The sequence below is a fragment of the Paraburkholderia sp. GAS333 genome (assembly GCF_050435665.1).
Taxonomy (GTDB): Bacteria; Pseudomonadota; Gammaproteobacteria; order Burkholderiales; family Burkholderiaceae; genus Paraburkholderia; species Paraburkholderia fungorum_A.
This window is the reverse complement of sequence record NZ_JBNDKS010000006.1, coordinates 461,373-519,043: the sequence shown is the minus strand read 5'-3', so window position 1 is coordinate 519,043 and position 57,671 is coordinate 461,373. Positions and strand designations below refer to the sequence as shown.

Annotated in this window: 46 protein-coding genes (1 of these 46 only partly in view); 28 read left to right on the top strand and 18 right to left on the bottom strand. The window is 60.4% G+C overall.

The window, feature by feature from the left end:
- Positions 1-224: 224 nt before the first annotated feature.
- The 3 genes from ABH945_RS29550 to ABH945_RS29540 all read right to left on the bottom strand — a co-directional run bounded on the left by ABH945_RS29550 (position 225) and on the right by ABH945_RS29540 (position 4,866).
- Complete coding sequence (locus ABH945_RS29550; protein WP_429252992.1) at positions 225-1,949, bottom strand: tannase/feruloyl esterase family alpha/beta hydrolase; 1,725 nt, start codon at positions 1,947-1,949, stop codon at positions 225-227.
- A gap of 766 nt (positions 1,950-2,715) precedes the next feature.
- On the bottom strand, positions 2,716-3,648 hold the full coding sequence (locus tag ABH945_RS29545) for a hypothetical protein (RefSeq protein WP_429252969.1): 933 nt from the start codon (positions 3,646-3,648) through the stop codon (positions 2,716-2,718).
- A 288-nt stretch (positions 3,649-3,936) separates the two neighbouring features.
- Positions 3,937-4,866, bottom strand: a complete 930-nt coding sequence (locus tag ABH945_RS29540; protein ID WP_429252968.1) for a LysR family transcriptional regulator — start codon at positions 4,864-4,866, stop codon at positions 3,937-3,939.
- 147 nt (positions 4,867-5,013) lie between these two features.
- Here ABH945_RS29540 and ABH945_RS29535 point away from each other — a divergent pair, with 147 nt between their 5' ends.
- Both ABH945_RS29535 and ABH945_RS29530 read left to right on the top strand, forming a co-directional pair.
- On the top strand, positions 5,014-5,706 hold the full coding sequence (locus ABH945_RS29535; RefSeq protein ID WP_429252967.1) for an SDR family NAD(P)-dependent oxidoreductase: 693 nt from the start codon (positions 5,014-5,016) through the stop codon (positions 5,704-5,706).
- A 119-nt stretch (positions 5,707-5,825) separates the two neighbouring features.
- Positions 5,826-7,865 (top strand): M3 family metallopeptidase, encoded by a 2,040-nt coding sequence (locus tag ABH945_RS29530; RefSeq protein WP_429252966.1) that lies wholly within the window; start codon positions 5,826-5,828, stop codon positions 7,863-7,865.
- A gap of 54 nt (positions 7,866-7,919) precedes the next feature.
- Here the strand turns inward: ABH945_RS29530 and ABH945_RS29525 are convergent, their stop codons facing one another.
- The 3 genes from ABH945_RS29525 to ABH945_RS29515 all read right to left on the bottom strand — a co-directional run bounded on the left by ABH945_RS29525 (position 7,920) and on the right by ABH945_RS29515 (position 10,534).
- Positions 7,920-9,230 (bottom strand): Nramp family divalent metal transporter, encoded by a 1,311-nt coding sequence (locus ABH945_RS29525; RefSeq protein ID WP_429252991.1) that lies wholly within the window; start codon positions 9,228-9,230, stop codon positions 7,920-7,922.
- A 154-nt stretch (positions 9,231-9,384) separates the two neighbouring features.
- Complete coding sequence (locus ABH945_RS29520; RefSeq protein WP_429252965.1) at positions 9,385-10,011, bottom strand: superoxide dismutase; 627 nt, start codon at positions 10,009-10,011, stop codon at positions 9,385-9,387.
- A gap of 31 nt (positions 10,012-10,042) precedes the next feature.
- On the bottom strand, positions 10,043-10,534 hold the full coding sequence (locus ABH945_RS29515; protein WP_429252964.1) for a DUF2753 family protein: 492 nt from the start codon (positions 10,532-10,534) through the stop codon (positions 10,043-10,045).
- A 167-nt stretch (positions 10,535-10,701) separates the two neighbouring features.
- On the opposite strand from ABH945_RS29515, the gene ABH945_RS29510 reads away from it, so the two are divergent.
- Positions 10,702-11,130, top strand: coding sequence for a low affinity iron permease family protein (locus ABH945_RS29510; protein ID WP_429252963.1), 429 nt, complete (start codon positions 10,702-10,704; stop codon positions 11,128-11,130).
- Positions 11,131-11,496: 366 nt separating this feature from the next.
- Here ABH945_RS29510 and speB read toward each other — a convergent pair whose 3' ends face one another.
- From speB to ABH945_RS29470, 8 genes are all read right to left on the bottom strand, one after another.
- Positions 11,497-12,456, bottom strand: a complete 960-nt coding sequence (gene speB / locus ABH945_RS29505) for an agmatinase (protein ID WP_429252962.1) — start codon at positions 12,454-12,456, stop codon at positions 11,497-11,499.
- A 10-nt stretch (positions 12,457-12,466) separates the two neighbouring features.
- Positions 12,467-12,988: a helix-turn-helix domain-containing protein gene (locus ABH945_RS29500; protein WP_253189896.1), complete on the bottom strand. Its 522-nt coding sequence runs from the start codon at positions 12,986-12,988 to the stop codon at positions 12,467-12,469.
- A gap of 150 nt (positions 12,989-13,138) precedes the next feature.
- Entirely contained in the window at positions 13,139-13,858 is a 720-nt protein-coding gene (locus tag ABH945_RS29495) for a DUF1989 domain-containing protein (protein ID WP_429252961.1), read from the bottom strand.
- 13 nt (positions 13,859-13,871) lie between these two features.
- Positions 13,872-15,131, bottom strand: coding sequence for a M20 family metallo-hydrolase (locus ABH945_RS29490; RefSeq protein WP_429252960.1), 1,260 nt, complete (start codon positions 15,129-15,131; stop codon positions 13,872-13,874).
- Entirely contained in the window at positions 15,128-16,012 is an 885-nt protein-coding gene (locus tag ABH945_RS29485) for an amino acid ABC transporter ATP-binding protein (RefSeq protein WP_083380181.1), read from the bottom strand. The genes ABH945_RS29490 and ABH945_RS29485 overlap by 4 nt, the downstream gene beginning before the upstream one ends.
- The gene (locus ABH945_RS29480; RefSeq protein WP_074771587.1) at positions 16,009-16,662 is read right to left on the bottom strand and encodes an amino acid ABC transporter permease; all 654 of its coding nucleotides are present in this window, start codon (positions 16,660-16,662) and stop codon (positions 16,009-16,011) included. The genes ABH945_RS29485 and ABH945_RS29480 overlap by 4 nt, the downstream gene beginning before the upstream one ends.
- A gap of 35 nt (positions 16,663-16,697) precedes the next feature.
- Positions 16,698-17,360 (bottom strand): amino acid ABC transporter permease, encoded by a 663-nt coding sequence (locus ABH945_RS29475; protein ID WP_429252959.1) that lies wholly within the window; start codon positions 17,358-17,360, stop codon positions 16,698-16,700.
- 33 nt (positions 17,361-17,393) lie between these two features.
- Positions 17,394-18,251 carry a transporter substrate-binding domain-containing protein gene (locus tag ABH945_RS29470; protein WP_074771585.1) on the bottom strand — a complete coding sequence of 286 codons (858 nt, stop codon included), beginning with the start codon at positions 18,249-18,251 and terminating at the stop codon, positions 17,394-17,396.
- Between the two features lie 447 nt (positions 18,252-18,698).
- On the opposite strand from ABH945_RS29470, the gene ABH945_RS29465 reads away from it, so the two are divergent.
- Genes ABH945_RS29465 through ABH945_RS29450 form a run of 4 tightly spaced genes read left to right on the top strand, consistent with a single transcriptional unit; the run spans position 18,699 to position 23,836 of the window.
- Complete coding sequence (locus tag ABH945_RS29465) at positions 18,699-19,784, top strand: FecCD family ABC transporter permease (RefSeq protein ID WP_429252958.1); 1,086 nt, start codon at positions 18,699-18,701, stop codon at positions 19,782-19,784.
- Positions 19,781-20,605 (top strand): ABC transporter ATP-binding protein, encoded by an 825-nt coding sequence (locus ABH945_RS29460; protein ID WP_429252957.1) that lies wholly within the window; start codon positions 19,781-19,783, stop codon positions 20,603-20,605. The genes ABH945_RS29465 and ABH945_RS29460 overlap by 4 nt, the downstream gene beginning before the upstream one ends.
- A complete protein-coding gene (locus ABH945_RS29455; RefSeq protein ID WP_429252956.1) occupies positions 20,605-22,803 on the top strand; it encodes a TonB-dependent receptor in 2,199 nt (732 codons plus the stop codon). Before ABH945_RS29460 ends, ABH945_RS29455 begins: the two co-directional genes overlap by 1 nt.
- A gap of 10 nt (positions 22,804-22,813) precedes the next feature.
- Positions 22,814-23,836 carry an ABC transporter substrate-binding protein gene (locus ABH945_RS29450; protein WP_429252955.1) on the top strand — a complete coding sequence of 341 codons (1,023 nt, stop codon included), beginning with the start codon at positions 22,814-22,816 and terminating at the stop codon, positions 23,834-23,836.
- Between the two features lie 124 nt (positions 23,837-23,960).
- Here the strand turns inward: ABH945_RS29450 and ABH945_RS29445 are convergent, their stop codons facing one another.
- Together ABH945_RS29445 and ABH945_RS29440 are read right to left on the bottom strand one after the other, a co-directional pair.
- Positions 23,961-24,383 (bottom strand): DUF302 domain-containing protein, encoded by a 423-nt coding sequence (locus ABH945_RS29445; protein WP_429252954.1) that lies wholly within the window; start codon positions 24,381-24,383, stop codon positions 23,961-23,963.
- Between the two features lie 182 nt (positions 24,384-24,565).
- Positions 24,566-25,486: a LysR substrate-binding domain-containing protein gene (locus tag ABH945_RS29440; protein WP_429252953.1), complete on the bottom strand. Its 921-nt coding sequence runs from the start codon at positions 25,484-25,486 to the stop codon at positions 24,566-24,568.
- A gap of 109 nt (positions 25,487-25,595) precedes the next feature.
- Between ABH945_RS29440 and ABH945_RS29435 the strand changes: the two genes are divergently transcribed.
- The 9 genes from ABH945_RS29435 to ABH945_RS29395 all read left to right on the top strand — a co-directional run bounded on the left by ABH945_RS29435 (position 25,596) and on the right by ABH945_RS29395 (position 45,264).
- A complete protein-coding gene (locus ABH945_RS29435) occupies positions 25,596-26,690 on the top strand; it encodes a tartrate dehydrogenase (protein WP_429252952.1) in 1,095 nt (364 codons plus the stop codon).
- A 269-nt stretch (positions 26,691-26,959) separates the two neighbouring features.
- Positions 26,960-28,270 (top strand): MFS transporter, encoded by a 1,311-nt coding sequence (locus ABH945_RS29430; protein ID WP_429252951.1) that lies wholly within the window; start codon positions 26,960-26,962, stop codon positions 28,268-28,270.
- A 431-nt stretch (positions 28,271-28,701) separates the two neighbouring features.
- On the top strand, positions 28,702-29,805 hold the full coding sequence (locus tag ABH945_RS29425; protein ID WP_429252950.1) for an acyltransferase family protein: 1,104 nt from the start codon (positions 28,702-28,704) through the stop codon (positions 29,803-29,805).
- A gap of 497 nt (positions 29,806-30,302) precedes the next feature.
- Positions 30,303-31,691: a class I SAM-dependent methyltransferase gene (locus ABH945_RS29420; protein ID WP_074771579.1), complete on the top strand. Its 1,389-nt coding sequence runs from the start codon at positions 30,303-30,305 to the stop codon at positions 31,689-31,691.
- Positions 31,692-31,712: 21 nt separating this feature from the next.
- Entirely contained in the window at positions 31,713-33,047 is a 1,335-nt protein-coding gene (locus tag ABH945_RS29415) for a sensor histidine kinase (RefSeq protein ID WP_074771578.1), read from the top strand.
- A 7-nt stretch (positions 33,048-33,054) separates the two neighbouring features.
- Positions 33,055-34,176, top strand: a complete 1,122-nt coding sequence (locus tag ABH945_RS29410; RefSeq protein WP_074771577.1) for a hybrid sensor histidine kinase/response regulator — start codon at positions 33,055-33,057, stop codon at positions 34,174-34,176.
- Positions 34,176-35,177: a response regulator gene (locus ABH945_RS29405; protein ID WP_429252949.1), complete on the top strand. Its 1,002-nt coding sequence runs from the start codon at positions 34,176-34,178 to the stop codon at positions 35,175-35,177. The genes ABH945_RS29410 and ABH945_RS29405 overlap by 1 nt, the downstream gene beginning before the upstream one ends.
- 528 nt (positions 35,178-35,705) lie before the next feature.
- On the top strand, positions 35,706-44,912 hold the full coding sequence (locus tag ABH945_RS29400) for a hemagglutinin repeat-containing protein (RefSeq protein ID WP_429252948.1): 9,207 nt from the start codon (positions 35,706-35,708) through the stop codon (positions 44,910-44,912).
- A 4-nt stretch (positions 44,913-44,916) separates the two neighbouring features.
- Complete coding sequence (locus ABH945_RS29395; RefSeq protein ID WP_429252947.1) at positions 44,917-45,264, top strand: hypothetical protein; 348 nt, start codon at positions 44,917-44,919, stop codon at positions 45,262-45,264.
- Positions 45,265-45,284: 20 nt separating this feature from the next.
- Here the strand turns inward: ABH945_RS29395 and ABH945_RS29390 are convergent, their stop codons facing one another.
- The gene (locus tag ABH945_RS29390; RefSeq protein ID WP_429252946.1) at positions 45,285-45,482 is read right to left on the bottom strand and encodes a hypothetical protein; all 198 of its coding nucleotides are present in this window, start codon (positions 45,480-45,482) and stop codon (positions 45,285-45,287) included.
- A 404-nt stretch (positions 45,483-45,886) separates the two neighbouring features.
- On the opposite strand from ABH945_RS29390, the gene ABH945_RS29385 reads away from it, so the two are divergent.
- The 8 genes from ABH945_RS29385 to ABH945_RS29350 all read left to right on the top strand — a co-directional run bounded on the left by ABH945_RS29385 (position 45,887) and on the right by ABH945_RS29350 (position 51,506).
- Positions 45,887-46,246: a hypothetical protein gene (locus ABH945_RS29385; protein ID WP_429252945.1), complete on the top strand. Its 360-nt coding sequence runs from the start codon at positions 45,887-45,889 to the stop codon at positions 46,244-46,246.
- 56 nt (positions 46,247-46,302) lie between these two features.
- Positions 46,303-46,842: a hypothetical protein gene (locus ABH945_RS29380; RefSeq protein ID WP_429252944.1), complete on the top strand. Its 540-nt coding sequence runs from the start codon at positions 46,303-46,305 to the stop codon at positions 46,840-46,842.
- A 5-nt stretch (positions 46,843-46,847) separates the two neighbouring features.
- Positions 46,848-47,237, top strand: a complete 390-nt coding sequence (locus ABH945_RS29375; RefSeq protein ID WP_429252943.1) for a hypothetical protein — start codon at positions 46,848-46,850, stop codon at positions 47,235-47,237.
- Entirely contained in the window at positions 47,218-48,063 is an 846-nt protein-coding gene (locus ABH945_RS29370; RefSeq protein WP_429252942.1) for a hypothetical protein, read from the top strand. Before ABH945_RS29375 ends, ABH945_RS29370 begins: the two co-directional genes overlap by 20 nt.
- A 1-nt stretch (position 48,064) precedes the next feature.
- Positions 48,065-48,529, top strand: coding sequence for a hypothetical protein (locus tag ABH945_RS29365; protein WP_429252941.1), 465 nt, complete (start codon positions 48,065-48,067; stop codon positions 48,527-48,529).
- Positions 48,530-48,733: 204 nt separating this feature from the next.
- The gene (locus ABH945_RS29360) at positions 48,734-49,174 is read left to right on the top strand and encodes a hypothetical protein (RefSeq protein WP_429252940.1); all 441 of its coding nucleotides are present in this window, start codon (positions 48,734-48,736) and stop codon (positions 49,172-49,174) included.
- A gap of 285 nt (positions 49,175-49,459) precedes the next feature.
- Entirely contained in the window at positions 49,460-49,669 is a 210-nt protein-coding gene (locus ABH945_RS29355; protein ID WP_429252939.1) for a hypothetical protein, read from the top strand.
- Between the two features lie 82 nt (positions 49,670-49,751).
- A complete protein-coding gene (locus ABH945_RS29350; protein WP_429252938.1) occupies positions 49,752-51,506 on the top strand; it encodes a ShlB/FhaC/HecB family hemolysin secretion/activation protein in 1,755 nt (584 codons plus the stop codon).
- Positions 51,507-51,650: 144 nt separating this feature from the next.
- Here ABH945_RS29350 and ABH945_RS29345 read toward each other — a convergent pair whose 3' ends face one another.
- A complete protein-coding gene (locus ABH945_RS29345) occupies positions 51,651-52,706 on the bottom strand; it encodes a branched-chain amino acid ABC transporter substrate-binding protein (RefSeq protein WP_253189850.1) in 1,056 nt (351 codons plus the stop codon).
- A 341-nt stretch (positions 52,707-53,047) separates the two neighbouring features.
- Between ABH945_RS29345 and ABH945_RS29340 the strand changes: the two genes are divergently transcribed.
- The 4 genes from ABH945_RS29340 to ABH945_RS29325 form a co-directional block, all read left to right on the top strand.
- Positions 53,048-55,078, top strand: a complete 2,031-nt coding sequence (locus ABH945_RS29340; protein ID WP_429252937.1) for a PAS domain-containing protein — start codon at positions 53,048-53,050, stop codon at positions 55,076-55,078.
- A 256-nt stretch (positions 55,079-55,334) separates the two neighbouring features.
- Positions 55,335-55,679: a response regulator transcription factor gene (locus tag ABH945_RS29335; protein WP_429252936.1), complete on the top strand. Its 345-nt coding sequence runs from the start codon at positions 55,335-55,337 to the stop codon at positions 55,677-55,679.
- A gap of 4 nt (positions 55,680-55,683) precedes the next feature.
- Entirely contained in the window at positions 55,684-56,376 is a 693-nt protein-coding gene (locus ABH945_RS29330) for a response regulator transcription factor (protein WP_429252935.1), read from the top strand.
- 234 nt (positions 56,377-56,610) lie between these two features.
- Positions 56,611-57,671: the 5' portion of a sensor histidine kinase gene (locus tag ABH945_RS29325; RefSeq protein WP_429252934.1), read on the top strand. Its footprint extends 52 nt past the window's final position; 1,061 of the gene's 1,113 nt are visible here — the first part of the coding sequence; it begins with the start codon at positions 56,611-56,613; the stop codon falls past the right edge of the window.

Here is a 57,671-nt window from a genome sequence, read left to right as displayed (position 1 = left end):
TCGGGCAACTTTTTCCGGGCGCCGCTCGGCTTCATCCGCCAGTCAAAGACCGTTAGCGAAAGCAGGACAAAGCAAAGAAGAATACAAGAGCGTCGCCCCTGCCATCATTAATGCACGACGGCACGACGGCACGACGGCACGACGGCACGACGGCACGACGGCACGACGGCACGACGGCACGACGGCACCACCGCACCACCGCACCACCGCGCTACAACACCACCTCACTGCGTCGCACACGTAAAGCTCGACGCGGCATTCACGTCGCCGGAACCGCTATACCGCGGGAAAGCCGGATATTCGCAAAGCGGCCGCGTGCGCCCCGGTACGCCCGCTGTATCCGCGACAATTTGTGCGGGTGGCGCGACACCTTTCTCGACCCAGTTCTCCAGCGTCGTGAGCGAATCCCACGCTGCGTTGAAGACTGAACTCACCGCGTGTCCGTAGCCCGGAATCTCGTAGAAACGCACAAAATTAGCGACGGTAGACGCCCCCATCGTCGATTGCAGCCGCTGATAGTACTGCTCGGACGAGCGCGTGCTGACCAGTGCGTCGGCCATCCCATGCGCCATCAGGATTTTGCCGCCCTTTGCGTTGAACGCCGACAGATCGGTTTTGTTGACGTCCTGCAACCCCGTCAGTTGGCTGATCCGCGCCTGCAGACTGCCCGGGTTTTGCGGATCGACATTCAGCGAGTTGTAGCTCGCGTCGCGCGTGACGAAGTAGCGGATCCACTGGTCCCAGAAAACGCTCATGTACGGAGCGGTGGTGGGCATCGGCGACGCGGGTTGCGAAGTGCCCATGGCAAGCGTCGTGACGGTCGGCTGCAAGGCCGACGCGTTGACAATACCCAGATCTGCGCCATACACGTTGAAGCCGGGATACTGCGTTTCGCCGCTGGCGAGCGTGTAGCTGAACGTGATCGGCGTGTTGTACACGTTGAGCGCCGAAATCTGTGCATCCGACAGACACGTATCGCCGGTATCCGTGCCGCCGGTACAACGCAGAGGCGTGCCGTTGAGCGTCGCGGTCGACGGATCGAACGTGGCGTTGCAGGCCGCGACGTTGCTGATCACGCCGTCGGCGACGCCGTCGAGCGTATCGCAGGCGGCGAGCACGGCGTTGAGCAGGACCTTGCGCTTGGCCTGATCCACATACGCGCCGGGCGCGGCAAGAGCGCGCGTGATGCGGCCAAACTGCAAGTCGAGGCTGGCGGCCGCCCACGCGGGGTAGAGCACGATCGAGCCGTCCCAATCCTGCGGCCAGCGCTGCACGACGGCGAGTGCCTCACGACCGCCAGACGACCCGCCCGCAAAGTACGCGCGCTTCGGTGCTTTCACCGCGTAGCGCGCGTCGATCAGATAGACCGCGACGTCGCGCGTTTTCTTCAGCGCGTCGCCGTCGAAGTTGTTGATCGCTTCGTCGTTCACGCCGAATGACGCGTCCTCGCTGCCGAGCGCGTTCGCCTGATGTCCCGAATCGCTGGCGAAGGTTGCGTAACCGCGTCCGAGCGGTGTGAGTTGCGTCGTGGGTCCGGCAGGGACGTTGCCGGTCGGTGCGGGAATCGTGCCGTCGTAGCCGCCGCCGCCGAACATCATGACCTTGTTGTTCCAGGTGGTGGGCATTGCGATCTGGAATTTGATCTGAGGTGCGTTCGGATCGACAGGACTGATCGCGCCGCTCACCAGGCAATATTCGCCAACCGCCGTCGCGCCGCTGCCCGACGCGGGCATCGTGGTGGCGGCCGACACGGTCGCGCCGGTAGTCGGTAAGCCGATGGACGCCGCCGGCACGGTCTTGCCGACGAGTTGCGAGCAGGTGAGCGGCGTAGCCGCCGCCGCGGGCGGGTTGAGGCTGTCGCCGCAACCGCTTAGCGAGAGCGCGGTAAGCACGGGCGCGACGATTAACGAGGAACCGATGCCGCCGGATTTCCGGGCGGTACGCTGCATCTGCATGGCCTGTCTCCGATAGTTGGATTGGTGCGTTCGCCATGTCGTCTGCGTATCGCCTGGTTTGCAAGACGTCGGGAGAGCGCCTTGCAAATCTGGTATTACTTAGCGTTCCTGTCAATAGTCTTGCCGCAAGGTCCTGAGTTTGGCGGCTGTGATGACGACAACAAACGTCCACTAGGCGGCAACCTTGACCTCATGCGTGAACGAGTTCGGCAACCGTTGCCGGTTAGTCATGCGGTGGTGGGTTCGCATGAATCCTGGACGCGTTACTTTTCTTAATCAGGTCGATGCGGGCTGACAGCAGCGGAGAATTTCAGGTTGACGGCGCTCCTGACGCAGACCGGCGAAAACCTCGCCTCCAGCGTCAGCCCTGGCCTAAGCCCCTGCTACCGCCGATTCCGCCGCGCAGCATACGCGCAACAAGCCCCGATGACGAACGCACCAAATGCCGCCATTGGCAGCGCGAGCACGAGGAAAACCGCGCCAGTCGCGACGGACACCCATGCGACAAACGAAGACTTTCTCCAGCTAACCAGTGCGCGTTGAACCATGACGCATCCCCCAGATTGGCGCGGTACGAATGTCGCGCTTGCGGCGACGATCGCTAAGGCGGCCGCCGGACGACCGTCCGGCGATCCACAAAGCGTCGGCGCTCAATGCCAGAACAGCGCGATCAGAATGATGATTGGAATCGGCACGCCGAGCATATAAAGAAGAATGGAACGCATGAAAACCCCCTTCGGAAAGTGAATCGAAGTCCCAATTAAAGCTGGCGTTCCCGCCCGCCGTACGTTGCCATCAGACTCGCGGAAAACGCGCCCATCAACAGCGAAACAAACAGCCACAGCGACGCGCCGATCGTGATCTTGCGCGCCTTGTCGGCGGCGTCTTTTGCGGCCGCGTCGAGTGCGGTGATTTTTTGCAGCAGGCGCGTGTAGGTCGTCGTCACCCGCGCCTGAGCCGCGTCAGGCGCGAGGCCGGTACGCTGCGCCACGAGTTGACCGACATAGGCGGTGTCTTCCGGCGACAGTTGATCGCCCGTTGCCGCGCTATTGAGGAAGATGCGCGCGGTTTCGAGACGCGGTGTTTCGTTGCGTCCCGAAGCATCCGGCAAAGGAGCGGGCACCCCGGCGGGCATGCGGAACAGAGAATCGATGAAATAACCGAGCGGCCAGGTGTTCATCTGACTGGCTGGATTGCCGCGCTGCATCGTCTCCATCGTGATGGTGCCGCCGCTCGACGCTGTGAGCGCCGCGGCCTGCGCGCCCGTGCGCACGATGCCCGAAATAGCCGAAGTCAGGATCGCCGCCGTGAAGAGCGTCGCGACCGCCCAGCTCAGGAAACCGTGAGCGGTATCGCGAAAGTGCATTTCGTCGATATCGACGGCCAGCCAGCGGCGGCGCAGCCGTCCCGCGAGATAGCCGCCCAGGCCCGACGTGAGGATCGACGTGACGCAGACCCACAGCACTGCCGCAAAGCCGAATGCCTTCGCGTTCGACGGCGCTGACGACCACGGTGAGATCGACGTCAAACCGAGGCCGGTGCCCAACGTCAGCAGGATGAGCGCGAACGCAGCCGCGCCCACACCACCGGCAAATATGGCGCCCCAGGAGACCACGCCGTCGTGCCGATGCGCGAACGTCACCGGATCGTTTGCCGCCAGCGTGGAATCCGCTGGATATCTGGTCTGGTCCATTGTCTGCCTCCATGTCTTTGTCGATGCCGGTATGCCCGCAATGCAGACTGCGCTGCTGCGCAGGGTGGGACCCCCGTACCGTACGCATTTTTTGTGCCGCGAGGGCGGAGGAAGCAGCGGGATGCGTCAGCGACGCGGCATCGCGGGCTTTTTGCCGATTGCGATGGAAGCCTTCGACGGCTCGTGGCGTCGCTAATGGCGGCGGTCGCTTCCGCGCCGAATAGGAAAACGAGTGCCGAAAAGTACAGTCACACCGACAGAATGGCGAGTGAACCCGTCGTTACGAATTCACAGCGGCAAGCGCTCGCGACAAACCGACAGCACCAGCTGACGCAACCAGCGATGAACCGGATCGACCTCCAGACGCGGATGCCACATCTGCGACACGGTAATTTTTTCGGTTACCACGGGAAGCTCGAAGACGAATGTTGCGGCGCTCGCAGCATCGTCGTGAGATTCCGCCCGGTCGCCGAGAAAGGACGCGGGCACGAGTGCGATCAGATCCGAAGTGCGGGCCACCGCGAGCGCCGTGGGAAAGCTCGGAACCACGGCCACGATCGCTCGTTCGAGACCCAACGCAGCCAGCGCTTCGTCGACGGGGCCACTCATACGCCCCTGCCGCGACGCGACGACATGGCCGAACGCGACGTATCGCCCGACGCTCACTTCGCCGTCCAGTTCAAGCGGATGCCCCTTCCTGACGACGCCCACGAAGCGATCGCGAAATAGCGCCTGCACACGGACCTCGGGGCCCATTTCGCCCAGCACGCCAATCTCGAGATCGGCCGAACCGTCGCGCAAGTGCGTCGCGGTCTTGTCGGATTTCGGCGCAAACCGCAGGCAGACATGCGGTGCGACCGCCGTGGCCGCGGCGATCAGCGGCGAGCCGAGCGCTTCGACAAAACCGTCGTTGACACGAATCGTGAAGGTCCGCCGCAACGTCGAGAAATCGACTTGGGCCTGCGTTGGACGCAGCAACGCGCGGGCCTCATGAGCCGCATTTCGCGCGCGCTCGCGGATTTCCGCGGCATAGGGCGTCAATACCATCTGACGACCCGCGCGGACCAGCAACGGGTCGCCGGTGGCCGCACGCAGCCGCGCGAGCGTTCTGCTCATCGCGGATGCACTCAGCCCCAGGCGACGGGCAGCGCCCGCGACGCTACCGTCGGCGAGCAGCGTATCGAGCGCAATCAGCAGATTTAGGTCGGGTTCGGACATGCTTCGATCGTAACATCGCATCGCGTGACAAGGCGTTGGGTGCAAGTTATGAATGCATGTGTTGCGTCTTCCGCCATGTGCCGGGCGCGGATACATTGGACTGATCCGACGCGATCCAGCTTCGGTGATTGACAATGGACAGCTCACATGCAAACTCCGACTCAGCAGAAAACCGCGCTTCTCATCGGCGCATCGCGTGGTCTCGGACTGGCGATGACCGCCGAATATCTCAAACGCGGCTGGCGCGTGATCGCCACCGGCCGTCCCGACTCGCTGGACAAACTTCGGCAACTCGGCGGCGCGTTCGAAGTGGAAACCGTCGATATCACGATCCCGGCGCAAATCGCCGATTTACGCACCCGTCTCGCAGACCGGCAGATCGATCTGCTGTTCGTAAATGCCGGCGTGAAAAACGCCGATTGGGAAACTATCGCGGATGTCTCGACTGAAGAATTCGTCCGCGTGATGGTGACGAACTCGCTGAGTCCGATGAAGGTGATCGAAGCGCTTCAGCATCTCGTTCCAGCGACAGGAACGATTGGCGTGATGTCGTCGGGGCAGGGGAGTGTCACGAATAACGTCAACGGCAATTACGAGGTTTATCGGGGCAGCAAAGCGGCATTGAATATGTTCATGCGGAGCTTTGCCGCTCGCCACGCCGACGATACGCGAACCTTGTTGCTGATGGCGCCGGGTTGGGTGCGCACGGACATGGGCGGGCCTGACGCGCGGCTGACTATCGAGGAGAGTATTCCGAACCTGGTGAATACGATAAATGAGTACGACGGCCGCGCAGGACTGCATTATCTGGATTATCTCGGGAGAGTGGTTCCGTGGTGAGTGGCGGCGCGACTGGCAATCACCAATACAAGAGACCTGCGGGCGCGGTCCTCTGATCCACCCGCACGATGTCTTATCATATTGGCTCCACCACCTTGACGCCCACAAGGCAGATCGCGATGACCGACCACAGCAATCCGCTGTTACGAGACTGGCAAACCCGCTACGAACTGCCGCCGTTCGCGCAAATCCAGCCTGAACACTTCGCACCGGCTTTCGCCGAGCTGTTCATCGAGCACCTCGCGCAAATCGACGCGCTGGGCGCCAATCCCGACGCCCCCACTTTCGACAACACCGTCGCCGCGTTCGACGCCGCAGGCGCGAGGCTGGATCGCGTCCGGCTGACCTTCGAGAATCTGTGCTCGTCGGAGTCGCCGCCCGCGTTGCAGGCGGTGGAGCGTGAGATGTCGCCGCTACTCGCCGCACACGGTAGCAAGGTTTTCATGCACGCCGCTTTTTTCGCGAGGCTGCATGTTGTGCATGAGCAGGCGGCATCGCTCGAATTGAACGAAGAGCAACAGCGTCTGCTGTCGCGCGTGCATACCGATTTCGTGCGCCAGGGCGCGACGCTGCAAGGCGCCGCGCGCGAGCGCTTCGCGGCCATCGCGGAACAGCTTGCCGGGTTGTACACCCGCTTCTCGCAAAACGTTCTCGCCGACGAATCCAGCTATCAATTGCCGCTGACGACCGAGGCCGAGCTTGCCGGACTCCCCGATTTCGTGCGGCAGTCAGCGCGAAGCGCGGCTCAGGAACGCGGTGTCGATGGTTACGTGATCACGTTGTCGCGCTCGCTGGTGCAGCCGTTCCTGACCTGGTCCACGCGACGCGATTTGCGCGAAGCCGCGTGGCGCGCATGGACGAATCGCGGCACTGCGCCGGACCGGGACAATCGTCCGCTGGCGCATGAGATTCTCGTGCTGCGCTCGGAACAGGCGCGTTTGCTCGGTTACGACAACTACGCCGAGTACGCGCTGACCGACCGCATGGCGGCCACACCCGAGGCCGTGTACGCGCTGTTCGAGCAGGTCTGGGAGCCCGCCAAAGCGAGCGCCGCGCGGGAGCGCCAGGCGCTGGTCGCGCAAGCCGAGGCACTCGGCGAACCCACGGACATCGAACCGTGGGACTGGTACTACCTCGCCGAAAAAGTGCGCGTGGCGCGCTATGCGCTGGACGACGCCGAAGTGAAGCCGTACTTCAGTCTCGAGGCGATGCTGAACGCGATGTTCGATTGCGCTAACCGTCTGTTCGGCGTCCGCTTCGTCGAGCAGACAGGTGTGCCGCTCTATCACGCGGACGTGCGTCTGTGGGAAGTGCGGCGCGGCGACGAACTGGTCGGCGTATTCCTTGGAGACAACTACGCGCGTCCCAACAAGCAGGGCGGCGCGTGGATGAGCGTTTATCGCCGGCAAGCGCGTAACGGCGGCAAGGCGATTCCAGTCGTAGTCAACAACAATAATTTCGCGCGCGGCGGCGACGGCCCCACGTTGCTGAGTTTCGACGACGTGCGCACGCTGTTTCACGAATTCGGCCACGGTCTGCATGGCTTGTTGTCCGACGTGAATTATGGGCGGCTGTCGTGTACCAATGTGCCGCAAGACTACGTGGAACTGCCGTCGCAACTCATGGAGAACTGGGCCACCGTGCCGGAGGTTCTCGCTAAGCACGCGCGCCATGTGACGACCAACGCGGCGATTCCCGCCGTGCTGATCGATCGCATTCGGGCGTCGCAAACCTTTAATCAGGGATTCGAGACCGTGGCTTATGCGTCGTCGGTGCTGATCGACCTGGCGCTGCATTTGCAGAAAGACCCCGCCGATATCGACATCGCCCGTTTCGAGGAAGAAGAATGCGGGCGCCTCGGTGTGCCTCGCGAAGTGGGCATGCGTCATCGCTTGCCGCATTTCGGCCATATTTTCGGCGGCGATTATTATGCGGCGGGGTACTACGTCTACATGTGGGCGGAAGTACTAGAAGCCGAGGCGTTCGATGTCTTCGAGGAAGCGGGCGACGCATTCGATCCGGCGCTCGCCGGCAAGCTGCTGCATTACGTCTATAGCGCGGGCGACAGTCGTGAACAACGCACGGCGTTCCGGGCGTTTCTCGGACGCGATCCGCAAGCGGCGTCGATGTTGCGCAAACGGGGACTGCTGGCTGCGTAATGCGTGAACGGCGTGTAGTCGAACTAAGTTGAGTCTGTCTGATCGCGGCAGCGGTCAGACAGTGAAGCCGTACACGCCGAAGCCGAAAGTCTGAAGCAGCAAGACAACGTTTAGCACAACGATAATCACTGTCGCCACGATGGCGACGAAGTCCGTCACGCGACTGTTGACGAATTCGCCCATCAGGTCGCGGCGTCGTGTGAAGAGCACCAGCGCGATCATCGGAACAGGCAACGCGAACGACAGCACGACCTGGCTCAGCACCAGCGCCTGCGTCGCGTTCACGCCCAACGCCACCACGATGAACGCGGGCACCATCGTGACGAGCCGCCGCAACCACACGGGAATGCGAAAGCCGACGAAGCCCTGCATGATCATCTGGCCCGCCATGGTCCCGACGACGGAACTGGAAATGCCCGAGCTGATCAGCGAGATCAGGAAAATGGCGGCCGCGCCTGCGCCGAGCAGCGGCGTGAGCGTGTGATAGGCCGTTTCGATCTGCGCGACGTCGCTGTGACCCGCGTGGAACGCGGAGCTTGCCATGATGACCATGGCCATGTTCACGAGCCCGGCGATGGCGAGCGCGACCACGACTTCGCAGTTCGAAAAGCGCAGCAGCAGGCGACGCTCTCGCGTATCGCGTCCGGCAATGCGGCTTTGGGTCAGGCCGGAGTGAAGAAAGATGGCGTGCGGCATTACTGTTGCACCGACGATACCCACCGAGATGGTCAGCGCTTCGGCGTTGGGCATCGACGGAACGATGGCGTGGAAGCCTACCTGTGCCCATGCGACCGGCGCGATGAACATCTCCACGAGATAACAAAGACCGATGACACCGACGAGCGCACCGATCACGATTTCCATCGGACGGAAGCCGTTTTTCTCGAACAGCAGAATGCCGTAGGTTGCGGTGGCCGTGATCGTCATGCCGACCATCAGCGGCAGGTTGAAGAGCAGCGACAGCGCAATCGCGCCGCCCAGAAATTCGGCGAGATCGGTCGCCATCGCGGCGACTTCGCTGACGGCCCACATCAGGTAGACGACGGGGCGCGGAAACTGCTCGCGGCACAATTCCGCGAGGTTGCGGCCCGTTACGATTCCGAGTTTGGCGGACAACGCCTGAAACAGCATCGCAACCAGGTTCGCCAGCACCACCACCCACAGCAGCGAGTAGCCGAACCGCGCGCCGGCCTGGATGTTGGTCGCGAAATTGCCGGGGTCCATGTACGCAATCGACGCGATCACCGCCGGTCCCGCAAACAGCAGCATCGAGCGAATGCCGCCGCGCCGCTTGCCGGCGAGCACGTCCAGGATCGCCGTCGAGGTGCGTTCGGTGAGCGTGGTTCGGTTCGCCACCGTGTTCATCGAAGTCTCCGGGCTATGTTGGTCTTGTGCGATGGATGATGCGGGCAGCGTGAAGGGCGGTGTATCGACGGAAACATTCTGCATGGCGAATCATCTTGCCGGTAAGCGATCGCAAAACGACTCGCCCCGGCAAGAGAACCGTTGAGGCGCAAGCTTACTGGCTGCGAGCCGCCGCGTAGCGTCGCGCGACTTCCGGCCAGTTGACCACGTTGTAGAACGCCGCGATGTATTCGGGACGGCGATTCTGATACTTCAGGTAGTACGCGTGCTCCCACACATCGAGGCCGAGAATCGGCGTGTTGCCGGACATCGGGCCGGCCATCAACGGGCTGTCCTGATTGCCTGTGCTTTCGACCACCAGCTTGCCCTGCGCGTCGACGCTCAGCCATGCCCAGCCGCTGCCAAAACGTGTCAGCGCCGCTTTCGTGAAGGCATCCTTGAACGCGTCGAAACCGCCCAGATCGCTATCGATTGCCTGCCTGATCTCGCCAGTGGGATCGCCCCCGCCTTGCGGCGACATCACCTGCCAGAAAAGGCTGTGGTTCGCGTGTCCGCCGCCGTTGTTGCGTACCGCCGGTTGCAACCGCTCGGGCAGTGATTCGAGTTGCGCGACCAGCGCTTCGACCGGCAGATTCTGATAGTCGGTGCCATCCAGCGCCGCATTCAGATTGTTGACGTAGGTCTGATGGTGTTTCGAGTGGTGAATCTCCATCGTGCGGGTATCGATGTGCGGCTCGAGTGCGTCGACCGCATACGGCAGTTCGGGCAATACGTACGGCATGAGGCGGCTCCTTGCGGATTGTGAAGGATGGTCAGTGTCGGGTCGGGTTGTCTACGTTCATCGCCAGGCAGCCCGCGCGAAGCGCTCGCGTAATCAGCGGGTCGGCGCCGTGGCGGGACACGTGGCCGATCAGCGCCATGTGTGTTTCGCGGCTGTGACGGACGGCGGCCTGCTGAAGAGCGGGGTCGCGGCTGGCATCCAGGAGGAGCGCGATTAACGCTTCGTGGACGCGGCTTAGATGCTCGGCGGCAAGGTCCGGCTCGCCTTGACCGGCGTGCAGATCGGCGAGGTTATGACAGGAGACGACCAGCGCGGCTACGCAATCCTCGGCACGCCCTGGTGGAGGGCTGTCGATCAACTGGCGCGCGATTGAAAGCGCCCGTCGGTAACCGGCGAGCGCGAGCACGATCTGGCCTTCGCGTTCCGCGATGAGCGATTCGCGCGTGATGGATTCCCACAACGGCAGGCTCGGACTCGCCGAAGACGAGCCATCCTGGGTAAAGCGGTCAGTGTGCTGGTGCATGACGAAGGCTCCTGGTATGCACCCTTTGCGTGGGACTGAGCGCCTTCGTACTCGGGTTTGTGAATGATAACCATTATCATCTGGATTGGCTAGCATTGCGTGTTTAGAGCGCGTGGGTCTCCTGATCAATTACATTCGATAGATTGACCTGAACAATGGAGATCGTGATGAGCGGAAATTGGTTTTCGAAGTTTTCGAGCTACCTTTCCACGATGACGGGCAGGCCGGTCACCTTTGTCGCCGCCGCCGTGCTGGTGATTTTGTGGGCGGTCACCGGTCCGGTTTTTCACTACAGCGATACGTGGCAACTCGTGATCAACACGTCGACGACGATCGTCACGTTTCTCATGGTCTTCCTGATTCAGAACACGCAGAACCGCGACACCGCGGCGATGCAGATCAAGCTGGACGAACTGATTCGCGCGATGGCGGGCGCGCACAACGCGCTGCTCGATCTGGAAGAGCTTGAGGAGAAAGATTTGAGCCGCTTCCGCAAGCATTACGAAAAACTAGCGGATGAAGCACGCAAGGCGCTGCGCGCCGGCGGTAGCGATACGGATTCGCCGTTTGTCGATAACCGCGAAGGGAACGACTAGACGCAATAGGTTTGATCGAACCGCTATTGAAGTGGTCCGGCTGGCGTTTTTTTGCGAATGCTCACGAAAAAATCGACATCAGGCGCGACCATATGCCCGTGCGGTCTCGGCCGACCTGGGTGGCTGTATTCCTATCACCGTCGATTGGTGGGGGTTCTCCGCATTCCACCGAGTGCTTGAGCACGATGAGTTCAGGCGTGATGTGCGGGAGCAGGTACATGGTCGACCTCCGTCGTCTGGCAGTGAGATCGTTGACGCAAGAATAAGGCCATGAATCAGGCCTTATTCCAGCCTGTGTGCCACGCGTTTCAGGCCCATTCGGGTGCGCCAGCGCACCCGAATGAAACTATGGCACGGCAATCCGCGCTACGTCAGTGCGTCTGCCGCCGCACTTATCCGTTTTGCGAACAGGCAAAGCATTTCATACATCAACGTTGCGGCGACCAGCGCTGTATTGCCACTCGGATCGTACGGCGGCGAAACCTCGACGACGTCGCCGCCGACCCAGTTCAGACCGTCGAGTCCGCGCAGCAACGCCAGAGTTTCGCGCGTCGTGAGTCCACCGATTTCCGGCGTGCCTGTGCCCGGTGTGAACACCGGATCAAGTCCGTCGACATCGAGCGACAGATACACCGGCATATCGCCGACCACCCGCCGCGCTTCTTCAGCAATCGCGGCCGGTCCTAAGGCATCGAACTCTTCGATGAACACGACACGCATGCCGTTATCGAGCGAATAACGCCAGCCCTCGTCGGAATTCTGCGCACCGCGAATGCCGATCTGAATGGTGTGTTTCGGATCGAGCAAACCCGCTTCGACCGCCCGGCGGAACGGCGCACCATGCGTAAATTTCGACCCTTTGAAGCTGTCCCATGTATCGGTGTGCGCGTCAATATGGACCAGCGCGATGGGTTCTTTCGGCGCCATCGCCTGAAAGATCGGATAGGTGATCGAGTGATCGCCGCCCGCGCTCAACGCAATCTTGCCCGCCGCGAAAACGGGTTCGAAGAAGCGGCGAATGTCTTCGTGCGCACGTTCGAGATGATAGAGATCGGTGAACGGCACGTCGCCGATATCGCCGATCCGGCATGCGTCGAACGGATTGAAACGCGTCACGTGATGAGTCGAGCGCATCAGCGTCGACATGTTGCGAATCTCGCGCGGACCATAACGCGCGCCTGGCCGCGCAGTCACGCCGCCGTCGAACGGCACGCCCGCGAGAACGATGTCCAATGCGTTCAGGTCGGTACAGGGCGGCACACGCATGAAAGTCGGAATGCCGCTGAAACGCGGCAACTGCATCTGCGAGAGATCGGTGCCTGACACGTTGAAAGTCCTAGAAAGTAGGGGGCGTATTGATCCACAGCACGCGTGCGACGACCTTGCCCGGATTGCGATAACTGTGCGGGCGGCTACTCGGGAAGTAGAACGAGTCGCCGGTTTTCAGCAGATAGCGTTCGTCGTCGAGCGTCAGTTCGAGTTCGCCTTCGATCACATAGCCGAGTTCTTCGCCGAGGTGCGAAATCTGTTCGTCGCTGCTGGAATGCGGTTCGATGACGTGAATATCGCCTTGCAGCAGTTGACCCGGCGACGGCACGACGACGCGCTCCAGCATGATCGATCCGCGCTTGCCTTTGGTCGGAAAGCTGACCGAGGGCCGTTCGTTCGCGCGCTGCACCGGCGACGTGTTGATGTCCGGTCCGGAGACAAGCGCGGCGATATTGGTCGACAGTGCAAGCGCAAGCTTGTGCAATGTCGCGAGCGAAGGCGTTGCGTGACCGCCTTCCACTTTCGACAGCAGGCTTTCCGAACAGCCGGCCTGCTCGGCGAGCGCTTTCAGCGTCAGTTGACGCACCATCCGCGCATGTTTCAGGCGCACGCCGAGCGAGTCGGCCGGCGTGGCCTGCGATGGCGCGGCGGCAGGGCCGTGGCCGCTGCTCGTGGGGGAGGTTGTTTTTCTGGTGGCCACCGTAGCACTATCGGAAAGGTTGGGAGAGCGTCTGGCTGATTACGCGAGTACCGTGAACTCGACTTCGAGCGGGTTCAGCGCGTTGATCGGAATGATATCTTGCGGGCAGGCGGACATCACCACGACGCAATCCATCATTGCCTTGATGTCGACATGATCGCCCGCTTTCGATACCGGCGGCAGCCAGTCGATCGAGTAGTCGGACTTGATCGGAATGTTCATCCACAGATTGAAAGGTTGCGGCACTTCGCGCGCGCGCAGGCCGATCGCCTTCAGCGCGAGACGCATGTTGTCCGCGCAATTGTCGTGATAGCCCTCGACGCCGAGGTTCTTGTAGCGATACAGGTCGCACGCGGCGATCATCGTGTCGTGTACACCCGGCGACGTATCGACCACCAGCTCCGCAATCGGGCGGCGATGATTCGTCACGAGCGGATCGCCCGCCTGCGGAATCACCTTGTCGATAAACGCACGGGTATGTTCGAACGACAGGAATTCGTTCAGATGCTCCGCGTTAAAGATCCACGTATCGCAAACTTGCGTGCCATGCGGATTCGCAATGCGGATCGTCTGTCCGGCCTTCACGCGAACCGCGCGGCCACAGCGTGCGGGAACGGTGTAGGTCTTGCCCAGCTCCGGCGTACCGTCTGCGGAAATCGGTTCGTTCAGCGTCGCGTTCAGGCCGGTTTCGATGCCGTTGTCCTGCACGTGATCGTGCGAATGGTCGTGTGCGTGCGTGTGGGTGTGAAGCGTGCTCATCGTCAGTCCTTTATCAAGGTTCGTTGCAAAGCGTAGCCAGGCAGTGCGCAAGCGCGCGTGTGCCCAGCACGAGGTAATCGTCGTCGGTGTGTTCGAGCGGGTTGTGACTGATGCCGTCGCGGCTTGGCACGAACAGCATCGCGGTGGGACAGTGTTGGGCCAGATACATCGCGTCGTGGAAAGCGCCGGACGTCATCGTCATCGTCGGCGCATTCAGTGCTTCGGCGGCCTCGCTCAGGCGATCAAGCAACGCCGGTTCGAAGGCGACCGGCGCGTGGGAAAACATCGCCTCCAGTTTTGCGCGATGCCGCTGCGCGCACGAAGCGATCTGTTGATCGAAGGCGGCCAGAACGGCGTCATCAGGGTGACGGAAATCGACGGTGAACGTAACCGACGACGCAATCGTATTGATCGAATTCGGCGACACGTTCCAGCGGCCGAACGTGACGCGGGTGTTTTCCGCGCCGAGGGTTGTGGCGAACGCTTCGATCTCGGCGCGCACGTTGATCGCCAACGTCATCGCGTCGTGGCGTGCGTGCATTGGCGTGGTGCCTGCGTGCGCGGCGACGCCCTTGCATGTCACTGAATACCAGCGCACGCCCTGAATCCCGCGGACAATGCCGAGCGGAATATCCGCGATTTCGAGTTGCGGACCTTGCTCGATATGCAACTCGATGAACGCATGCGCGGCCAGCTTTTCATCGCGGGTTGCCAGCGCTGGAAATGCATGCTTATGTGCGGTCAACGCATCGGCAAGTGTGACGCCTTGCGCATCGCTCGCTAGCCGGTAAGCCTCGATCAACCCAGGTTCGACGAATGCGCTCGATCCCATCGCGCCCGGCTGAAAACGGGTGCCTTCCTCGTTGGTCCACACCACCACGTCGAGCGGACGGCGCGTACGAATACCTGCATCGTTGAGTGCTTCGATGCATTCGAGTCCTGCCAGCACGCCATAACAGCCGTCGAGCTTGCCGCCGCTCGGTTGCGTGTCGGCGTGGCTGCCGGTCATGACCGGCGGAAGGTTCTCCGTGCCGGCGCGGCGGATGAACAGGTTCGCGCAGTGGTCGGTGGTGACGGTGCAGCCGAGTGCGTGTGCGCGGTCGATCAGGTAGCGGCGCGCATCAAGGTCGCGCTCCGAGAGTGCGGGGCGATCCACGCCGCCGTCGGCACGCGCGCCGAAACTGGCGAGCGCTTCGACCGCGGTCAGCAATCGTGCGGGATCGACGTGAGCCGCTGTGGCGCTCGCTGCGTCGTCAATGAGATGAGCGCTCATGCGGGTCCCCGATCGGCTGTGACAATCAAAGCCGCTTCTGGCACGTTTAAACCGGTCGTGGTGGCGTTCGTGGCCCCGTTTGAGGTGGTAGGGGCAGGCGACAGGCTCCGATCGAACCACGGCTTCAAAAACTGCTGCAAACGAGGGGTGCGCGTGTTGCCGAACAGTTGCGCGGGCGGCCCGGCCTCGACAATCTGCCCGGCCTCCATGAACACCACCTTGTCGGAAATCTTGGCGGCGAAACTCATTTCGTGCGTGACCATGACCATCGTCATGCCGTCCTGCGCAAGCGAGCGGATCACGCTCAACACTTCTTCGACGAGCTCGGGGTCGAGCGCCGACGTCGGCTCGTCGAGCAGCATCACTTCAGGCTCGATAGCGAGCGCACGCGCAATTCCCACCCGCTGTTGCTGACCGCCGCTCAGGCGAGCCGGATACGCATCCGCCTTGTGTTCGAGGCCGACACGTTGCAACGCGGACAACGCGGCACGGCGCGCTTCGTCCTTGCCGATCTTCTTCGACAACACCAGCGGCGCGGCCACATTCGCCAGCACCGTCATATGCGGCCACAGATTGAACTGCTGGAACACCATTGCAACCGGTCGACGGACTTCGGCGAGGCTCGCCTCGCTGTCGCGATCGCGCTCGGTGCGGCCGCTCGATTTATAGCCGAGCAACTGGCCTTTGATCCACACTTCGCCTTCGTCGTACGCTTCGAGAAAATTCATGCAGCGCAGCGCGGTTGTTTTGCCGGAACCGGAAGGGCCGATCAGCGTGACGATCTCGCCGCGCATCACGTCGAGGTCGATGCCTTTGAGCACGCGAGTCGCGCCATAAGACTTGCCGACCGCTTTGAGTTGAAGAATGGGGAGTGCGCTCATGACGTCTTCTGCATAAAAGGAATCAACGCGGTGGCGCGCGCAGCGACGAGTGCGACGGCCTGGGTCAGCAGCCAGTAGCAGACGATCAGCATCGCGTACGGGCCGATATACGTGTAGGTGGACGCGACGATGTCGCTCGCGGTCATCGTTAGTTCGGGAACGGTGATGATCGACGCCACCGCACTTTCCTTTATCACGAGAATCACTTGATTGGCGAGCAGCGGCACAGCGAATGCGAATGCCTGGGGCAATTCGATCGAGCGAAAAGCGGCCCATCTGCCGATACCGAATGCGCGTGCAGCTTCAATCTGACCGTGGGGAATGCTCGACCAGCCCGCGCGGAAAATCTCCGCGAAATAGGCCGCTGCGTAGATCGACAGCGACACGACGGTGGCCTGCACGGCGGTCATCGTCAGCCCGAGTACCGGCAAGCCGAAATAGACGATCACCAGCTGCGACAGATACGGCATGCCGCGTATCAACCACACGTAGGTTTTGTACGGCGCGCTCAACGCCTTGCTGAAGCGCATCCGCAACGCGTTGAGCGCGAAGCCGCCGAGCATGCCGAGCAGCGCAGCAAGCAGGCTGACCTCGAGCGTCACGAGCATTGCGTCGGCAAAGCGCGGTATGAGAGAGAAAAATGCGTTCATAAGAATCGGCCGGTCCCTGTATCTTGTTTCGCGGATCAGACGCGCTTCGCAAGACGGCGCTCGTAGCCGTGCGCGGCGACAGAAAGCAGTGTCGTGATAGCCAGATAAAAGCACGCAGCGAGCGTATAGACTTCGAGCGGCCGGTAACTTGACGACGCCAACTGTTGACCCACGCGCATCAGATCCGTGACGGCGATCACCGAAATCACCGCCGACGCCTTCACGATATCGATCATCTCGGACACTAGCGCAGGCAGCGTCACGGCAACCACTTGCGGGACTTCGATATGCCACAGCGTCTGACGTCGCGTGAGATTGAAGGTGCTGGCCGCTTCGATCTGGCCGCGCGGAATCGAACGGAAACCGGCGCCCAGAATCTGCGATTGATAAGCCGCGGTGTTCAACGACAAGCCGATGGCCGCGGCCACCACGCCCGGCAGCGTGATGCCGATTGCCGACGGCACGTAATAGAACACCAGCAACTGCGCGAGCACCGGTGTGCCACGAAACACGCTGACATAGACCCGCGCCGTGCGCGACATCAGCGCGCTATGGCTGACCGACATCGTGTAGATGAAGATGCCGGCGAAGAAGCCGCACAGCACCGCCACCGCCGATAGCCACAGCGTGGTCAATGCGCCGTCCAGTAACTGCGGCAGATAGCCGAGGCAGCGGGTCAGAAGATCAGGCGTGTTCATGTCGTCTCGATGATCGGATGGGGGAGGTGATGCTTACATCGTCGGCGCGGGCAGAGCGTCGGCGGGCACGTCCATCGTCGAGCCGAACCATTTCTCCTGAAGCTTCTTCATCGTGCCGTCCTTGTTTGCGCGCGCAATGCCGTCGCTGAACAGTTTGGCGAGTGTGGCGCTGTCCGCGTCCTTGCGCACGACCCACGCGAAATAGCTCTTCGGGCCGATGGTTTGCGGCATCACCATGAATACGCCGGGGCGGGCTTTCATCAGCGGTCCGAGATTCGCGACCGATTGCGCGACCGCGTCGAGACGGCCTACCGCGAGATCCGCGTAGGCTTCGTCGAACGCGACGTATTGCTTGATCTGCTTGAGACCGGGGCCGCCGGCGTCCTTCAGTTTCTTGTCGAGTGCGACGAGTGCCTGCAGTTGCGCGGAGCCGGTTTGCGAACCGACGATCTTGCCGTTCAGGTCGTCCGGGGTCTTGATTGCGGTCTCGTTGGTGCGCAACAGGACGCCGGTGGTGGCGTCGGCAACAGGCAACGTGAACGCGAAATGACTCGCGCGATCCTTGTTGACCGTGACGGCAGTGACGACGATGTCGAAACGTTTTGCATCGAGGCCTGGCAGCAAGCCCTGGAACGGCAGGTCGAGTTGCTTGACCTTCACGTCGGGCAACGACTTCAGCACGTACTGCATCAGATCTGCGTCATAGCCGACGATCTTGCCGTTGTCGACGTATTCGAACGGCGCATAGCGCGCCTCGGTGGCGATGGTGATTTCCTTGTTGGTCTTGACGCGCGACAGTAAGTCGTTGTCCTGCGCCCAACCCGGGACCGATGCGCAAAACGCGAGTGCGCCGGTCAATGACAGTACCAGAGTGCGGAAAGGCTTATGCATGTTGCTCCCGTGCAGTTCGATGCTGTTGAAATGAGTGTGAATTAAATTCAAGTGACTTGAATGATGTTCGCTATGCATGAAGTGTGCCAGTCGGTCGGGCCTGATTTAACCGCTGTCCGTACGCTGAGAAGTGCACCGTGAGAGTGAAACGGGAGTGCGGCGCGCACCCTGGGAGTGCCTGAAGCACAACGTTGGGTGGCATGAGATGCGGGCATCGCTTTTAGATGGATACGTGCAGTTCGGAGATCACGGGCGCATCGGATCGACGGTGTGACGTTACGTCGCAACTAACCAGTTGGTACATTTATAAAGTCGTATAAGCAGTAAAAACGCTAGAAAAAGCGCGGTTTGGTCGATAAGTCTTATCTGGATAACGTTCTGGAAGGTTAATTTGCTGACCGTTATGTCCAGTAATATACGGCGCTCTTTCGTCACAGTTGGACCGCCATGTCGCCGCCTATCACGCGGAACACGCTTGCCGATGCCGATCCGCGCGCTGCATCGCATGAATCTGGCGCATCGAAAAAACGCCCTCGCGCGCTGCCTGCCGCCTTCGTTTTTCTCGTGGCCGCCGCGTTGGTGTCGCTGTGCGCCGGTCGCTACCCGGTTTCAATCGCCGACATATTCGCGACCTTCACCGCGCGTCTGCATTTGCATGCGCCTCCTGAACACGCTGCGCTGCTGAACGCGGTCGTTGTTGATACGCGCCTGCCGCGCGTGTTGTGCGCGGCGCTAGTTGGCGCGGCGCTGTCCACTGCGGGCGCTACGTATCAGGCGGTATTTCGCAATCCGCTGGTGTCGCCGGGCTTGCTCGGCGTGCTGAGCGGGTCGGCATTCGGCGCGGCGCTCGGCCTCGTGCTCGGCGCGCACGGCGCGTCGGTGCAGATGTTCGCGTTTGTCGGCGGAACGCTGTCGGTGACGATGGGACTCGGCATCGCGCGGATGCTGGGCGGTGGTGGCGTGCTGATGCTCGTACTTGGCGGACTCGTCAGCAATGCGCTGTTCTCTTCGCTTCTGTCGCTGATCAAATACGTCGCCGATCCGCTCAATCAATTGCCTGCGATCGTCTACTGGTTGCTCGGCAGTCTCGCGCAAAGCGGCTGGGCCGATCTTGCCCGGCTCGCGTTGCCGCTCGCGGCGGGCATCGCGCTGCTGTGCGTATTTGCGCCGCTACTCGACGCCTTGACCTTGAGCGACGACGAAGCGCGCAGTCTCGGTGTGCCGGTCGGCGCGATCCGGCTCGGCGTGATTGTCGTCGCTACGCTGATATCCGCGCTGACGGTGTCGCTCGCGGGCGTGATCGGGTGGGTCGGCTTGCTGGTGCCGCACATCGCGCGCGCGATTGTCGGCGCGTCGAACCGGCGCGTGCTGCCGTTGAGCGCGGCGCTCGGCGCGGCCGGTCTGATTCTCGCGGATACGTGCGCGCGCAGCGTATCGGCGGGAGAGATTCCGCTAGGCATCGTCACCGAACTATTCGGCGCGCTGGCCTTCGTGTTCGTGTTGCGGCGGCTGCGGCAAGGGGGACTTGAATGAACGCCACCCTTGCTTGTCGCGACATCGTATATCGACGCTCGCATGCACTGATACTCGACGGCGTGAGCCTGTCGGTTCAGACGGGAGAGATCGTGTCGCTGCTCGGCGTGAATGGAGCGGGCAAGAGCACGTTGCTGCGCATCCTGCTCGGACTGTTGTCCGCCGAATCGGGAACTGTCGTGCTCAATGGCACGCCGATTTCGAAGCAGCGGCGCCAAGCCATCGCGCGATGCGTCGCTTACGTGCCGCAACTCCACGTCGCACATTTTCCGTACACGGTCTCGCAGATCGTGGCGCTCGGACGCGTGCCGCATCTCGGCTTGGGCCGCACATTGTGCTCCGCCGACCATGCCGCTATCGACGCCGCATTGGCACGCCTCGACATCGCGCATCTCGCCGCGCGCAATTACATGGCGCTGTCCGGCGGCGAGCGGCAGCGCGTGCTGCTCGCGCGCGCACTCGCGCAACAAGCACGAATTCTCGTGATGGACGAACCGTTGACCGGTCTCGACTACGGCCATCAGTTGCGCATGTTGTCGCTGCTTGCCGCACTCGCTGCGGAGGGCTACGCAATTCTGAACACGACCCATCGTCCCGAAGACGCGTTTCATGGCGCGACGCGCGCGGTGTTGCTCGAACGCGGCCGCGTCATCGCCGATGGTGCACCGCGCGACGTGATCGACGCACGTGCAATCGGCAAACTGTACGACGTCGCCGTGGATCAACTCGATGTCGAGCGATACCGCTTCTTCGTTCCGGGGCATGCCGACACAGCTGCACCGACATCTTCTCTCTCTTCTCCCGAACCTCCCCCGTGCTAATGAATCTCAAACGCCGCGCCATCGACCGGGCGCTCGCCGCCGTGTCGCTTGTCATCATGTCCGGCCATGCGTTCGCGCAAGCCGCGCCGGTTGCATCTAGCGATGCTGTCGCCGCGAACGCTTCCGAACCGGCCACAAAAAGCGCAGCCGCCACAACGGTGCTTCCGACGGTGGCCGTCAGTGCCGCGCCGTCTACGGCATCCACATCCGACAGCCTGCGCGTCGATAACGCGACGTTAGGTCCGCTGGGCAAACTCGACCGGCTCGACACGCCGTACACGATCAACGTCGTGCCGCAACATCTGATCCAGAATCAGCAACTGAAAAGCGTCGCCGATGCGTTGCGCTATCTGCCCGAAGCGCAAGGCGACGGCGCGCGTCCGCAGACGCGCGGGATTCAGGGCAGCGTCGTGCAGAACAGCCGCATCGACGGACTCAACGTGGTGTCGACGACCGACTATCCGCTCGAAGAGTTCGACCGCATCGAAGTGCTCGACGGTCTCGCCGGATCCTTATACGGGCCGGCGAATCCGGCCGGTACGTTCAACTACGTCCAGAAGCGTCCAACCGATGACCGGCTGATGCGCTTCACGCTCGGCTATAGCACGCAGAGCCGCTTTCTGCGCGGCGTCGATCTGTCGGATCGCGTCGGGCCGTCGAAAGCGATTGGCTACCGCCTCACACTGCTCGACGAAACCGGCACCGGCTATACGGATCACAGCTCGGTGCGTCGTCAGCTAGGCAGTCTCGCGCTCGATTTTCATCTGTCGCCGGACACAGTGATTGAAACCAACTTCAGCCACTATCACTATGTGACGAAGGGCTTTCCCGCGACGTTTGCACTGGCGAGCGGGGTCCATTTCCCGGCTGCGCTCGATCCGACCAACTCTGCATATGGCTTGCAAAACGCAGGTAACGACGACACCACCGACACCGGTTCGATTCGCGTGCGTCACGACTTCTCACCGGACTGGCACTTGACTGCCGCCGTGTTGCGACAGATCGCAGATCGTGAGTCGACCGCGCCGACCAACACGCTGACCAGCAACGCGGGCGCTTACACGACGACGATCGGCACGGCGACTGCGAGCCGCTTCACGATCACGAGCAACCTGCTGTACCTGAATGGACACGTTAAAATCGGTTCTATCGATCACGCAATCAGCCTTGGTACAAGCGGTTTTACGTGGGACAACTTCAATCCGGTGGCGGGCGCGACGACGACACTCGGCACGGGCAATCTGTCGAATCCGCAATCGTTCGATCTGACCGGCGTGCCTGACTTCACGCATCGCTATCAATCGGCGCAGAGCACGCAGCAATCGTTCATGGCGGGCGACGACATCACGTTTTCGCCGTATTGGTCCGTGCTGCTGACCGGCAGCCAAAGCTGGCTGTCGACGCACAACTACAGCGTGAAAGGCGTACAGACCAGCGAATCGGCGGATCAGGGTTTGTCGGGCGCGGCGAGTCTCGTGTTCAGACCGAGTGACAATCAGAGCGTGTACGTCACCTATGCAGACAGCCTCCAGCAAGGCGACACTGCGCCGACCGGATCGACCAACGCGGGCAACATTCTCGCGCCGTATCGCAGCAAGCAGTGGGAGGTGGGCTACAAGCTCGCGCTGGGCGGTGTGAATGCGTCGGTGGCGGCATTCCGCATCACCCGTCCTTATGCGTACACGCTCGCGGACGGCACCTACGGTACGGCTGGCGAGCAACGCAATCGCGGCATCGAACTGATGATGGATGGCGAGGTAACGCGCGATCTCTCACTATTCGGCGGCGTGACCTGGCTCGACCCGCGTCTGTTCGATACCGGCTCTGCGTCGACGGAAGGCAAGCGCATTGTCGGCCTGCCGGAGTTCGCGCTGAATCTGCTCGCCGAATATAAAGTGCCACAAGTGCCGGGTCTTTTCACCGACTTCAACGCGCATTTCATCGGCTCGCGTCCCACCGATAACGCCGACGTCTACTCGGTCGGCTCGTATGCGACCTTCGATGTCGGCGTCGGTTATCTGACGAAGATCTACCATCGCGCGGTCACGTTCCGTCTCGCTGTCGACAATCTGACCAATCGCAGTTACTGGACCAACATCGTGCCGGGCGGCCTGAATGGCTACACGGGCGCGGGTAACGCGAGCGCGTCGCTTGGCGCGCCGCGCACGGTGTCGGCGTCGGTGCAATTCGATCTGTGAGGGCGCATTCATGACGCGAGGCTGGCGATTTTTTCATCGATGGACAGCGAGTGCGCTGATATCCGCCGCGCTGGGTTTGAGCGGTACGCACGCCGCTTTCGCCCAACCCAAAACCCATATCGCCGATGCGTGGTACGCGCATAACGCGGTGCTTCTGATGCTCGGCGCGAGCAGCAACGTGGTCGCGACTGTCGCGCGTCCGTCGGCGTTCCCGTGGATGTATCGCGTGGCGCCCGGTCTTTCGCATGCTGAAGCAGTGGACGGCGCGACGATGAACGGCGAGGAACTGCTGCGCCTCGATACCGATGTCGTCTTTACGACGACCGCCGATCCGTCGATCGATGCATTGCGGCGCACCGGTCTCGACGTCGTGCCGGTCAACTTCACCGACTTCGACTCGATGCTCGCGTGCATCGACCTGACGGCGCGCACGCTCGATACACCGCTCGCGATGCAACGGGCGGCGGGCTATCGGCGTTATTTGCAGCAGACGCTTGCCGACACCGCGAAATCGCTCGGCGATCTGCCTGCGCAAAACCGGCCGCGCGTGCTGCATGTCGCGTCGATCAACCCTTTGAAGGTGGACGGCGCGGATACGATCGTCGATCAGTGGATTCAGGCTGCCGGTGGCCGCAACGCCGCCGATGGCCTGCGCGGCAACCTGAAGCCGGTATCGATCGAACAGGTGCTGGCGTGGCACCCGGATATCGTGGTTCTGGCGGCGAATGCGGGCGCTATCGACGATTCGCCGCAACACGCTCTGTGGGACACGCTGGACGCAGTGCGCGACAAGCATGTTTATCGCAATCCAGCAGGCGTTTTTCCGTGGGACCGCTATGGTCCCGAAGTCGCTTTGCAGATTCGCTGGGCGACGCAGATGTTTCATCCTGAGCGTGCGCAACATGACGATCTGGTTGCGCTGACACGTCAGTTCTATGCGGCTTTTTTCAGCTACGCGTTATCGGAAAAAGACGCGCGGCGAATGCTCGCAGGCCTGCCGCCCGAAGCCGAACGCGGCGGTCACGCGCGATGACATGACGGCAGGGCGGCCGGCGTAGCGGCCTATTCGATCTCGACCGCGACTTTCGCACGCGCGCCGCCGCTCGTGACGAGTTCGTAGGTCGCTTCCGCCTTCTCGCTCCTGTATTCAACGTGCTTTATCGCGCAACAGCATCCACCAGCGCCGCGACACCGCTGACCGGTTTCATCAGATCGCCGGGGAGCGCGTGGCGCTCGCGGAGGTAGTCGGTCGAGTTGAACGACAGCCACGCGCGGCTGTCCGCGTCCTCCCAGACGAGCACCTTGAGCGGGAGATCCAGCGCGGCCGTTGGCGCGTATTGCATCAACGGCGTACCGGCTTTCGGGTTGCCGAAGATCACAAGCTGGCTGAACGGCAGCGCAAGCCCGGCTCGCCCGGCGTCGCCGCTGAAATCGATGCAGGCGAACAGCGTCAGCCCCCGCTCGCGGATCAATGCCTGAAAGCGCTCGACGGTAGTGGCGCCCGAATGCGCGCTTGCCACGGTGACGACGCCGTTATCGGCGCTTCCTGCATTTGGCGCGATGATCATCTTGATTCCCATGAGGGCAGGGTGCTGTTACAGCCTGGCGGAAAGAGCGCTGACAGGCAGCGAGTCCACCGTGGCGCGGCATCCTGATGAAATGGACGTCCGTCCAGTTTAGGCGTTCCCGCGCTGACAGGGGGCCGATTGTGCGGCCATTTCCGTGCCTGCCAACGGGCCGGCCTACGCCGGGCTTTCAACCCCTAAACCTTCAACTCCTTCCCCAACTCCAGCGCAATGAAGTCGACGAACGCGCGTATCCGGTTCGACATCTGATGCCGCTGCGAGTAGACCGCGAAGATGTCGGCGTTCGGCGTTTCGTGATCGGGCAACACCTGCACCAGTCGTCCATCGGCGAGATATTCGTTGATGTCCCACTCCGCGCGCAGCAGGATGCCGTGTCCTTCCAGCGCCCATTTGACGGCGATCTCGCCGTCGTTGGTCGTCAGCGTTCCGTTGATGCGCACGGCTTCCGTCTTGCGTGCCGCACCACGCCCGGAACTCAGACGCCACACGCCGTAGGCTTCATCCCCTTGCCGGATGCCGATGCAGTTATGCCGCGTCAGATCATGCGCGCTCAGCGGCACGCCGCGTGCGGCCAGGTAGGACGGCGCGGCGCACAGCAGCCTTCGATTCGGCGCCAAACGCCGTGCGACGACACGCGTATCGGGCGGCTCGCCGAAGCGGATGCAGACGTCGAACGTATCGTCGGTCAACGGCGGCGGGGTCACCGAGAGTTGGAGCTGAACGGAAACATCGGGAAAGCGCGCGACAAACCGTGAAACCGCGGGCGCGACGTGGCTGCGACCGAATCCGAGGGTCGAATTGACGCGCAGCAAACCCTTCGGGCTTTTCTTCGCGCTGCCGAGCAGCTCGGCCAGGCTGTCGATTTCATCGAGAATGCGCCGCGCGTGTTCGAGATACAACTCGCCCTCGGGCGTCAGCATCATCCGGCGCGTGGTGCGGTTGATCAGCGCCACGCCCGCGCGCGATTCCATCTGCGTCAGCCTTTTGCTGACCGCCGCCGCCGTCAGCCCCAGCTCGCGGGCGGCAGCGCTCAGGCTGCCGGACGATGCCAGCGTCGAAAAGAAGCTCAGGTCGGCCGCCTGGACAGTATCGCGCATCGGCTGATTGGTGAATAAAAGTTAAAGATGCTTTGAGTTTAGCACCGTTTTTTTCCTCCGAGCGTGGGTAGAGTTCATTCACACCGATTAAACGAGAAGGAACGGAGACATGAAAACCTATCGCATCGCAACCATCCCCGGCGACGGCATCGGCAAGGAAGTCGTCCCGGCCGGTCAGCAGGTGCTGGCGGCACTCGCCAGCACCTCCAACGCGTTCGCCTTCGAGTTCAAAAACTTCGACTGGGGCGGCGACTACTACCGCAAACACGGCGTGATGATGCCGGCCGATGGGCTGGACGCGATCCGCGACAAGGACGCGATCCTGTTCGGTTCGGCGGGCGACCCGGATATTCCCGATCACATCACGCTGTGGGGCCTGCGCCTGAAAATCTGCCAGGGGTTCGATCAGTACGCGAACGTGCGTCCGACGCGCATCCTGCCGGGCATCGACGCACCGTTGAAGCGTTGCGCGCCCGAAGACCTCAATTGGGTGATCGTCCGCGAAAACTCGGAAGGCGAGTATGCGGGGGTCGGCGGCCGTGTGCATCAGGGGCATCCTATTGAAGCGGCAACCGACGTGTCGATGATGACGCGCGCCGGGGTCGAACGGATCATGCGCTTCGCGTTCCGGCTCGCGCAGTCGCGCCCGCGCAAACTGCTGACCGTCATCACGAAGAGCAATGCGCAACGTCACGCCATGGTGATGTGGGACGAGATCGCCGTGCAGGTGTCGAAAGAGTTCCCGGACGTCAAATGGGACAAGGAACTGGTGGATGCATCGACGGCCCGCATGATCAATCGTCCCGCGAGCCTCGATACGATCGTCGCCACCAATCTTCACGCCGATATCCTGAGCGACCTCGCTGCCGCGCTCGCGGGCAGCCTCGGTATTGCGCCGACCGGCAACATCGACCCGGAACGCCGCTTTCCGTCGATGTTCGAGCCGATCCACGGCTCTGCTTTCGACATCATGGGGAAGGGGCTTGCCAATCCGGTCGGCACGTTCTGGTCGGTCGTCATGCTGCTCGAACATCTCGGTGAATTCGATGCGGCAAAGCGCGTGATGCAAGCCGTCGAAGCCGTGACGGCCGATACTTCGCTGCATACGCGGGATCTCGGCGGCAACGCCACTACGGCCGATGTGACCGCTGCTGTCTGCGCGCTTCTCGGCAAAGCGGTCGCGCAACCGGCGCGTGCTGCCTAGGCATGCGTGAAGCGGGCTCGCGTTTGAAAACACCCGAAAAAGCAGGGGTTTTCGGATAACGCCGGCGAATGATGAAAGACGAATCCGACAGGCGCCGCTCGCAATGCGCGGCCTGTCCCCACTCGTCCGCGCAATAACAACAAGGTGGGAGACACGACCTGGTCAATCAATGTAACGACGTATCGACAGAGCTGGATTGACCGGCCCAGATACGCGACGCGTTCTCGCTGTTTCAGGCAGGGCATGGCCCAACCTCCCAGGAGGAGACAATGATTTCAGAACTCGAAAACCGGGTGTCCCGCAAGCTCATGTTGCGGATCATCCCGTTTGTGATGCTGCTTTATTTCGTGAGTTTTCTGGACCGCGTGAATGTCGGTTTCGCGGCAATGACGATGAACAAGGCCATCGGCCTGTCACCGACAGCATTCGGTCTTGGCGGCGGATTGTTTTTTATCGGCTACTTCCTGTTCGAAGTGCCGTCGAACCTCATTCTTCACAAGGTGGGCGCTCGCAGGTGGATAGCGCGCGTGATGATTTCGTGGGGCATCGTGTCGGCAGCGTCTGCATTCGTCGTCGGGCCGACCAGCTTCTATACGCTACGGTTTATTCTGGGTGTCGCAGAGGCAGGCTTTTTCCCCGGCATCATCCTTTACCTGAACCTGTGGTTTCCGAGCCGGCAACGCGCTGTGGCAGCCGCATGGTTCATGGCGGCTGCACCGATCTCGACTGCGATCGGTTCGCCGCTTTCCGGCGCCATCATGAAATTGCCGCCTATCGCCGGACTCCACGACTGGCAGATGCTCTACATTCTCGAAGCGGTTCCCGCCATCATTCTTGGTTTTGTCGTGCTCAAGTACATGACGGACGCACCGGCGAAGGCGCATTGGCTCCAGCCGGACGAACGTGAATGGCTGATCGCCAGGCTGAAAGTCGAAGCCGACGAAAAGCACTCGCACGCCGGACATACCGCAGGCGCACTCAGCGCATTACGCGACCCGCGTGTTCTCGCGCTTGCGCTGATTTACTTCGGGACCTCGGCGGGTCTTTATACGTTGGGTCTCTGGGCGCCGCTGATCATTCGTCAGTACGGCTTCGGATCGTTCGAAACCGGTTTGCTTGCAGGTGTTCCCAGCGTTCTTGCCGTGGTGGCGATGATTGCATGGGCACGGCATTCGGACCGCTCGCAGGAACGGACGTGGCATGTGGTCATTCCCTGCGTGGTGGCGTTCGTCGGTTTCGCGCTGGCGGGCGGCGCGAGCAGCGCGCTGATGATCATCGTCGCGCTCGTGATCGTGAACATCGGGATCAGTTCTGCCAAAGCGCCGCTGTGGGCGATGCCGAGCATGTTTCTGTCGGGTGCCGGCGCGGCGGCGGGCATTGCGATGATCAACTCCGTCGGGAATCTCGGCGGGTTCGTCGGGCCATTCGTGATCGGCTGGCTCAAGAACGTCACCGGCGGCTATTCAGCGGGACTGTATGTGGTGGGCGCGACACTCGGCGTATCCGCAATCGTCACGTTGATGTTGAGCCGCCAGGCCAGGCAAACACCGATTGCAGTAGAAGAACGGCACGGGCATTAGAAACTACCGCGTATTCCTGCATGCAAGTGGAAAGAAATGCCTGCATGCAGGGGGCGCGTTTTATTGTTATCGAGTCACTACCGCCGGCGACCGTGCGACGCCCGCGCGTCTCTTCCAGAGTTCTCAGGTTATCAAAGCCATTGCGCGCATAGAGCCAACGCCTCTATTTCGCGCGACAGAATCAGCTTCCTTTCACGCATGAAGGCTTACGTTTCGTAATGCTTTATCGCCTTGCTTAGTGAGCCTTACCGTACAGAGCGCACGATTTCTCACTGTAATAGTGACGGGCCGCACGACGAACCGGGCAACCCGTTACAGGGTGCCCGACGCCACACGCCACACGCCGAGACGTGAACTCGAATGGAAGCGAGGTGATAATGGGATCTGCAAGTGCTCGTCGAATGCTCACGCAGTCCGGGGAAATTCGTCCAATGACGGGAGTGCGCGGTATTGCGGCTTTGTCGGTCGTATTTCGACACTTCTATGTGCAGCCGGATACAGTTGGAAATCCATTGCAGCATGCTTATCTTGCTGTCGATATGTTCTTCATGCTGAGCGGCCTGGTGCTGGCGCTCAACTATGCATCGACGGTGACGCTCGGTGCAGGACGTCAGCCGTATTTCGTTTTTATCCAGAAGCGCATTGCGCGCGTGTTTCCGCTCTATCTTTTCGTGACGGTCGTGAAGACGGCCTACGATCTGAGCAAGCACGTCGGTCTCGGACTCGCGATGCCCGACACGTGGACACTGAAAGCGATGATCGCCAATGTGTTCCTCGTTCAGGCGTGGGGATTCTCGGAGAGTGCCGTTGGCCCTGCGTGGTCGCTGAGTACCGAATTGGGCGCCTACGTCCTGTTCCCGGTTCTGGTCGCACTGACGATACAAAGCCGGACAGCGCTGGCCTGGGTCGTCGCTATGCTGAGCGGCGCGCTTCTTCTGGCCGCCGCAATCGGCAACAGCGATTGCACCGTGTGCACAGGCTATCTCGACATTTTCCATGGATACACGCCTTATCCGCTGATGCGATGTGTGGCGGGCTTCACGTTCGGCCTGATCGGCTACCGGCTCATGCACACGCCGCTATTGCGCGCGATTGCGTCGGCCAATCTGTTCGCTGTCTTGTCCGTATTGGGCACGCTGGCCGCCTATTTAGCGGGCCTTCCCGACCTGATTATCTACGCGTTATTGTTTGCGACGATGATGGCGTGTTTCGGCAATTCAAAGGCTGCAAATGCGATGTTCGGCAATCGCGCAGTATTTTTCCTCGGCCAGATTTCCTTTTCCATCTATCTGGTTCACATCCTTCTTGCACCAGTGATGAAACGGGCCATGGTACTTTCCGATGCGCATCTGGGCGGCCTCTCCGTCGTCGTGTCCGCATCGTTCGCGTTTGCACTGGTGATTGCGTGTTCGGCTGCGTCCTACTATCTGGTGGAAATGCCGGGGAGACGGCTCGCATTGAGATTGATGTCGGGCAGAAAGAACGACAACCCTGTGACCATAATCACCTCCATCAAAGAGACCGATGCCGCCTGATAACCGATGCCGCCGCTCCGCGCAATCCGCTCCATGTCACATTCCCCATTCCGCACCGGATCCCGGGTCCTATACCGGGTCATATCCATTGGGCATTGAATTTTGGAATCCATCTCAGGTGACCCGGCGGCAGCTTTTTTTGCGGTTTTTTGCGCACCATCATGCAAATCCATCCGCAACGCCTGTAACGTCTGCTTCGAGCAAGTCTTCGAAAAAATTGTTTACCAGAAAATCAATTTTTACCGCATGTTAATGTTGCGCAAGGGGAGTTGGCGTACATGGTTCATTCCGAATTTGGCATAGTTCAAGATTGAACTTGTTGGTGTTACACTGCCATTCGCCAAAGCCTCTCTGGCATAGGGTTTGGATGTTTTCAAGTGCAATCCGATCTGAATCGCATCAACGGCCCTACACAATGCCGTGTGCGCGGCGGCCATTCACGGGACCTCATCCGAACACCCAACTGCGTTTTTCCAGATTCCTCAGGTTCTTATACCGTGTACTCTCAAACGCAAATCGACCCGGTAGTCAGTTTTCGCAATTCGCAGCGCGAACAGGTTCGTGGCACGATCATTAACCTCCAGAGAAAATCTTTGGTAATGGAGGTCTATAACCCCTATTCCATTGTCCAGGTCAGTGAGGTACTCAGCGACCTGAGCGTGCGGATGGGTGCCAGGAATGCCTACCTCGGCAAGGCCGTCGTGGTCAGTCTGGTGAATACCGGTCTCACCGCGGTCGTTTCACTGGCGCTGATCGACGAATGGCGCGAGCTGAGCGTTCTTTCCAACGAATCCAGATCGGTCGGCCGGGAAGCGGAACTCTTTGTCACCGACTGGGACGCGCGCTTCAACATCCGCCGCGACTACCAGATCGTGGTCAACGAGATGCGCGCGTTCCTGTCGGAAGTGTCGCGCTGGGTCGAGCAGGTCGATCTGACCGAAAGCCTGCCGAAGACCGATGGCAAGCTGCGCGAAGATCTGTTCTACGAACTCGCCACGCCAATCATGCACAAGGTCAAGTCATACCTTGTGCGTCTGGAAGAAGAGGCCGAGCGCGTCGATGTCGAGATCGCACCCGTGCATCGGACCTATGCGCAAGCGGCGCTTCATCCGTTGCTGCTTCGTGCGCCGTTTGTCTACCGGACCTTTACGAAGCCGCTCGGCTACGCCGGCGACTACGAGATGGTCAATCAGATCCTGAACGACCCGCAGCAAGGACCGACCACCTACTTCCAGATCGTCAATACGGCGTTTCTCAAAGCCGCCGTGGCGACCGCGCACCGTAACCGGATCACGCTGCTGATCGACTTCCTGACGCGCCAGGCCGAAGCCGCTCGCGTTGCCGGCAGACCGTTCCGCATTCTCAACGTCGGCTGCGGGCCGGCTTTCGAGATTCAGCGCTTCGTGCGCGAATACGCGCGGCCCGATCTGCTGTCGTTCCAGTTGGTCGACTTCAGCGAAGAAACGCTGGCTTTTACGAAAGACGCCATCGAGCGCTCGGCGGCTGAAGCCGGGCACAAGGTCGTGGTGGAAACCGTGCACCAGTCGGTACACGACCTGCTCAAACGCAAGATCACGCCCGACGCATCGTTGCGGGAATTCGACGCGGTGTACTGCGCGGGTCTGTTCGACTATCTGTCGGACAAGGTCTGCGCGCGCCTGCTCAGCTATTTCGCTTCGCGCACGCGGCCCGGCGGCAAGTTGCTCGTCACCAACGTGCACTCGGCGAATCCCGAGAAGTTCGGCATGGAGCATCTGCTCGAGTGGTACCTGATCTACCGGAACGAGAGCGGTATGGAATCGCTGTTGCCTGAACAGTCCGACGGACACAAGCTCTACGTCGACGAGACTGGGGTGAATGTGTTCGCAGAAGCCACGATCCTCTGAACGTCAGCAGACACGTCATCCATGAGCACTGCCCAACTGCACACAGGCTATCAAACCGAGCTGGCGGATTTTCGCGTGACGTTCAGCCGCGGTGGAGCCTATACGGCCATCGTGCTCGTCCTGCTCGGCGTGGGGCTGGATTACGCGCAGTATCCACAACTGCTGGCACCGTTCGCGGCGGCGCGCGTGCTCGTCTCGCTGATGATCGGCGGCATTGTGGTGCTGCTGAGCAATTCGACGGGACGGAATCTGAGTTCATGGTTGACGCTGTCGTGGCTGCTGCTGCCGCAGATCATGATTTCGTGGATGATCTGGCAGACCGACGGCGTGCTGTCGCCGTATTACATGGGCTTGAATCTCGCCATCTTCGCGTCCGGCATCGCACTGCCGTTCGGCTTGTGGCAGAACCTGGTCTTCGGCGTGCTGTCGTGCGTTCTGTACCTGTTCGCATGCCTTCTGCACTCGCGTGGCGCCGCGCCGGCGGGCACGCTCACCGTCAACGTCCTGTTGCTTCTGTTTGCTGCAGCCGCCAGTGCCGTCTATACCTTCTTTAACGAGCGGGTGCGCTTCATGCTGTTTCGCCTGAAGTCCGAGGTCACCGCGAAAAATGCCGAACTTGAAGTGATCAACCGTCAGTTGGTCGACATCAAAGGGCAGTTGCTACAGCAGGAAAAAATGGCGGCGATCGGTACGCTGGCCGCGGGCTTGCTGCATGAAGTTAACAATCCGGTGAATTTCTGTCTGATGGCGATCGAAGTCGGGTTGGAAGAACCCGTGACCAAGACCGAGCCGACGCTGCAGGAATGTCTTGTCGACGCGAAGCAGGGTATGCAGCGCATCCAGCACATCGTGTCGGACCTGAAGACTTTCGCGTACCGCAAGCCCGGCGCCGAGGCTGAAGTGGGAACGCCGTTCCTGTTCGAGAAGGCGCTCGATTCGTCGATCCGTCTCGTCGCGCATGAATTGCGCGGCGTAGCGGTCACGCGCGACCTTCCGATGGATACGCTCGTGCAAGGCGACGAGGCCGCGATTATCGGCGTGCTGATCAACCTGCTTTCCAACGCAGTGCTGGCCATGCGCAAAGCAGGCACGGTCAAACCGGCCATTCACATCGCGGTCAGGTGGGAAGAGGAACGTCTGCACATCACCGTGAAGGACAACGGACCCGGTATCCCCGGCGAAAATCTCGCGCGCGTGTTCGAGCCGTTCTTTACCACGCGCGACATCGGGCAGGGTCTGGGTCTGGGGCTGTCCATTAGCTATGCGGTCATCGAGCGCCACGGCGGTCTGCTGTTCGCCGAGAGCGAGCTGGGAAGCTGGGCGTCGTTCAGCTTCGATCTGTCGCGCGCGCCGTGAGGACACGATGAATGACATCAGACAGACACGGCCCACGCTTCTCTACGTCGACGACGAAGAGCTGGCGTGCAAGTATTTCGCCCGCACGTTAGGCGCGGATTACGAGGTGCTGCTCGCCAGAAGCAGTGACGAGGCGAGCGCCATCCTGCTTCAGGACAGTGCCCGCATTGCCGTGCTGGTCACTGATTTCCGCATGCCTGGGCGCGACGGCGGCGATCTGCTGCGACAGGTGGCGCAGGAGTATCCGCATATCATCCGCATCCTGGTCACGGCTTATGCCGACAAGGATGTGCTGCTGCAAACGGTCAACGCCGGCGAAGTGTTCCGCATCCTCGAAAAGCCGCTTACGCCGACGATGGTGCGTGAGACGCTGCACGTGGCGTTCGAGCGCTTCCACGAACGCGCATTGCAGAATCAGCGCTTGATGGCGATGGGCGAGACCCTCGCTTTCCTCGCACATGAATTGAACACGCCGCTCGCGGCTATCGCGCTGAACGCGCGCAGCATCGAAAATCGCGCCGACGGTGAGCACGATTCCGACGGTGAGATCGCCGGCGCGGCGAAATCGATGCGTGAGAGCGCGCAATACTGTATATCCGTGGTCTCGTCTTTCTGGCGCTCGGTCCACAACGGGCACCGGCGGCTCGCGGGCAGCGATCCGCGCAGCGAGGTCACGGCGCATGGGCTGATTTCCGCTCTGCTCGACACCTACCCGTTTGCGACGACGCAGCGGACGTGGGTGGAGGTCGAGGTCGTCGGCGACTTCCCGGTGGTGACGCAACCGAATTGCGTGGCGCTGGTGCTTTCTTCGCTGTTGTCCAATGCGCTGCGCGCGCTCGCGGATGTATCCGCGCCGTCGGTGCATTTCACCGTGATAGCGGAACCCGAGCCCAGCATCCGCATCTGCGACAACGGCCCTGGCATTCCGCCTGAGGTGAAAGCCAGCCTGTTGACAGACCCGATCACCACCCACGCGAAATCCGGTGGGAACGGCCTCGGCCTGATTCTATGCAACCGCGTCATGCAGTCCTGCGGCGGCGGCATCCGGATCGAGTCGACGCCGGGGGGCGGCACCACCGTCATGCTGGATTTCCCCCATATCAAAGATAAAACGCACAGGAGTTATTGATGAACGAAACGAAAGCCACACAGGAGTCGGCGCCGGCGATCATCTTCGTCGATGACGAGGCCACGGCCGTGAAGTACTTCCAGCGTGCTATCGGAAGCCTGGCGCCGGTCCTGACTGGCGGCTCGGTGGAAGAGGGCAAGGCGCTGCTGGACGAGCACGGTGACAGGGTGGGGGTCCTTGTCTCCGACCAGCGCATGCCGGGCGAATTCGGCAACGAACTGCTCCGTTACGCGAGCGAGCGCTATCCGCATGTCGTGCGGATCCTGACCACCGCATATTCGGAGATCGATCAGACCGTCGCGGCCGTCAACCTGGGGCATATCCACCGCTATATCAAGAAGCCGTGGGATATCACCGCGTTGCGCATGGAACTGAAGCAGGCGCTCGAACTGGCCGAGTTGCGCAAGGAGCGCGATCATCTGGTGCGCGAGAAGTTGGGCGTGCTGCAGAAGCAGACTATCGCCACGCGCATCGGCGTGGTCCGCTCGATTTCGGCCACGCTGATCGGGCCGGAGCGTTTCCAGCCGGTCGAGACCTACCTGGCCGCAGCGGTACTCGCCAATGTGCAGATTTCCGAGCCGGACTGGCTGCTGCTCGACTACTCCGATCTGGTCGCGGCGGAAAGCGACCGGAGCGGGATTTTCGGGCACAAAGTGGCGGAGAATCTCGCGGCGCTGCGCAACCGGCATGCCGGCTCGGGCGTGAGCGGCGCGGTGTCGGCGGTGGCCGGCACGCTGGAGGAGGCGGGCGTCAAGGTTCGTCGCGAAGGCGATGCGCTGGTGTGGAACGAGCTTCCCGCGCTGGCCGAATTCCTGAGTGAACCGGTTAGCAAGGCGGTGTCGGATCAGCACGCTGTCTGGTTGGCGAGCCTTCTCTGGCTCGACGGCAACGACTTCGCGCTCGAGTCCGCTCGTGAGGGCGACGCTATCGCATTCCGCCCGGCGCAACGCAAAACGGAGTTTGGCACCGATCGCCTGGCGACGTGGATCGAGCAGTTCTGAGTTTTTTGCCGGGTTGGGGCGTTCCCGACCTTGGTATTCGTTTTAAAAAAACAGGCGACCTGGTCGCCTGTTTTTCTTTGTGTCTTCGCCAAAGCGCGACTTGCGCGGCTCGCGAGTTCGCCGCGTCTGCCGACGGAAAATTCCCTTTGCGCCTTCCGGCATTGCTGCGCGATGGACGGAAGCGCGTCGAAGTACTCCCTTGTTCAAGTCCCTCAGTCTCCGCTGAAACATTTCCCATCGATCGGCGCGTCTCACGACAGAAAAGCAAGCTTCAGATTTTGATAAATCTACTTGCTAAGTATGACTAATTTCTGGAGTTAAAAGTCTGTCGAAAACGTCATCGGTGTAGGCGCTGATGTATCGCGCGTAACTAATGCGTCACGAGGAAATCGAGTCAATGCCATCAGATTTGTCCTGTTTTCCCGACGTGTGGTGCATTTGCCTCGAATCTGACAATTGTTGACCAATGGTCCGGTGCGATTGGGTTAGTTTTCGCACCGACCAAATTAGTTATGCATTGCAAAACAAATGAACAGGAACATTTTCAGGCTGGTGTTCAGCCGGCCCAGGGGGATGCTGGTTGCCGTTGCGGAAACTGCCACCGGTACGGGCAAATCAGATTCGGGCGAGACCAGCAGTCAGCATCCAGCGCGACGCATCTCATTATTCTCAATGCGCCATACGGCGTTCGCCGCGTTGATGCTCTTCGGTGCGGCTCCCTCTCTGGTTGACGCGCAGGTCACAGCAGCGGGCGCGCATGCGCCGACCGTGATCCAGACCGCAAACGGTGTTACCCAGGTCGACATTAACCGACCGAGCGGGGCTGGCGTATCCCGGAACACGTACTCGCAGTTCGATGTGCCGAAGGCTGGCGTCATCCTGAATAACTCGCCAACTATCGTGCAGACGCAGCAGGCCGGCCAGATCAACGGCAATGCGAATCTGCTGCCGGGGCAGTCGGCGCGGATCATTCTTAATCAGGTCAACAGCAATTCGCCGAGCCAGTTACGCGGGTTTCTTGAGGTGGCAGGGAGCAAAGCGGAAGTGGTCGTGGCGAACAGCTCAGGCATCGTGGTCGATGGTGGTGGCTTTATCAACACGACGAGAGGAATTCTGACCACGGGCTCGCCGATCCTTGATGCAAGCGGCAACCTGAGCGGCTTCAACGTTACCAGTGGCAATATTGCCGTGCAGGGTGCAGGCCTGAACGCGACGAACGTCGATCAGGTCGATCTGATTGCACGCGCGGTGCAGGCCAATGCGGCGATCTATGCGAACAACCTGAATGTCGTCACGGGCGCGAATCAGGTCTCGCATGACACGCTGGCGGCGACACCCATCGCAGGCACTGGCGCAGCGCCCGGTGTGTCCATCGACGTTAGCCAGCTTGGCGGCATGTACGCGAACAGGATCGTTCTGGTCGGCACCGAAAACGGTGTCGGCGTGTCCAATGCAGGCGTGATTGCAGCACAGGCTGGTGATCTGACGCTCACGACGCAGGGCAAGCTGGTACTCACCGGCAAGACGAACGCGAGCGGCATCCTCGTCGTATCCGCGCACGACGGCGTCGATAACAGCGGGACGACCTACGGTCAGCAAGGTTTATCGGTCAGCACGGCCGGCGATCTGGAGAACAGCGGCACACTGGCCGCGCAGCAGGATTTGACCATCACGGCTGGCAGTGTCGGTTCGAGTGGCACGCTGGGTGCGGGCATCAACAGCGACGGCTCGATTGCACAAGCGGGCGATCTGGGCGTGAGCGCAACCGGCGCGCTTTCCGCGACAGGCCGCAACGCAGCCGGTGGCAATGCGACGCTTCAGGGCGGGTCGGTCAACCTGTCCGGCAGCACGACCTCGGCGAACGGCCACCTCGCGCTGAACGCGCGCGGTGGAGACCTGAATCTGTCCGGCGCTACGACCACCGCAGGCGGCACGGTGAACGCCACCGCCAGCGGCGCGTTGACGAACGATAACGGCGCGCTCTCTTCGGGCATCGCGCTAACGATCACCGCAGGTGCGCTATCAAATCGTAGTGGCCAGATCGTCTCGGGCGACACGCTGACGGCGAACGTCGCGGGCGCTGTCTCGAATCAGGGCGGCACGATGCAGGCCGCGGGCGCGCTGACCGCGCACGCAGGGAGCCTCGACAACACGGCGGGACATATTGCGTCACTGAACGCTGCCGGCCTCGCCTTCTCGACGGCTGGCCTGCTGAACAATGGTGCAGCCGGTACGATCGGGAGCAACGGGAGCGTGACCGTCCAGGCGGGACAGATCGCGAACTCAGGTTCGATAACGGCCGTGCAGAACCTGATTGCGACCGCCGTGCAGACGCTGGTCAATGGCGGCACGCTGGCGGCGAATGGGAACGTCAATGCATCGACTGGCATGACGTTGAGCAACAGTGGCACGATCTCAGCCGGACAGAACGCCACCTTGAGCGCCGCGACGCTCGATAACAGCGCGGGTTCGCTCCGCGCGGACCAGCTTGCGCTGAGCGCGGCGAATCTCGTCAACCACGGCGGCACGATCACGCAGACCGGCAAGGGCGCGACGACGATTGCCGTCTCCGGCACGCTCGACAACACAAACGGCTCGTTGCAGACCAATGCCGCGAACCTGACGCTCAGTCCCGCGACGCTCGTCAACGATCACGGCGCCATTGCGAACTCGGGTAACGGAACACTGTCGGTGAACACCGGCTCGCTGTCGAACAATGGCGGTACGATCGCCACGAATGGCGCGCTTGCCATCGACGGCGGCGCAGTGTCGAACCGTGGCGGCACGCTCGCGGGCCAGTCGTCGGCGGTGCTGAAACTAGCCTCGCTCGACAACAGCGCGGGCGGTTATATCGGCGCGCAGAACGTCACCGTGACCGATGCGGGTGCGCTCGACAACACTGGTGGCACGATTCAGGCCAATGACGCGCTCACCGCGGCAGCGCAGAGCGTCGCCAATGATGGCGGCACGATTGCGAACGGCGGCAAATCGTCGATGACCGTGAACGCCAGCGGCGCACTCACCAACACCGGCAACGGCCTGATCGGCGGCAATGGCGACGTGTCCGTGACTGGCGGCAGCATCGATAATTCGGGCGGTACATTGATTGCGGGTGGCGCGGCGTCGGTGCTATCCGGCAGCACGCTCGGCAATCGCGCCGGGATGATCGAGGGCAACGGCACGGTCACGGCCTCCGGACAGCGCGCAATCGACAACACCGGCGGCCAGATCGGCGCCAATGGCGCGGCGTCGACACTCGCTGTCGCGGGCGCATCGCTCGACAATACGGATGGCCGCATCGCCAACATCGGCAACGGCGCGACGACAGTCGATGCCGCCACCGTGACGAACGCGAACGCGGGCGGCGTAAGCGGCGCGGGCACCATCGGCGGCAACGGCGACGTGACCGTGAACGCGCACGTGCTGTCGAACACGGATGGCGCGCAAATCGTGTCAGGCCACGACCTGGCGCTGAACATCGCGCAGTCGGTCGACAACACGGGCGGCTCGCTCTCGGGGACCAACAATCTCACGCTCGACCAGGCGGGCGCGTCGGTCGTGAACCAGAACGGTTCGATCCACGCCAATGGCGCGCTCGGTCTGAACACCGCGACGCTCGATAACACATCGGGCCGGATCGGTAACGATGCCGGCAGTGGTGGCAGCGTAGCCATCACTGCCGGCACGCTGGCAAACCAGGGCGGCGCGATCGGCAGCGACCAGAACCTGATCGTGGCGACGAACCAGCTCACCGGCGACGGCAGAATCGTGGCAGGCAACGATGCCGCAGTCACGCTCAACAGCGACTACACGCTCGGTGCAGCCAATCTGATCCAGGCGAATCACGACCTGACCTTCACCACTGCGGGCAGCTTCACGAATCAGGGCACGCTGGGCGCGGTCAATGCGCTCACGGTCAACGCCGCGAACTTGGACAACCAGACGGGTGCCGATCTCAATTCGGCCACCACGACCGTCAACGCCGCGAATGCGATTACCAATGAAGGCCGCATCGAGGGCGACAACGTGACGACGAACAGCGCCACGCTGACCAATACGGCCACCATCATCGGTAACACGGTCACGCTCAATGGCAGCCAGTCCATCGTCAACACCGGGACCGCCGCCATCATGGCCGCTGCGTCGCAACTGCACCTCTATTCGCCCGGCGATATTTCGAACACGGGCAGTGCGAACCTGTTCAGCCTCGGCGATATCAACATCGCCGCCGATGCGACACGCGACGCTGGCGGCCTGCTCGCGAATCGCAGCAATTCGGTCACCAACGACCAGTCCACCATCGAGGCGCAAGGCAATATCGAAATCGCCACGCAGACGCTGACGAACTCGCGCCCCGCGCCGACCATCGATACCGTGACGACCGACATTTCGTCGCTGCATCAGACCAAGCGCAGCAAGTACATCGCCTGTACGCCGGGCAACGGCGACGGGAATGCTGGCTGTGGCGATTCAGTCTGGTCAGGTCCCTACAAAACGCCGCTCACGACGACCTACGCCGCCCCGGATGTGGTGTCGGAAACCTCGGGCGCAAACGCCACCGACCGCGCCCTTGTCGTGAGCGTGAACGGTGTCCAGCAGACGATCTGGTACAACACGGCCACGACGAATCCCGATGGCTCGGTCACGGTCACCTACTGGGACGGCTACGATCCGCATATCAACTACGACCCGGCCACCGAATATCCGACCCGCAGTGATGGACACAAGGGATACCAGCGTGTAGAGACTGCGCGCGACACCACGACGACCACGCAGCAGGATCAGGTGACGGACCAGGCGCAGCAGGGGCAGTTTCTTGCCGGCGGCAACCTGACGCTCGCCAATGTCGGCGCGCTGAACAACAACTACAGTGCGATTGCGGCAGGCGGCTCGATCCGGATCGGCAGCACCACGCAGGACAGCACGCTCGATACATCGGCCAGCGGCAGCTATGGCGGCACGCAGGTGAACAACCTGGGCCAGACGCTGTACCAGTACCAGCGGCAGGACATCGTGTCGACCTACGCATGGAACGAAGATCCTACGCAGGACGTCGGTCAGGTGGCCGAACCGTCGATTGTGCTATCGCCGGTCGCCATCGGCGGCACGGGCGGGACGATCATCGCGGACAACACGGTGCAGATCAGCGCAACCGACATCAACAATACGAATGTGGCGGCGGCGAACTCAGCCACCGGCGCGACGGGCGGCACACTCGGCGCGAATGGTGCCGTGGGCGGCATTTCGGGTGGCAGCGCGCAGACCGTCAATCTGGCCACCGGCCAGACGCAGACGATCGATGCGCCGCAATCGGTCGCGGGCGCGACTGGCGCGCTGAAGATCACGCTGCCTACAAGCGGTCTTTACACGTACCAGGCTGCGCCCGGCGCGTCATACCTGATCGTCACCGATCCGCGCCTGACCAGCTATACGAGCTTCATCTCCAGCGACTACATGCTCAGGCAACTGGGGCTGAACCCGCAGAGCGTCGAGAAGCGCCTCGGCGACGGCATGTATGAAGAGCAGCTGGTACGCGACCAGATCACGCAGCTCACCGGCCGCGTGTACCTCCAGGGTTACACGAACAACCTGGACGAGTATCAGGCGCTGATGACGAACGGCGTGAACGTCGCGCAGCAGTTCGGGCTCGAGCCCGGCATTGCGCTGACGGCCGCGCAGATGGATGCACTGACCAGCGACATCGTGTGGCTCGTCAGCCAGACTGTCATGCTGCCGGACGGCACCACGCAGCAGGTGCTCGCACCAGTCGTCTATCTCGCGCAGACCCATGCGAATGACCTGCAACCGACCGGCGCGCTGATTTCAGCGGATGACGTGGAGATTCACGCGACAGGTAGTGCGGTCAATTCCGGCGTCATCAAGGGCGGCACGCAGACGGTGGTCAGCGCGACCGATATCCTGAACCGGGGCGGCACGATCGGCAGCAGCAGCGCGAACGGCACGACGGTGGTATCGGCGACCAACGACGTCGTGAACGCGTCGGGCACGATTAGCGGCAACCGGGTGGCGGTGCTGGCGGGCAACAACATCGTCAATACGACGCTGGTTGATATCGTTGGTGTCAGCGGCGCTGCGGGCGACAGCAAGGTCAGCCAGACCCTGCTCGGCGCGCACGGCACGATCGCATCGACCGGCGACATGGTGATCGCAGCCGGCAATGACCTGATGGTGCATGGCGCGAACATCAGCGCGGGTGGTAGTGCGCAGATCACGGCGGGCCACGACATCACGGTGGATGCGGTGCAGTCCACCACGTCCCAGTCTGTCACGCTGAACGACCAGCATCACTGGGAAGCGAGTGGCACGACGAACCAGACCAGCGCGATTTCGATGGGCGGCGACCTGGCCATACAGAGCGGCAACGACATGACGCTCAGGGGCGCGGCGGTCAGTGCTGGCGGCGACCTTGCTGCTGTGGCGGGCGGCAACCTGACGGCAACCACCGTCACGGATACCGCGAAATATGACAACGTCGCCACCGACGACAAGACGCGCAAGGAAGTCGACCATACGTACGATGAGCAGGCGGTTGGCACAACCTTCACGGCAGGCGGCAATGCGACGCTGGGGGCGACCAGCACCGACGCCAGCAAGGGTAACGTGACGCTGACCGGCTCAAGCCTCACGGCGGGCGTGACGAACGGTGTAGATAACGGCATGGGGACGGCAACCATCGCTGCCACCGGCAACGTGATCATCAGCGAGGCGCGTGAAGAGCACGATAACTATCAGGCGGTCCAGTCGAAGCGAGGCAGTCTCGTCAGCGGGTCGGTCACTGACACGAAGCAGAACTCGAATGCCAACATCGGCGTCGCGAGCACGGTGTCGGGCGATACCGTGATCGTGCAGGCGGGCCGCGACCTGACGATTCAGGGCAGCAACGTGGTCGGCACGAACGACGTGAAAATCGCCGCAGCAGGCAACGTCACCATCACGACTTCGCAGGACACCCAGCAGTCACAGAGCGACTACAGCAAACGGGAATACGGCTTCCTCGGCGGCCTGAATCCGCTGAACCAGTTCGACGGCGGGCTGCAAGGTTACACCATCGGCATGCGCACCACGACCGACGCGCAGCAAGCCACGCAGATCACGAACAATGGGAGCATGGTCGGCTCGCTGAACGGCAACGTCACCATCACGGCCGGCAACGACCTGCACGTGACGGGCAGCACGCTGCATGCGGCCAGCGATCTGGATCTGACCGGCAAAACCGTCACCGTCGATGCGGCGCAAAACACCACGACGCAGAACGAGCAGCAGTCGTTCAAACAGACCGCGATTTCTGCGGGCATCAGCAATGCGGTCCTGGCCGTGGTGGAGACCGCGAACCAGATGCGCAAGGACGCGAAGCAGACGAAAGGCGACGCGCGGCTCGACGCGCTCGCTGCTGCGACGACCGGACTCGCTGGCAAGAACGCCTATGACGCGGTCATGAGCAACCCGACGGCGGTGGGCGGCGTGGGCATCAACGTGTCGCTTGGGACGAGCCACAGCAACAGCAATTCGGTCGCGTCGTCGAGTACGGCGGTGGGCAGCACGGTATCCGCAGGCAATAACCTGACGATCAAGGCGGCTGGTGCGGGAGCCGCCAGCAACATCGATGTGACCGGCAGCAACCTCACCGCAGGCAATAACGCGATGCTCAACGCCGAAGGCAACATCAACCTTCAGGCCGCGCAGAATACCGACAGCCAGCAGAGCACGAACAGCGGATCAAGTGCGAGTATCGGTGTGACGTTTGGCATTGGCTCGCAGAACGGGATTTCATTCCAGGCGGGTGTTTCGGGCACGAAGGGTGATGGCAACGGTAGCGATACGACGTGGACGAACACTCAGGTTAATGCGGGCAATACCCTGACGCTGCAATCGGGCGGCGATACGAACCTGAAGGGAGCGGTGGCGAATGGGGAGCAGGTGGTCGCCAACGTCGGCGGCAATCTGAATATCGAAAGTCTCCAGGACACCAGTACCTACGGTTCGAAGCAGCAGAGCGGGGGCGTGTCGGTGAGCGTGTGCGTACCGCCGATCTGCTATGGCGGCTCCAGCGTGTCGGGCAACTACAGTCAGCAGAAACTGAACAGCAATTACGCGAGTGTCACCGAACAGTCGGGTATCAGCGCGGGCGACGGCGGTTTCCAGATCGATGTGAAGGGCAACACCGACCTCAAAGGCGCGGTGATCAGCAGCAGCGACACGGCGGTGCAGAACGGCGTCAACAGCCTGGCGACCGCGACGCTCACGCATAGCGATATCGAGAATCGAGCCGAATACAGCGGGCAGTCGGTGGGTATCAGCGGTGGTTACGGCGGCGACATCGGCAAGAGCCCGTCTGGGGCAGCGACCAACGTCAACCCCATCCCTGGCACGACCCTGCCCACTAGTGGCGGACTTTCGATGGCACCGCCCATCGTCATGAGTGCATCGGGCGACGCGAGCGGGACGACGAAGAGCGCGATCAGTGGTGGAACCATCACGATTACCGATGGCGCGAAGCAGCAACAACTGACCGGACAGACGGCGGATGAGGCAGTCGCTGGTGTCAGCCGCGACACGTCGGATACGCCGGGCACGATTGCACCGATCTTCGATAAGGAGAAGATTGAAGCGGGCTTCGATATCACGAGCCAGTTCGTCAATCAGGTGGGCACGTTCGTGAACAACCGCGCGAAGGAAGCGGAGGCGGCGAAAGCGGCGGCCAATGATCCAACGCTGACGCCGGAACAGCGGGCGGCGGCGCAGGTACAGGCGGACCAGCTGACGGCGGAATGGGGGCCGGGCGGGAGCTATCGACAGATGCTGACCGCGCTGACGGTGGCGGCTGGCGGAAACGTGACGGGAAGCGTGGGCCAGTTCGCGCAGAGCGCGACGGTGGCGTATATCCAGCAACTCGGCGCGGCTGAAGTCAAACAGATCGCGGATAGTCTGGATCAGGACAGTACTGCTGCTGGCGAAACGGCACGTGCGGCGCTGCATGCGATTGTCGGCTGTTCTGGAGCGGCGGGGAGCCGCCAGAGTTGTGGCGCGGGTGCGTTGGGGGCGTCGGCGAGTTCGGTGCTTGGTTCGCTGCTGGCGCCGACCACCGACATGTCAGCGGAAGACCGTCAGGCTCGGGAGAATCTGGTGACGAGCCTGGTGGCTGGGATCGCGACGGCCTCGGGAACGAATGCGGCGACGGCAACTGGTGCTGGACAGATCGAAGGGGAAAACAATCAGTTTTCCGTGGTAGCTCCATCGACTGCACTATTGCCTGGGTGGCTGGAGGCACTTGGCAAGCTGCCCGGCTTCAAGGGTGAAACGGCCAGCAAAGGTGATGGCGTCATCGCTGATCCTGCCACCGAGCTTGATCCGACGATCAAGGCGGGGATGCCGATGACGACGCCGTCGGGATCGGGCGTGATCGATGACATCTTCAAGATGCCGCCTGTTGTGGGTGTGGCGAAGGGGCTGGTTGACTATGTCACTACTTCGACGGGAGGAAATAGCAATGATGTCAGGCTGACGAATCCCGGCAAGGCAGACAGTCCGGTCTGGCAGGATTTACGAAATGCGGGCAACGGAGTTAAGACGGATGGCAAACTTCTCTATGAATGGGACTATACGCACAACGACATTGAGGTCTATGACAAACGAGGACGTCATCTAGGCTCCGCAGACCCTATTACCGGCGAACTGTATAAACCTGCTGTCCCCGGCAGAACATTGAATCGGTGAAAAATTGGAAAAACGCAACCTACTTGATGATCTGATCGCTAATCGGCTAACGCTTGATGAAGCAGAGCAGGTCTATGACTGGTATATGGACAACCTAACTGCATCCGATCCTCCCGTCGTTGAGATGTTGGGATTTTCTAGGAAGGAATGGACAGCGCACGCACACGGAGCACCCTTTGACGTGATAGCTGCGTGGCGTGCAAAGGGCTGGCCGGACCGATGCTTTCTTTGTGGTGGAGAAATTGTGTCCGACAACTATGGATGGCTTCCCCGCGAATATGAAGGTGTTTATGGACTGAAACACATCGTTTGTCCGACTAAGACGAGCCACCAGTCCCCGAGCAAAAACTGAACGATCGAAGCGGAAAACAATCAGTTTTCTGTGGTCGCCTCATCGACTTCACTGTTGCCGGGCTGGCTGGTGGCACTCGGCAAGCTGCCCGGCTTCAAGGGTGAAACGGCCAGCAAAGGTGATGGCGTCATCGCTGATCCTGCCACCGAGCTTGATCCGACGATCAAGGCGGGGATGCCGATGACGACGCCGTCGGGATCGGACGTGATCGACGGCATCTTCAAGACGCCGCCGGTTGTGGGTGTGGCGAAGGGGTTGGTGGACTATGTCATTACGGCAGTGAGCGGTGGGGATTCCAGCGCGTCAGGAAGTCCTAGAGTGTCACCCAACCTTCAGCCATTGTCGAACCCGCCCCAAGGGCAAGTCATTCCAACTGGTTGGGTTAGTCAGCCTGGTCGCACGCCCGGCAGTACTATTTACTTTCCGCCCGGAACGGACCCGAATGCACCAGGAAGTACATATATCCGAGTAATGCCGCCCGAGTCGACGACAGTGCCGGGTCTTCAGAATGGCTATTGGATTTCAGTAAAAAATGGGCAACCCACAAATCCCGCGACTGGTGGAACGGGCACGCGAGGCCCGACTCATGTGCCGTTGCCGCCCACACGATAAGAGGCCAACGATGATTGAAGAAAAAGATTTGACAGAGATTCGTACAAGTATCCTGATAGGAGTGACTGTCAGCGTTGGTTCACTAACCTTGCTCTTTTCGAGCGGAGCACATCTCCTGATTCAATGCCCTTTTGAATGTGATTATCTGGGACATATTTCCGTTGGACATGGTGAAAAATTAGCAACCGGGCCACTTTTGTTCGAGTGTCTGAATCACGTTGTAGAGAACACGGAATTCGACGCTAACTTGATGTTGACTGTAAGTTTTGACGGCGGAAGGCGCGTAAAGATTGAGCCAGAAGCAAGTGGTCTCGAATCCTACGTTCTCACGACACGCTTCGGAATTTGCCCGGTTATAGCGTCGCCTTAAGCAATTTCGACATGTTTTACTAACCAGTTGTTGGGGAAAACAATCAGTTTTCTGTGGTGGCTTCGTCATGGTTGCCGCCTCTCATCAGCCTGCCGGGCCTGAAGGGAGAAACAGCGGCCAAGGGTGACGGGGTGATTGCGGACCCTGCCACGGAACTTGATCCGTCGATCAAGGCGGGACCGCTTGTGACGCCACTGCCGGGGCCGGAGATCGTCAGTCAGTTGATTACGGACAAGGCACCGGACTGGCTTAGAGATTTGGTCACTGACGCGGTTACCGTGGCTGGATACACGCCGAATCAGGGCGCCGTTGGTAACATGAAGCAATACTTCGACAGCACCGGTTTTGGCTCGGACTTAGGAGCCGCGACGCAAAAGACAAATTACCGAGTTGACGGGCAGAGCGTTTTCAAGGTCACCACGAATGTTAGCGACGCTATCAAGAAGAGAGATTACGTTTATCTTGATGGCCAGCATATGGACCATCTCGAAGTGTTCGAAAGCAGAGGCAACTTCAATGCTGTCGTGAACCTTGATGGAACGCGTAACCAAGCCAAGACCGATGCTGGGTCCGGTCGCACAATCAATGTCAAGTGAGAGTCATGGAACTGAACAGAATCAAGCTGTTGCTGCGCGAGTTGGCCCTCTCGCATGGATTGACGGACGGTGATTTGCGCAAATACGATCAGAAAAATGATGATTTCGAGTGGCATATTGACTGGAAGCTTAACCTATCCGATGAACTTGAATCCAATATGCGGCTTCTTGAGGCAGCGATCGATCTGTACGATTCGGCAATTGGCAAAGAGGACCGGCTCACTGCAAAAGCAGCTCTAGTAGATGCTGGCATAACTCTGCAGGGGATGGCCGCTTTCTTCGATGGGTTGACACACGATATAAAAAAGGCGTACCGCGATCCGCGTTTCGGCTGGCCGGATTTTCCCGACGAGAACTGGACAATTCCCTCGGAATATGGATTCAGGGAAAAGTGATCGACAAGTGCGTTTCTGTCCATCGGTCAAGGGCAGTACCGATTCCTGTGGAACAGTGCGCTCAGCGAGTTCGGTGCTTGGTTCGCTGCTGGCGCCGACCACCGACATGTCAGCGGAAGACCGTCAGGCGCGGGAAAATCTGGTGACGAGCCTGGTCGCCGGGATCGCGATGGCCTCGGGAACGAATGCGGCGACTGCAACTGGTGCTGGACTGATCGAAGTAGAGAACAATCAGGCGTCGATACCTGAGTGGCTGAAGCAGACGTATGGAAGTCCGGTTGAGGACATTACGCGGTGGGTCAAAGAGTTTGCGGGCAAGGTGGTGGGCAATAATGGACAAACGCCGCCTGCAGATCCGAATCCGCTCGTTGACGCTGACAACGGCGGGCATCCGCCCGCCGCTGGCGGCTCGGCGATAATGGTTCCTGTGTGCGAAGGTCCGGCGTGCATGGTCATGCCGGTTGCGACGCCGGGGTATGCGCCGGGTACGGCAACGCTGAATAGCGGGAACGACGCAAACTCCGAAAGCGTGGGTGATAGTTCTGGGTCAAGCGGCAAGTCAAGAAACAAGCCGCCCGCTCCGTTGCCGGAAGCCGATGGTTTGCCGCATACAATCATAGAGCGCCCCGGACCTGACGGGCAGTACACCACGTACAACAGCGACGGGACTTCGCTCCAATATCGCGGATCTGGACAAGATCATGGGGGAATCCCACGTCCCAACGTTAAGGAAACAAGTACAAATGTAGCGCCGGATGGAACAGTATTTGTGGGAAAAGGCGTGGTTCGACCTGCTACACCGAATGAAATCCCAAGGGGTAAGTGAAATGACTATTGAAAGCTGGAAATACGACGATTTCGTTAAGGCAAACGGCGGAAAATTCTCGGCCTTAGACTTCATACATGCCGTCTCTGCAAAGGTCGCATTGCCTTGGGATTTCGTGCTCTGCATGGGTCATTTGTTTGCTCCGCAAATGGCCATGTTCGATGGCGTTGTCGTGATCGTTGAATGGTTTGATGAAGAAAGATACCAGGAGTATCGAAGCACCGGTATGAACCCGGAGCAGGCTCAGGCATGGACAAACATGGTTGAGCTAACGGATATTTTTCAAGGAATTTCATTCGACAAGGCAAAAGAACTCGCACTGTTCATCGCAGCTTTGTGGAGTGAGAGAATCAGCCAAATTTTTCCTGGCGAACCGACCAGAGCGAGCGTTATTTCGGATGAGGATTTGGACGAAGTCTTTGTCACAATTGGACAATTCCCTGACACACCTCGTACACCGGGATGAGGCGCCGTTGACTGGGAGTGATCGGGGCATGTGCACAGTAATGCGACGCTGAACAGCGGCAGTGATGGTGATTCCAGTCGTCTCGTGGATGGAGGCGGACTGCAAGCACACGAAGATGCTGGCGGGCACTTGCTGGATAGACATGAGTCAATAACCCTGCGGTCAAGAAAATCAATAGAGACGAGATTGCGAAATTTAAGCTCCATGGAAAATGAGCTGACCATGATTTCATTCCCTGAGATTAACTATCAGAAACAGCTCGTCGTATCTGGGCTTGATGATTGCTCTCCTAACGCGGCGCTGTCACAAGTGCATGGAGGTCAATTTGGATCGACCCCCGAATTATGGAAGCTGGCTGTTGTTGACTTCCTCCGCATTAACGTTCACGTCGGACTTCTCGAAGGTACGCATCGCAAGGAGATATCAGGCGAAGCGGGAGCTCGTCTGTTAGATAACCTGTTGAATTTCGGAGGCAAGGCAAACAGCATGGATGCTGAAATATTTTGGAATGGCTTGTACTTCAACGCCACTCCAAAGCTTGAGGAGTTGCTGAGCGTTTTTCATTTAGATGGTTGGGATGCGCTCAGTCAAGGCCTGAATGACCAGTTCATGGAATTTCTGAAAGAGATGTATTCAAAAGTCTAGACCGGTCAGCAATATTAAATGTCTTGGGCCCAGAGCGTGGACTAACCGCAACATTGAAGCCGTGATTGCAGCATTCCCAGTCGGACATACAACGGACAATCGCTCCGCGCCGAATACGCCGGGTGACCACGCTAGAAGTGATGCCGCATCCGGGTTGGATTCCTGATAGTCGAATCAATTGGAAGTGAATGGAATGAGTATTGATCTGCAGAGGCTTTACGTACCACCGAATGACTTCTTCGAACTCTGTGGAAGCGTCGTGATGAAGGTGTCGGCGAAGCTGCGGTGGCTATTTGCATCTCTGCCGCAGAGCGCGGCTTGGTCGTTGCTCGAGTGGAGGGCGGGATATGGCATGCCCCGGGATTTAAAGCCAGGTCCGACTGCATTTGGGACGGGGCGGACCCGCCTGTGAGCCAGGATGTCGCTGAGGTGAAAAATCTTGCGGCGCCGAATTCATACAAGCGGAACAACAGGAGCATGAAGTCTTCGTCATAACGGCACCTTTGATAGCGAGTTGGTAATCCGAGCAACCTTGCTTGGTTTGCCCGTTCCAACTGATTTGCACCTCTAAACGAAAATGAAGATAGGAAAGAGGCTGGCGGGCCTGCCGCTCACAGCCATGGTATCGCTCGCGTCCCACGCGCAGCAGACGACAACACCCGCCGACACGGCAGCCGCGGCCCGCGCCAACGCAGAACAGAACCAGCAGGTTCAACAACAGCGCGACGCGCAACAACGCGAGGCGGCCGTCAACGCACGCTCAGTACGCTCGACCGTCAAGCGCGCTTCGAACCGGCCCGACCTGCCAATCGAAACGCCATGCTTCCGCATCGACACATTCGTGCTGGACATACCAGCGACGCTACCCGATCTAGTGCGTGCGCGAGGCGCATCTGCACTGCCGCTCGACCGCTTTGCTTTCGCGCGCGAATGGCTCGACCATTACAGGGGGCAATGCGTCGGCAAGTCAGGACTCGACACGCTCACAAAAGGATTGCAGCAAACCATACTGAGCCGCGGCTACATCACCACACGCGTACTGCTGCCCGAACAGGACCTCTCTACCGGGACGCTAAAATTCGCGCTGGTGCCGGGCGTCATCGGCAAGGTCCGCTTTGCCGACAAAGCACCACGCGGCACATGGAAATCCGCATTCCCGACGCGCGACGGCAACGTGCTGAATCTGCGAGACCTCGAACAGGGACTCGAACAGATGAAGCGCGTCAGCAGTCAGGACGTTTCCATGCAGATCGTGCCGACTGACATACCCGGCGAAAGCGACGTTGTACTCGACGTAAAGCGCACGAAACCGTGGACCGTGGTCGCGTCGGTGGACAATTCAGGCACCCGTGCTACCGGAAAACTGCAAGGCAACCTGAGCCTTGGCATCGATAACCCGCTCGGGTTGAACGATATCTTCAACGTGGGTGTGAGTCAGGACCTCGAATTCGGCGACAAGAATCTCGGCTCGCACGGCTGGAACGGTTCATATTCGATGCCATGGGGCTACTGGACAGCTACGCTGTCGGCCTATACGAATACGTACTATCAGCAGATCGCGGGCGTTAACCAGACGTTCGTATCGAGCGGTAACTCGCAGACTGTGGACTTCAAGTTGCAACGCGTGCTCATGCGCAGCCAGAACAATGTACTCGGCGCGCAGTTCCGGCTGACGAAGCGCTTTGGCGAGAGTTTCATCGAAGACACCGATATCCCGCAGCAGCGCCGCAACAACACGTTCATCGAAGCCGGTCTGACCGATCGTCATTATTTCGGCGCATCGCAGTTCGATGGCAGTCTCGCCTACCGTCAGGGCATCGGTGGACTCGGGGCGACGCCGGACTATTACCTGGATGGTCCTACGTACCGCTTCCACATGGCCGTACTCGACGCGAATCTGTCCGTGCCATTCCAGATCTCAACGCAGCCGCTACGCTACGTGACAAGCGTCCACGGCCAGTTCACGAACAACGCGCTCAACTACATTGACGACCTGACGATAGGCAGTCGCTACACGGTACGCGGCTTCGATGGTGAGACGATGCTTGCGGCCGAGCGCGGCTTTTTTTGGCGCAACGAGCTTCAATTGCCAATCGGATCGACAGGGCAATCGCTTTATGCAGGCATCGACTATGGTCATGTATTCGGGCCGAGTGCGGCATTTCTCGCCGGAACGCAGCTAGCGGGTGCTGTAATCGGCGTGCGCGGTAGTGCGTCGGCGAAGGCGGGTGCACTGGCCTATGACCTGTTTGCTGGCACGCCGATCTACAAGCCATCAGGTTTTCCCACCGCGCGCGTCACGGTAGGTTTCCAACTGACTGCCCAGTTCTGAAACCCGATCTTTCACTAGTCCCGAAATGGCGGCGCATCGCGTCGCCTTTCTATTTACGTCCGCTCAACGCAGGCATTAGTGGGGCGTCGAAGCTTGCGACCAATCGCGAGCGGGCAGAGTAATCAGAAGCTAACAGCGAGCCGCTTATTTTCTGATCTCCAGCAGCGTCAGCTTCTTCTGATCCTTGAACGTGGAGATGGTCGCCGACGCCGCGCGCAGCTCGCCCGCGTCGTCAAAAGAAATCTGGCCGGTCACACCATGAAAATCGACACGTCGCAACGCATCGACGATCTTCCCAGATTGCGCCGATTGCGCCTGAACGACAGCGTGATACACCGCCATCATCGCGTCGTAGGCATATGGCGCATACAGTTGCACGTGCTGGCCGTATCGGGCAAAGAAGCGCTGATCGAACGACGGACCGCCAGGCATCGCGGCCAGGCTCAAACCACCGTCCGCACAAAACAGATTGCTCACAAGCGCGTCGCCGGCCAGTTGCGGCAACTCGCGCGTGCAGATGCCGTCACCTCCTAACATCGGCGCTGTCACACCGAGTTTTTTCATCTGACGCAGCATGGCACCGGCTTGCGCGTCGACGCCTCCGAAGAAAATCGCGTCGGGCCGTTTGTCTTTGAATAGCGTGAGCGACGAATTGAAGTCCACTGCCTTGTCGGTCGTATATTCACGAGCGACGATCGTGCCGCCCGCGCGACGCGTGGCGTCCACGAATACATCGGCCACGCCCTGGCCGTAAGCGGTCCGGTCGTCGATCACGGCCACGCGCCGCGCGTGCATCGTGTCGATCAGATAACGGCTCATGGCCGTGCCCAGAAAGTTGTCGTCTGCAATGACGCGGAAAGTCGTCCGATAGCCGAGTCGCGTGAATTGCGGGTTGGTGGCGGAGGGCGTTATCTCGGCAATGTTCGCTGCCGCGTAGAGCCGTGCCACCGCGATCGAGGTTCCCGAACTCTGGTGTCCAATGACAGCGTTCATACCGCTATCGATGAAGCGTTGGGCGATCAATGTCGCAATGCGCGGATCTCCAGCATCGTCTTCTGCGTCGAGTTTGAAGGTAGTGGGAACACCCGCGATAACCGGATGCGACGCATTGATCTCTTCGATAGCGAGCCTGATGCCGTGCTCGACATCCTTGCCGAGATGAGCCTGCGGGCCGGTCAATGCACCGGCATATCCGATCATTACTACATTGTCGGCTCGTGCCTGAGAAGCGGTTATTGCTACGACTGCAGCGGCAAACAATGCCTTGAGCGGGTGGTAATATCTCAACGGCGGCCGCCGGGATTGATCAGGCACATTGCACCTTATGTGTCGATGATTAGCGCTTTGCATGGCGCTTTTTTTGGAAGGCATGAATTTATGGTAAGAGTCTGCGTCAGTCAATAGCGCGTACTCAATGACTTTCCATAGATAAGTACTTATCGGTACATTCCGCCGGCGCATTAGATCTCGCGAGAAACCATTGCCTTCTCGCTTTGCCTGTCTATCGGGAATGGCAATTAACTCTCCAGGCCACCAACGGAATGGAAATAGAACTTCTCCACGTCATGGATGCGCTGCCCGGTCTCGTATGGACCGCGCTACCCAACGGCCAGGTCGACTTTCTCAATCGGCGCTGGTGTGAATACACTGGCATGAATGCAGAGATCATCCTTCAGCACTGGCAGGATGCAATTCATCCCGACGACTTGCCCGAACTGCTCGAACGCTGGGGCGCCGGTCTGGCTTCCGGAGAGCCACGGGAAGTAGATGCACGGCTGCGCCGCTTCGACGGAGAGTATCGCTGGTTTCTGATTCGTACGCGCCCGATCGTGGATGCATCCGGCCAATTGGTGAAGTGGTGCGGGCTGAATACCGACATCGAAGACCGGCGCAGAATGGAGGCTTTGCTCGCGGGAGAAACCGAGCTGCTCGAAATGGTGGCGGGCGGCCGTCCCATGCCGGTCATACTGGAATGGCTTTGCCGTCTGGTTGAAAGTGTCACCGTTGGCTGTTATTGCAGTATCGCGGTCATGCAGCCAGGCACCACGCGTCTGGAAGATTGCGCAGCACCCAGTTTGCCTCCAGAGTTCATCGAATCGATCATGGATGGTACGGCCGACAGCGACCCATACCTGAGCGCGGCCCAATCGAATAAACAGGTGATCGTTTCCGATCTTCTATCCGACCCGCGCTGGGAACATTGTTCGTGGCGTCCAATCGCCGCGCATTACGGAATTCGTGCGTACTGGTCGATACCTGTAGTGTCGGCGAGCGGCAAGGTGATGGGTGTGTGTTCTATCTATTACGACAATCATCGAACGCCAATTCCGTTCGATCAAGGCCTGATAGAACAGATCTCCCGTATTGCGAGCATTGTCGTCGAGCGTACGCAGAATGACGCGACGCTTAGATTGAGCGAAGCTTTTCTCGCCGAAACGCGTCGGCTGAGTTCAACAGGCGGCTTTACAAAGCGGGTGTCGACGGGCGAGATCGTCTGGTCCGAAGAGGTCTACCGGATGTTCGAGTTCGATCCGACCAAGCCAGTCACGCTCGAATCGATCCGTTCGCGTGTGCATCCCGAAGACCGTCTTTCATTCGACGACATGCTCGACCGTCAGCAGCGTGCAATCGATTACGAGCACGAGTACCGCCTGTTGATGCCCGACCAGTCGGTCAAGTACATGCATGTGGTCGCGCATGCCACGAAAGATTCGAGTGGCCAACTCGAGTACATTGCCGCGATTCAGGACGTGACCGAGCGGCGCCGTTCCGAAGTCGCATTGATCGAAGCACGATCGGAACTCGCGCGAGTCTCGCGAGCATCGAGCTTCGGGGTATTGACTGCCTCCATTGCCCATGAGGTCAATCAGCCGCTCTCCGGCATCATCACGAATGCGAGTACGTGTCTGCGGATGCTAGGTGCAGATCCTCCGAATCTCGAAGGCGCCCGCGAAACCGCGCGGCGCACTATTCGGGACGGTAACCGCGCGTCGGACGTGATCAAGCGATTGCGCGCGCTATTCGGCAAGACGGACGCCACGATGGAAAGCGTCGATCTGAACGAATCCATCAACGAGATCATTACGCTGTTTCGCAGCGAACTGCATCGTAGCCGGGTAACGCTTCAGATCGACTTTGCCGAAAGTTTGCCGCTCATTACAGGAGACCGGGTGCAGCTTCAGCAGGTTATCCTCAACCTCATCCTGAATGCGCTGGAGGCGATGAGCGGTATCGACGACCGTCCACGACAGTTGCTCGTAAAGACCGGGCAAGACACCGACGGAAGCGTGTGTGCTTCAGTCGCCGATACCGGCCCAGGTTTTGGGACGGATGACCCTGCGCGCGTGTTCGATGCGTTCTATACGACCAAACCTGGCGGCATGGGTATTGGCTTATCGGTGAGTAAATCGATTATCGACAATCACGATGGCCGTTTGTGGGCCGCCGCCAACGAAAGCGGCGGTGCTACGTTTTCATTTTCGATTCCGACGCACCAGAAGCAACGAAAAGGCGCTTTCGGCAGGAGTGCGCGCTGGATTGCCGGCGTCACGGATATGCCGAAATTCCGGTGATATCGCGGCATTGACACAGTATTGACACGCGCCGCCGGACTCAAAAAACGTCGGTCGATGCGCTGCGGGTTTTGAATCGATACTAAAGTATCATATCCATATGGCCCCAGAAAGGCGCATGCTTGAGGCTGTCGCCCGTCCCGACAGATGTGGCAGAGAACAATTGCCGGCAGGCTCCGGTGTCCGGGCGCAGGCATTTGAATAGCCAGCATGTCGTGGGGAAATTATGATGGTCTTGCGGCCGCTCGTGTCGGTTGTGGATGACGACGAATCCGTGCGCGAGTCGCTGCCCGATTTGCTGAATGAGTTGGGGTTTGCCGCGCATGCATTTTCGTCGGCAGAAGCGTTTCTCGCATCGGATAAAGTCGATGCAACGGGTTGCCTGATTCTGGATGTCGCCATGCCGGGGATGTCCGGCCCCGAGTTGGCGCGCGAACTTGTTCGCCGGCAAAAGGCCGTGCCCATCATTTTCATTACGGCGCATGGCGATGGGGCAACCGGTTCCGAACTGGTTGGAGAGGGAGCAGTCGCCTGTTTGCTAAAGCCCTTTAGCGAGACCGCCTTGCTTGAAGCATTGCACGAGGCGTTCAAAAAGAATTAGATGGATGACAACGCCGAACTTATACCAGTTTCAACAGCTAACCTGGCCCTTGTCGAGGTCGCCGTCCATGGAGAAGCCGGTTCCAATCATATTTATCGTCGACGACGATATCTCGGTTCGTGAATCTCTGGAATTGCTCATGGTCAGCGTTGGCTGGCAACCCGTCACTTTTGCGTCCGCGCAAATGTTTCTCGCCTATCCGCGAGCTCGTGTGCCGAACTGTCTGGTACTCGACGTGTCCCTGCCGGATCTGAGCGGTCTCGATTTGCAAAGGTTGATCGGCGCCGAGCGCGCCGACATGCCGATCGTGTTCATTACGGGTAATGGCGATGTACCCATGACCGTACAGGCCATGAAGGCCGGCGCAGTCGACTTTCTGACGAAGCCATTCAGCGACGACGCATTGTTGAGCGCGGTCACCCACGCCCTCGAACGAAGTGCTGCGGCATTGGCGGACGAGGCGCAATTGTGCGAACTCCGCGAGGGTTACGAGTCGCTCACGCCGCGCGAGCGCGAAGTGATGGCATTCGTTGTGGCGGGGCGTCTGAACAAGCAGGTGGGTGGTGAATTAGGCATCAGCGAAATTACCGTGAAAGCCCATCGCGGCAATGTGATGCGAAAAATGAAAGCGTCATCATTACCCGAGTTGGTGATCATGGCTGCGCGACTACACCTTTCCGTCGAGCCGACACGCTGACGCTGCGTCACGCAGCTTTTCCCGTCGCTGTTTTCTTCGATGCCGGCATGGATTCGGCTGCTCACGCTCGTCGAGGCTGTCACGGGTTCGAAGCGATATTTGAACATCGCCGGAGTATCGATTAGGTATCGACCAACACCATCGTCCAATAGCTGCCCGCGCATTTTAGCGCTTTAATTGCGGTGGTCGACTTCGTATTGTTTGTCGCGCCTTGCCTTCCACATGGAGCTGTCGATGATGAACAAGTTACCTTTAGCGAGACTACTGTTCCTCGTATCGGCAGCGAGCGTGGTACTGACTTATGCGTGTGCGTTAATCGCATTGTCGCTTCTGCCGCAGGTCTCCGGGTTCGTGTGGATGTTTCTGGCGCCGCTGTTGCAATTGATCCTGCTGGCCGTGCTTTCTTCACATTGCGGGAATCTGATTAGTCGTTCGATTATTGCGCTGACTGATGCCGCAAATCGCCTCGGCCCGGACATGACTGTTCGGGAATTGCCCGAAGACGGCCCTAAGGAAATCGTTCAGGCTATTCGTGCCTTTAAAGGCATGCAGCAACGACTCGCGCGTTGTACTGCGGAACGCGTACAGGTTCTCGCCGCAATTTCCCACGATTTACAGACTCCGATTACGCGCATGCGCCTGCGCGCTGAAATGCTGGAAAGCAAACAGGATAGCGCCAGGCTTTTGCAGGATCTCGACACGATGCACGCCCTTGTCGAGGAGGGCGTCACCTACGCGCGCACGCTTCACGGTACGACAGAGGCGCCGTCGCGTATCGATCTTTGTGCCTTGGTCCAAAGCATAGTGTCGGACTATGAAGACTCGGGGCATAACATGATTCTCGACTCACCTATCGTGGATCCCGTGCTCACGCTTCCGCACGCTTTGCGCCGGATTCTCGTCAACCTTATCGATAACGCGCTGAAATTCGGGAGCACGGTGCAAGTACGTGCGAGCTGTGAGTCGTCTCGACTCGTGATTTCCGTGCTCGACGACGGCCCGGGTATTCACCCGGATCAACTGGAAGAAGTGTTTAAGCCTTTTTATCGTGGCCAGTCGTGTGGCTTGCGGAACTTGAAGGGTTCGGGGCTGGGGCTTGCGATTGCCCGTCAACTTGCGATAGCGATGAACGCGGAATTGCGGTTGGCGAACCGTAGCGGGGGAGGGCTGGAGGCGCGGCTGAGTCTCGGCCATTCTCCAGATGCAGTTTCTGTTGTAGAAGGAAAACCCGGTGTAGCGCCTCGTTCGGTCGACGCAAACATGGCTGGCGCACATGCCGTTATCGCAGAGACGCC

Excerpts from the sequence above, each read along its gene's own strand:
- ABH945_RS29550 (WP_429252992.1), bottom strand. The coding sequence starts at position 1,949 with ATGCAGCGTACCGCCCGGAAATCCGGCGGCATCGGTTCCTCGTTAATC.
- ABH945_RS29545 (WP_429252969.1), bottom strand. The coding sequence starts at position 3,648 with ATGGACCAGACCAGATATCCAGCGGATTCCACGCTGGCGGCAAACGAT.
- ABH945_RS29540 (WP_429252968.1), bottom strand. The coding sequence starts at position 4,866 with ATGTCCGAACCCGACCTAAATCTGCTGATTGCGCTCGATACGCTGCTC.
- ABH945_RS29535 (WP_429252967.1), top strand. The coding sequence starts at position 5,014 with ATGCAAACTCCGACTCAGCAGAAAACCGCGCTTCTCATCGGCGCATCG.
- ABH945_RS29530 (WP_429252966.1), top strand. The coding sequence starts at position 5,826 with ATGACCGACCACAGCAATCCGCTGTTACGAGACTGGCAAACCCGCTAC.
- ABH945_RS29525 (WP_429252991.1), bottom strand. The coding sequence starts at position 9,230 with ATGAACACGGTGGCGAACCGAACCACGCTCACCGAACGCACCTCGACG.
- ABH945_RS29520 (WP_429252965.1), bottom strand. The coding sequence starts at position 10,011 with ATGCCGTACGTATTGCCCGAACTGCCGTATGCGGTCGACGCACTCGAG.
- ABH945_RS29515 (WP_429252964.1), bottom strand. The coding sequence starts at position 10,534 with ATGCACCAGCACACTGACCGCTTTACCCAGGATGGCTCGTCTTCGGCG.
- ABH945_RS29510 (WP_429252963.1), top strand. The coding sequence starts at position 10,702 with ATGAGCGGAAATTGGTTTTCGAAGTTTTCGAGCTACCTTTCCACGATG.
- ABH945_RS29500 (WP_253189896.1), bottom strand. The coding sequence starts at position 12,988 with ATGGTGCGTCAACTGACGCTGAAAGCGCTCGCCGAGCAGGCCGGCTGT.
- ABH945_RS29495 (WP_429252961.1), bottom strand. The coding sequence starts at position 13,858 with ATGAGCACGCTTCACACCCACACGCACGCACACGACCATTCGCACGAT.
- ABH945_RS29490 (WP_429252960.1), bottom strand. The coding sequence starts at position 15,131 with ATGAGCGCTCATCTCATTGACGACGCAGCGAGCGCCACAGCGGCTCAC.
- ABH945_RS29485 (WP_083380181.1), bottom strand. The coding sequence starts at position 16,012 with ATGAGCGCACTCCCCATTCTTCAACTCAAAGCGGTCGGCAAGTCTTAT.
- ABH945_RS29480 (WP_074771587.1), bottom strand. The coding sequence starts at position 16,662 with ATGAACGCATTTTTCTCTCTCATACCGCGCTTTGCCGACGCAATGCTC.
- ABH945_RS29475 (WP_429252959.1), bottom strand. The coding sequence starts at position 17,360 with ATGAACACGCCTGATCTTCTGACCCGCTGCCTCGGCTATCTGCCGCAG.
- ABH945_RS29470 (WP_074771585.1), bottom strand. The coding sequence starts at position 18,251 with ATGCATAAGCCTTTCCGCACTCTGGTACTGTCATTGACCGGCGCACTC.
- ABH945_RS29465 (WP_429252958.1), top strand. The coding sequence starts at position 18,699 with ATGTCGCCGCCTATCACGCGGAACACGCTTGCCGATGCCGATCCGCGC.
- ABH945_RS29460 (WP_429252957.1), top strand. The coding sequence starts at position 19,781 with ATGAACGCCACCCTTGCTTGTCGCGACATCGTATATCGACGCTCGCAT.
- ABH945_RS29455 (WP_429252956.1), top strand. The coding sequence starts at position 20,605 with ATGAATCTCAAACGCCGCGCCATCGACCGGGCGCTCGCCGCCGTGTCG.
- ABH945_RS29450 (WP_429252955.1), top strand. The coding sequence starts at position 22,814 with ATGACGCGAGGCTGGCGATTTTTTCATCGATGGACAGCGAGTGCGCTG.
- ABH945_RS29445 (WP_429252954.1), bottom strand. The coding sequence starts at position 24,383 with ATGGGAATCAAGATGATCATCGCGCCAAATGCAGGAAGCGCCGATAAC.
- ABH945_RS29440 (WP_429252953.1), bottom strand. The coding sequence starts at position 25,486 with ATGCGCGATACTGTCCAGGCGGCCGACCTGAGCTTCTTTTCGACGCTG.
- ABH945_RS29435 (WP_429252952.1), top strand. The coding sequence starts at position 25,596 with ATGAAAACCTATCGCATCGCAACCATCCCCGGCGACGGCATCGGCAAG.
- ABH945_RS29430 (WP_429252951.1), top strand. The coding sequence starts at position 26,960 with ATGATTTCAGAACTCGAAAACCGGGTGTCCCGCAAGCTCATGTTGCGG.
- ABH945_RS29425 (WP_429252950.1), top strand. The coding sequence starts at position 28,702 with ATGACGGGAGTGCGCGGTATTGCGGCTTTGTCGGTCGTATTTCGACAC.
- ABH945_RS29415 (WP_074771578.1), top strand. The coding sequence starts at position 31,713 with ATGAGCACTGCCCAACTGCACACAGGCTATCAAACCGAGCTGGCGGAT.
- ABH945_RS29410 (WP_074771577.1), top strand. The coding sequence starts at position 33,055 with ATGAATGACATCAGACAGACACGGCCCACGCTTCTCTACGTCGACGAC.
- ABH945_RS29405 (WP_429252949.1), top strand. The coding sequence starts at position 34,176 with ATGAACGAAACGAAAGCCACACAGGAGTCGGCGCCGGCGATCATCTTC.
- ABH945_RS29400 (WP_429252948.1), top strand. The coding sequence starts at position 35,706 with ATGAACAGGAACATTTTCAGGCTGGTGTTCAGCCGGCCCAGGGGGATG.
- ABH945_RS29390 (WP_429252946.1), bottom strand. The coding sequence starts at position 45,482 with ATGCCGTCGATCACGTCCGATCCCGACGGCGTCGTCATCGGCATCCCC.
- ABH945_RS29385 (WP_429252945.1), top strand. The coding sequence starts at position 45,887 with ATGATTGAAGAAAAAGATTTGACAGAGATTCGTACAAGTATCCTGATA.
- ABH945_RS29375 (WP_429252943.1), top strand. The coding sequence starts at position 46,848 with ATGGAACTGAACAGAATCAAGCTGTTGCTGCGCGAGTTGGCCCTCTCG.
- ABH945_RS29370 (WP_429252942.1), top strand. The coding sequence starts at position 47,218 with ATGGATTCAGGGAAAAGTGATCGACAAGTGCGTTTCTGTCCATCGGTC.
- ABH945_RS29365 (WP_429252941.1), top strand. The coding sequence starts at position 48,065 with ATGACTATTGAAAGCTGGAAATACGACGATTTCGTTAAGGCAAACGGC.
- ABH945_RS29360 (WP_429252940.1), top strand. The coding sequence starts at position 48,734 with ATGGAAAATGAGCTGACCATGATTTCATTCCCTGAGATTAACTATCAG.
- ABH945_RS29350 (WP_429252938.1), top strand. The coding sequence starts at position 49,752 with ATGAAGATAGGAAAGAGGCTGGCGGGCCTGCCGCTCACAGCCATGGTA.
- ABH945_RS29345 (WP_253189850.1), bottom strand. The coding sequence starts at position 52,706 with ATGATCGGATATGCCGGTGCATTGACCGGCCCGCAGGCTCATCTCGGC.
- ABH945_RS29340 (WP_429252937.1), top strand. The coding sequence starts at position 53,048 with ATGGAAATAGAACTTCTCCACGTCATGGATGCGCTGCCCGGTCTCGTA.
- ABH945_RS29330 (WP_429252935.1), top strand. The coding sequence starts at position 55,684 with ATGACAACGCCGAACTTATACCAGTTTCAACAGCTAACCTGGCCCTTG.